Source organism: Acinetobacter sp. SA01, assembly GCF_011319235.1.
Lineage (GTDB): Bacteria > Pseudomonadota > Gammaproteobacteria > Pseudomonadales > Moraxellaceae > Acinetobacter.
In genome coordinates, this window is the sequence record NZ_WXXM01000008.1 from 57,672 (window position 1) to 115,342 (window position 57,671).

General features: G+C 42.0%; 49 protein-coding genes, 1 pseudogene and 1 riboswitch (2 of these 51 cut by a window edge). Of the genes and pseudogenes, 29 read left to right on the forward strand and 21 right to left on the reverse strand.

From position 1 onward, the window contains the following. The 5 genes from tssF to GTU69_RS09240 all read left to right on the forward strand — a co-directional run. Positions 1–61, forward strand: the end of a protein-coding gene (gene tssF, locus GTU69_RS09220; RefSeq protein WP_166169957.1) for a type VI secretion system baseplate subunit TssF. The gene continues 1,748 nt to the left of window position 1, outside the view; only the last 61 of its 1,809 coding nucleotides appear in the window; its start codon lies beyond the left edge, outside the window; its stop codon occupies positions 59–61. After that, complete coding sequence (gene tssG / locus GTU69_RS09225; protein WP_166169959.1) at positions 25–1,017, forward strand: type VI secretion system baseplate subunit TssG; 993 nt, start codon at positions 25–27, stop codon at positions 1,015–1,017. Before tssF ends, tssG begins: the two co-directional genes overlap by 37 nt. Then, a complete protein-coding gene (locus GTU69_RS09230) occupies positions 1,014–2,414 on the forward strand; it encodes a hypothetical protein (protein WP_166169961.1) in 1,401 nt (466 codons plus the stop codon). The genes tssG and GTU69_RS09230 overlap by 4 nt, the downstream gene beginning before the upstream one ends. 57 nt (positions 2,415–2,471) lie before the next feature. Then, on the forward strand, positions 2,472–6,296 hold the full coding sequence (tssM, locus tag GTU69_RS09235) for a type VI secretion system membrane subunit TssM (RefSeq protein ID WP_166169962.1): 3,825 nt from the start codon (positions 2,472–2,474) through the stop codon (positions 6,294–6,296). A gap of 112 nt (positions 6,297–6,408) precedes the next feature. Next, positions 6,409–7,170, forward strand: coding sequence for an OmpA family protein (locus GTU69_RS09240; RefSeq protein WP_166169964.1), 762 nt, complete (start codon positions 6,409–6,411; stop codon positions 7,168–7,170). 176 nt (positions 7,171–7,346) lie between these two features. Here the strand turns inward: GTU69_RS09240 and GTU69_RS09245 are convergent, their stop codons facing one another. After that, a complete protein-coding gene (locus GTU69_RS09245; protein ID WP_166169965.1) occupies positions 7,347–8,768 on the reverse strand; it encodes an amidase in 1,422 nt (473 codons plus the stop codon). 131 nt (positions 8,769–8,899) lie between these two features. Beyond that, positions 8,900–10,315, reverse strand: a complete 1,416-nt coding sequence (locus GTU69_RS09250; protein ID WP_166169967.1) for a PLP-dependent aminotransferase family protein — start codon at positions 10,313–10,315, stop codon at positions 8,900–8,902. Between the two features lie 216 nt (positions 10,316–10,531). Here GTU69_RS09250 and GTU69_RS09255 point away from each other — a divergent pair, with 216 nt between their 5' ends. Then, positions 10,532–11,326 carry a hypothetical protein gene (locus GTU69_RS09255; protein ID WP_166169969.1) on the forward strand — a complete coding sequence of 265 codons (795 nt, stop codon included), beginning with the start codon at positions 10,532–10,534 and terminating at the stop codon, positions 11,324–11,326. 72 nt (positions 11,327–11,398) lie between these two features. Here the strand turns inward: GTU69_RS09255 and GTU69_RS09260 are convergent, their stop codons facing one another. The 7 genes from GTU69_RS09260 to GTU69_RS09290 all read right to left on the reverse strand — a co-directional run bounded on the left by GTU69_RS09260 (position 11,399) and on the right by GTU69_RS09290 (position 19,796). Further along, positions 11,399–11,557 (reverse strand): hypothetical protein, encoded by a 159-nt coding sequence (locus tag GTU69_RS09260; RefSeq protein ID WP_165493301.1) that lies wholly within the window; start codon positions 11,555–11,557, stop codon positions 11,399–11,401. A 496-nt stretch (positions 11,558–12,053) separates the two neighbouring features. Then, complete coding sequence (locus tag GTU69_RS09265) at positions 12,054–12,761, reverse strand: ABC transporter ATP-binding protein (RefSeq protein ID WP_166169970.1); 708 nt, start codon at positions 12,759–12,761, stop codon at positions 12,054–12,056. After that, positions 12,754–13,977, reverse strand: a complete 1,224-nt coding sequence (locus GTU69_RS09270; protein WP_086196934.1) for an FtsX-like permease family protein — start codon at positions 13,975–13,977, stop codon at positions 12,754–12,756. Before GTU69_RS09270 ends, GTU69_RS09265 begins: the two co-directional genes overlap by 8 nt. Next, the gene (locus GTU69_RS09275) at positions 13,974–15,200 is read right to left on the reverse strand and encodes an efflux RND transporter periplasmic adaptor subunit (RefSeq protein WP_166169972.1); all 1,227 of its coding nucleotides are present in this window, start codon (positions 15,198–15,200) and stop codon (positions 13,974–13,976) included. The genes GTU69_RS09270 and GTU69_RS09275 overlap by 4 nt, the downstream gene beginning before the upstream one ends. A gap of 616 nt (positions 15,201–15,816) precedes the next feature. Beyond that, positions 15,817–17,085: a DcaP family trimeric outer membrane transporter gene (locus GTU69_RS09280; protein WP_166170092.1), complete on the reverse strand. Its 1,269-nt coding sequence runs from the start codon at positions 17,083–17,085 to the stop codon at positions 15,817–15,819. A gap of 168 nt (positions 17,086–17,253) precedes the next feature. Further along, positions 17,254–18,627, reverse strand: coding sequence for an aromatic acid/H+ symport family MFS transporter (locus tag GTU69_RS09285; RefSeq protein ID WP_166169974.1), 1,374 nt, complete (start codon positions 18,625–18,627; stop codon positions 17,254–17,256). Positions 18,628–18,884: 257 nt separating this feature from the next. After that, positions 18,885–19,796 (reverse strand): LysR family transcriptional regulator, encoded by a 912-nt coding sequence (locus GTU69_RS09290; RefSeq protein WP_166169976.1) that lies wholly within the window; start codon positions 19,794–19,796, stop codon positions 18,885–18,887. 115 nt (positions 19,797–19,911) lie between these two features. Here GTU69_RS09290 and GTU69_RS09295 point away from each other — a divergent pair, with 115 nt between their 5' ends. From GTU69_RS09295 to pcaD, 12 genes are all read left to right on the forward strand, one after another. Then, positions 19,912–21,021 (forward strand): muconate/chloromuconate family cycloisomerase, encoded by a 1,110-nt coding sequence (locus GTU69_RS09295; RefSeq protein WP_166169978.1) that lies wholly within the window; start codon positions 19,912–19,914, stop codon positions 21,019–21,021. Positions 21,022–21,034: 13 nt separating this feature from the next. Then, positions 21,035–21,325, forward strand: coding sequence for a muconolactone Delta-isomerase (catC, locus tag GTU69_RS09300; RefSeq protein ID WP_166169979.1), 291 nt, complete (start codon positions 21,035–21,037; stop codon positions 21,323–21,325). A 149-nt stretch (positions 21,326–21,474) separates the two neighbouring features. Continuing rightward, entirely contained in the window at positions 21,475–22,395 is a 921-nt protein-coding gene (catA, locus tag GTU69_RS09305; protein ID WP_166169981.1) for a catechol 1,2-dioxygenase, read from the forward strand. A 95-nt stretch (positions 22,396–22,490) separates the two neighbouring features. Next, complete coding sequence (benA, locus tag GTU69_RS09310; protein ID WP_166169983.1) at positions 22,491–23,873, forward strand: benzoate 1,2-dioxygenase large subunit; 1,383 nt, start codon at positions 22,491–22,493, stop codon at positions 23,871–23,873. Then, the gene (benB, locus tag GTU69_RS09315; protein WP_086196942.1) at positions 23,870–24,361 is read left to right on the forward strand and encodes a benzoate 1,2-dioxygenase small subunit; all 492 of its coding nucleotides are present in this window, start codon (positions 23,870–23,872) and stop codon (positions 24,359–24,361) included. Before benA ends, benB begins: the two co-directional genes overlap by 4 nt. Positions 24,362–24,448: 87 nt before the next feature. Beyond that, positions 24,449–25,465, forward strand: a complete 1,017-nt coding sequence (gene benC, locus GTU69_RS09320) for a benzoate 1,2-dioxygenase electron transfer component BenC (RefSeq protein ID WP_166169985.1) — start codon at positions 24,449–24,451, stop codon at positions 25,463–25,465. A gap of 13 nt (positions 25,466–25,478) precedes the next feature. Beyond that, positions 25,479–26,264, forward strand: a complete 786-nt coding sequence (benD, locus tag GTU69_RS09325; protein WP_166169987.1) for a benzoate diol dehydrogenase BenD — start codon at positions 25,479–25,481, stop codon at positions 26,262–26,264. A 56-nt stretch (positions 26,265–26,320) separates the two neighbouring features. Next, positions 26,321–27,550 (forward strand): benzoate/H(+) symporter BenE, encoded by a 1,230-nt coding sequence (gene benE, locus GTU69_RS09330; protein WP_166169989.1) that lies wholly within the window; start codon positions 26,321–26,323, stop codon positions 27,548–27,550. 20 nt (positions 27,551–27,570) lie between these two features. After that, positions 27,571–28,242, forward strand: a complete 672-nt coding sequence (locus GTU69_RS09335) for a 3-oxoacid CoA-transferase subunit A (RefSeq protein WP_166169991.1) — start codon at positions 27,571–27,573, stop codon at positions 28,240–28,242. Between the two features lie 19 nt (positions 28,243–28,261). Beyond that, positions 28,262–28,918 carry a 3-oxoacid CoA-transferase subunit B gene (locus GTU69_RS09340; protein ID WP_131273832.1) on the forward strand — a complete coding sequence of 219 codons (657 nt, stop codon included), beginning with the start codon at positions 28,262–28,264 and terminating at the stop codon, positions 28,916–28,918. Positions 28,919–29,101: 183 nt separating this feature from the next. After that, positions 29,102–30,304, forward strand: coding sequence for a 3-oxoadipyl-CoA thiolase (pcaF, locus tag GTU69_RS09345; protein ID WP_166169993.1), 1,203 nt, complete (start codon positions 29,102–29,104; stop codon positions 30,302–30,304). A gap of 68 nt (positions 30,305–30,372) precedes the next feature. Then, positions 30,373–31,152 (forward strand): 3-oxoadipate enol-lactonase, encoded by a 780-nt coding sequence (gene pcaD / locus GTU69_RS09350; protein WP_166169994.1) that lies wholly within the window; start codon positions 30,373–30,375, stop codon positions 31,150–31,152. A 72-nt stretch (positions 31,153–31,224) separates the two neighbouring features. On the opposite strand, the gene GTU69_RS09355 is transcribed toward pcaD, so the two are convergent. Both GTU69_RS09355 and GTU69_RS09360 read right to left on the reverse strand, forming a co-directional pair. Then, complete coding sequence (locus GTU69_RS09355) at positions 31,225–32,112, reverse strand: DMT family transporter (RefSeq protein ID WP_166169995.1); 888 nt, start codon at positions 32,110–32,112, stop codon at positions 31,225–31,227. A gap of 582 nt (positions 32,113–32,694) precedes the next feature. Then, positions 32,695–34,887: an OsmC domain/YcaO domain-containing protein gene (locus GTU69_RS09360; protein ID WP_166169997.1), complete on the reverse strand. Its 2,193-nt coding sequence runs from the start codon at positions 34,885–34,887 to the stop codon at positions 32,695–32,697. 582 nt (positions 34,888–35,469) lie between these two features. Between GTU69_RS09360 and GTU69_RS09365 the strand changes: the two genes are divergently transcribed. Beyond that, positions 35,470–35,910 carry a DUF2147 domain-containing protein gene (locus tag GTU69_RS09365; RefSeq protein ID WP_166170094.1) on the forward strand — a complete coding sequence of 147 codons (441 nt, stop codon included), beginning with the start codon at positions 35,470–35,472 and terminating at the stop codon, positions 35,908–35,910. A gap of 154 nt (positions 35,911–36,064) precedes the next feature. On the opposite strand, the gene GTU69_RS09370 is transcribed toward GTU69_RS09365, so the two are convergent. Both GTU69_RS09370 and GTU69_RS09375 read right to left on the reverse strand, forming a co-directional pair. Continuing rightward, positions 36,065–36,403 (reverse strand): hypothetical protein, encoded by a 339-nt coding sequence (locus GTU69_RS09370; RefSeq protein WP_166169999.1) that lies wholly within the window; start codon positions 36,401–36,403, stop codon positions 36,065–36,067. A gap of 62 nt (positions 36,404–36,465) precedes the next feature. After that, positions 36,466–36,735, reverse strand: coding sequence for a hypothetical protein (locus GTU69_RS09375; RefSeq protein ID WP_166170001.1), 270 nt, complete (start codon positions 36,733–36,735; stop codon positions 36,466–36,468). Between the two features lie 718 nt (positions 36,736–37,453). Here GTU69_RS09375 and otsB point away from each other — a divergent pair. Together otsB and GTU69_RS09385 are read left to right on the forward strand one after the other, a co-directional pair. Continuing rightward, positions 37,454–38,302 (forward strand): trehalose-phosphatase, encoded by an 849-nt coding sequence (otsB, locus tag GTU69_RS09380; RefSeq protein ID WP_166170003.1) that lies wholly within the window; start codon positions 37,454–37,456, stop codon positions 38,300–38,302. Continuing rightward, positions 38,290–39,723, forward strand: coding sequence for a trehalose-6-phosphate synthase (locus tag GTU69_RS09385; protein ID WP_166170005.1), 1,434 nt, complete (start codon positions 38,290–38,292; stop codon positions 39,721–39,723). The genes otsB and GTU69_RS09385 overlap by 13 nt, the downstream gene beginning before the upstream one ends. 97 nt (positions 39,724–39,820) lie before the next feature. On the opposite strand, the gene GTU69_RS09390 is transcribed toward GTU69_RS09385, so the two are convergent. The 4 genes from GTU69_RS09390 to GTU69_RS09405 form a co-directional block, all read right to left on the reverse strand. Further along, positions 39,821–41,011 carry an MFS transporter gene (locus GTU69_RS09390; protein ID WP_166170007.1) on the reverse strand — a complete coding sequence of 397 codons (1,191 nt, stop codon included), beginning with the start codon at positions 41,009–41,011 and terminating at the stop codon, positions 39,821–39,823. 719 nt (positions 41,012–41,730) lie between these two features. Then, complete coding sequence (locus GTU69_RS09395; protein WP_166170009.1) at positions 41,731–42,231, reverse strand: pyridoxamine 5'-phosphate oxidase family protein; 501 nt, start codon at positions 42,229–42,231, stop codon at positions 41,731–41,733. A 386-nt stretch (positions 42,232–42,617) separates the two neighbouring features. Continuing rightward, positions 42,618–44,306: an AMP-binding protein gene (locus GTU69_RS09400; protein ID WP_166170011.1), complete on the reverse strand. Its 1,689-nt coding sequence runs from the start codon at positions 44,304–44,306 to the stop codon at positions 42,618–42,620. Between the two features lie 97 nt (positions 44,307–44,403). Continuing rightward, a complete protein-coding gene (locus GTU69_RS09405) occupies positions 44,404–45,039 on the reverse strand; it encodes a TetR/AcrR family transcriptional regulator (protein ID WP_166170013.1) in 636 nt (211 codons plus the stop codon). A gap of 148 nt (positions 45,040–45,187) precedes the next feature. On the opposite strand from GTU69_RS09405, the gene GTU69_RS09410 reads away from it, so the two are divergent. The 7 genes from GTU69_RS09410 (at position 45,188) to GTU69_RS09440 (ending at position 53,157) form a co-directional block, all read left to right on the forward strand. Beyond that, positions 45,188–46,360 carry an isovaleryl-CoA dehydrogenase gene (locus tag GTU69_RS09410; protein WP_166170015.1) on the forward strand — a complete coding sequence of 391 codons (1,173 nt, stop codon included), beginning with the start codon at positions 45,188–45,190 and terminating at the stop codon, positions 46,358–46,360. Positions 46,361–46,396: 36 nt separating this feature from the next. After that, on the forward strand, positions 46,397–47,998 hold the full coding sequence (locus GTU69_RS09415; RefSeq protein WP_166170017.1) for a carboxyl transferase domain-containing protein: 1,602 nt from the start codon (positions 46,397–46,399) through the stop codon (positions 47,996–47,998). A gap of 12 nt (positions 47,999–48,010) precedes the next feature. Beyond that, positions 48,011–48,805, forward strand: a complete 795-nt coding sequence (locus GTU69_RS09420) for an enoyl-CoA hydratase/isomerase family protein (RefSeq protein WP_166170018.1) — start codon at positions 48,011–48,013, stop codon at positions 48,803–48,805. Between the two features lie 19 nt (positions 48,806–48,824). Further along, on the forward strand, positions 48,825–50,819 hold the full coding sequence (locus tag GTU69_RS09425; RefSeq protein WP_166170020.1) for an acetyl/propionyl/methylcrotonyl-CoA carboxylase subunit alpha: 1,995 nt from the start codon (positions 48,825–48,827) through the stop codon (positions 50,817–50,819). Then, on the forward strand, positions 50,816–51,718 hold the full coding sequence (locus GTU69_RS09430; protein WP_166170022.1) for a hydroxymethylglutaryl-CoA lyase: 903 nt from the start codon (positions 50,816–50,818) through the stop codon (positions 51,716–51,718). Before GTU69_RS09425 ends, GTU69_RS09430 begins: the two co-directional genes overlap by 4 nt. A gap of 91 nt (positions 51,719–51,809) precedes the next feature. Beyond that, a complete protein-coding gene (locus GTU69_RS09435) occupies positions 51,810–52,514 on the forward strand; it encodes a CoA transferase subunit A (RefSeq protein WP_166170024.1) in 705 nt (234 codons plus the stop codon). Positions 52,515–52,518: 4 nt separating this feature from the next. Further along, positions 52,519–53,157, forward strand: a complete 639-nt coding sequence (locus GTU69_RS09440; RefSeq protein WP_166170026.1) for a CoA transferase subunit B — start codon at positions 52,519–52,521, stop codon at positions 53,155–53,157. Positions 53,158–53,284: 127 nt separating this feature from the next. On the opposite strand, the pseudogene GTU69_RS09445 reads toward GTU69_RS09440, so the two are convergent. Further along, positions 53,285–53,511 (reverse strand): annotated as a pseudogene (locus GTU69_RS09445) (DUF1989 domain-containing protein); the annotation flags it as partial. Positions 53,512–53,525: 14 nt separating this feature from the next. Next, a riboswitch (guanidine-I (ykkC/yxkD leader) is annotated at positions 53,526–53,633 on the reverse strand. A gap of 190 nt (positions 53,634–53,823) precedes the next feature. On the opposite strand from GTU69_RS09445, the gene GTU69_RS09450 reads away from it, so the two are divergent. Next, positions 53,824–54,609: an HAD family phosphatase gene (locus tag GTU69_RS09450; RefSeq protein WP_166170028.1), complete on the forward strand. Its 786-nt coding sequence runs from the start codon at positions 53,824–53,826 to the stop codon at positions 54,607–54,609. On the opposite strand, the gene GTU69_RS09455 is transcribed toward GTU69_RS09450, so the two are convergent. The 3 genes from GTU69_RS09455 to GTU69_RS09465 all read right to left on the reverse strand — a co-directional run. Continuing rightward, positions 54,591–54,932, reverse strand: a complete 342-nt coding sequence (locus tag GTU69_RS09455; RefSeq protein ID WP_166170030.1) for a hypothetical protein — start codon at positions 54,930–54,932, stop codon at positions 54,591–54,593. The genes GTU69_RS09450 and GTU69_RS09455 overlap by 19 nt on opposite strands. Before the next feature lie 226 nt (positions 54,933–55,158). Further along, positions 55,159–56,658 (reverse strand): acetyl-CoA hydrolase/transferase family protein, encoded by a 1,500-nt coding sequence (locus GTU69_RS09460; protein ID WP_171522017.1) that lies wholly within the window; start codon positions 56,656–56,658, stop codon positions 55,159–55,161. 119 nt (positions 56,659–56,777) lie between these two features. Continuing rightward, positions 56,778–57,671 carry the 3' portion of a thiolase family protein gene (locus GTU69_RS09465; protein WP_166170031.1) on the reverse strand. Its footprint extends 276 nt past the window's final position, so 894 of the gene's 1,170 nt are visible here — the last part of the coding sequence; its start codon lies beyond the right edge, outside the window — the gene reads right to left on this strand; it ends in the stop codon at positions 56,778–56,780.

Here is a 57,671-nt window from a genome sequence, read left to right on the forward strand (position 1 = left end):
AAATACTCAACAGGAGTTATACCAATGCGTGCAGAACGTTGGTGGCAAGAAACTTCTGTAATAGATGATCTCTTTACCACCCCTACAGCTTATGAGTTTATTCAGGCGATACGTTTGCTGCGCCATAGGCCACATTCATCTACAACACAGTATTGGGCGAATGATTTTAAATTTCACAGTTCTTTAAATCTTAATTTTCCAGTGACTGAGATAGAATCCTTAACTTTTGAAAACAAGGATATACAGATCACTAATCTCATGATGGGAATCACCGGTATACAAGGTGCTTTGCCCTATAGTTATACCCATAAAGTTAAGCAAAGTCGTCATCAGCAACGACAAGAAATCCTTGGTTTTCTGAGTCTATTTAATCATAAATTAACAACACAATATGTCGATGCGAGTTTGGCTTATTATTTACCCATACGTTATGAAATTGAAAAGGAAAATGATTATCTGGATATCCTTCATGCCTTGAATGGGTATGTCAGACTACAACAGGATCAGACTGAGTTAGATGATTATTTTGCTGAATTTTCAGGTTTAATGCAGGGGCAAAATAATACTGCATATGCTTTAAAAACCATGCTGAACTGTATTTTCAAAACTGAATTTAAAATAAAACAGTGGGTAGAAGAAAAATTCAAATTAGAAGATGTACAACGAACAACTTTAGGGGGGAATGCCAATTTACTCGGTAGAAATACATTCTGTGGTGAGAGCATTCGACAAATTGATGGAAAAGTAGAGATTCAGATTGGCCCATTATCTAGAACGGATTATCTGAGTTTTTTACCCAAGCAACAAATGAGTGAAAAATTAAAGAAAATAATTTCAACTTGGTGTAGTCCCACAACACTGGTAGATGTGCGCTTAATATTAAAAAAAGAAGAAATACAGCCACTTTGCCTGAATACAAAATCCGAGCAGGGCTTGGCACAAAACGCTTTTTTAATGACTCAAAATAGAGAAGCTAATTTGGAGACATGTTATGCATTATTTGGGGAGCTTCTATGAATAAGCTGGTGCTGGGAACGTTCAGTAGTATTTTTCTATTGTTGGGTGTGATCATTATTTATTATTGGCGTGATATTCAATATGAACCTTCAAGTTTAGATTTAGTATCATATTTTCTTATATGGCCTGTAGTTTTATCTATCATTCTGCTTGCACCATATTTTATTTATCAGGCCTATCAATCATATATAAGATGTCGACAGCAGCATCACGCCTTATTAGAACAGCAATCAAATAAAGCACAGACTGAGCATGAGCTAAAAGTTGAAGAGATCCAATGCTTCAATTTAAATATTTTTTCATCTTCTGTGTGCCATGCATGGGGTGAAAATACAACAATAATTGATGGTCTAAAAAAGTTTAAATCGCCGGAATTAGATCCTCATTTGGAAAATAGTTATGGCTTAGCTGTTTTATCCTACAGGATTCAAATGCTCGATCATATTTTAGAGCTGGAAGAGAATGAGCAAAATGAAGAAGATAAAGTGGGGTGCTTGGCACGTATAAAAGCTTTAATTCAACAACAATTAGAACAACATACTGAAATCTTAATGCAAGTGGCTGAGCATTTAAAGCAGTCTGCATTATTTTATGATAGCGAATTGGCATATCAATACCGGATGCATCCTGGATGGAGAAAGACCGATACTTCAAGCCGTGATGCAGACGAACAGTGCATCTCAATAAAGCCGGTACCACGTCTAAATCGACTCAATATTCATATCTTATTATCAGACAACTTGTTACATGTCTGGGATGAATATTCAAGCCGGGAAATGCTGTCTAATTTTATGCAATCCTTGGGAACGATCTCACAGCAAATACATCTGAAACATCATTATATTGCCCAGCAAAGTGCTTATGCAGACTGGCTGAATTTATTGGATCAAATATCAAAACAAAGTCAGGAATTTTCATTAATAATGAATGTGGACTCTGAAATTGACCAGACATTTTTGGATGAAAAAATGTGGGGGATGGATGATTATTTGCCAGCAGAATTTGCATCCAGTTGGTGTGTGGCCGCTGAAGATGTGAAGATCAATAATCTAGATGCAATCAAGACGCTTAAGGTTGCCAATAATGTAGGTAATTTATTGACTTGCCTTAATCAGGTGATGCCTGATCACGCTGATCAGACCCAGCAAGAACAACCTTTTGTACTGATTTTAGATGATGCAACAGATATAAAAAAAATTAAGAAAAATAATCAGATATTTTTACCCACTTTAATTGAACCTTACCATTTTATATATACACACCCGATTTTTGGTCATACACAACAACTCGCAAAAATTTTTGGTTTTATGTTGGGTACGCATTTGTCAAAGGATATGACTAGCATGATATACAGCACTGACCAAGCCTTAACCCATGCTTTTTTTAAATCGATGTAGAATTAAATTAATTCAAATAACAAATCATTTAAAGATAAATAAAATAACGAGAATCACATGTTTTATACCGTTTTAGCTTATCTCTGGCAGTATGTGACCCATCCCAAAGCCATTATTGCACTATCTGTATTAGTGGCATTGTTGTCTTCTTATCATACTATTCCGCGAAATATTTTTTGGGCATTGTTTGCAGCTTATATTTTAATCATTATCGGCTATGGCATTTATAGACTGGTGCAAAAAAAACGCCATATTCAACAGGGTGCTGTGCTTGCAGAAGCAATTGAAAATAATACACAAGTAGAATATGACAAGCAGAAAAATATGCAAGACTTACAGTTGATTAGCCAGCAAATGAAAGAATCGATCCAGATGATTCGCAAATCAAAGTTGGGGAATCAAAAAGGCAACGCAGCTTTATATGGATTACCTTGGTATATGGTGATTGGGAATCCTGCTGCAGGTAAAAGTTCAGCTATTTTTCATTCGGGTCTCAAATTTCCGTTTGAAAATTCCCATCAAAAAAGTGTTTCTTCTGGCCTGAGCGGGACAAGAAACTGTGACTGGTTTTTCTCTACCAAAGGGGTATTGCTGGATACTGCCGGGCGTTATTCAGTTTATGCCGAAGATCAAGCTGAATGGTTAGGCTTTTTAAATTTATTAAAGAAAAGCCGTAGTCAGGCACCTGTTAATGGTTTAATTGTGGTAGTCAGCATTGCAGAACTGATCAGCCAAAGTCCTGAACAATCCATAAAACTGGCTAAAAATTTAAGAGCACGCGTTCAAGAGATTACGGAACGTTTAGAAATATTTGCCCCCATTTATGTTGTGTTTTCCAAAATGGATTTGATTGCAGGATTTAGCGAATTTTTTGAATGTTATGATGTTGATGAATTTGATCAGGTATGGGGTGCGACCTTAAAATATGAGCCAGATTCCATGCAGAATGTAATGGCACTTTTTGAACAGCATTATGCTGTTTTATATGAAGGTTTAAAAGGGTTAAGTACCACACATCTTAGCCGACGTCATAGCCAGAATATTTCTCCCAGTGTAATGACATTTCCTTTAGAGTTTAAAAGCTTAAAACCGGTACTTAAAACTTTTATAGGGACTTTGTTTGAAGATAATCCCTACCAGTTTAAACCTGTATTTCGTGGCTTTTATTTTACCAGTGCCTTACAACAGGGTGTTATTGAAAGTCCAATGACCCAGCAAATGGTCCAGAATTTTCAATTATCACCAAGCTTAAATAGTGAAAATCCTGTACCGGGTCATTCAGTTTCACAGCATCATGGTTACTTTTTGAAAGGTCTATTTTCAGATGTGATTCTGAAAGACCAGCATCTGGTTAAACAGCATATTAATCCTAAACGCAAGAAACAACGCTACTTTGCTTTTATTGCGGCCTTGCTGGGGATTTCTATAATATTAAGCTTGTGGATCTGGTCATATCGAAATAATCAACAGCTGATCGCCGATGTTCAGGCCGATTTAGACAAGGTCTTACAGTTGCAAAAGCAATCAGGCCAACAACTCTCTACACAGCTGAATGCTTTACTGATTTTACAGGAGCGTATGCAACAGCTTGATCAATTTGAAGAAAATCAACCTATTCAGTTTGGTTTTGGACTGTATCAAGGCAATACATTGCGAGAAAAATTACAAGGCGAATATTTAGCGGGAATTAAACAACTGCTTTTGCAGCCAACCCAGCAGAATATTGCGCAGTATTTACGGCGTATAAAAAGTAATGAAGCTACTTTAAAAGCCAATCATGTCAATGTAGAAATAAAACAAGGAGTGAAAACTCAGCAATATCTAGACCCTTCCGAAACCAATCCGCAAGATGCTTATAACGCTTTAAAGGCTTACTTGATGCTGAGTAATCCTCAATATATGGATTCAAGCCATTTAGGTGATCAGCTGACACGTTTCTGGCGTCCCTGGTTGGACTCAAACCAGGGGAAAATGCCACGCGGTGAAATGATCCAGAAAGCCGAGCAAATATTATCCTATAGCATTACACTGGCAAATGATCAGAAATTTCCTATGCTTGAAGCTGATTCTTTGCTGGTTGACCAGACCCGTCAGGTTTTGCTGGCTGTCATTCGCGGAATGCCTGCACGGGATCGCGTATATAACGAAATTAAAATGCGTGGTGCAGTGCGTTATCCTGCTGTAACGATAAAACAGCTCGTTGGGGAAAATAACCAAAATACCGTACTGGGAAGTTATGCCTTACCGGGCATGTTTACTTATAAAGCCTGGAATGAATATGTAGAAAAAGCCATCGATGATGCTGCGAACCGTCCAACCGATAGCAAGGATTGGGTGTTAAATAGTACTCAATCGGATGATCTCACCTTTAGCGGTAGCCCAGACCAGATTCGTAAGCAGTTAACTACATTATATAAACAGCAATATATCGCTGAATGGCGCAAATTTTTAAATGGCATTTACTATGCAAAAGCCCATAATTTTAACCAGCAAACAAAAAATATGGAAATCTTGGGTGAGCCAGAAAATTCACCTATACGTACCATTATTGAGCGAGTAACTAAAGAAACTAGCTGGGATAATCCAATGGTTCAGGCAGAGCTGGCTACACCGAAAACCGGTTTCATGGCTTGGTTTAAATCGAAAATTTTAACCCGGGATGAACCTAAAGTTGCACAACAGGCATCAAACCAAGTCCAGGGCGTCATTGCAAAAGAATTCCGAATGTTCTATCAACTGGTTCGTAAACGTGATGATCAACAAAATAAATCTTTATTAGATGAATACATGCAATCATTGGCGCAGGTGAGGAGCAAGTTCAATGATCTTAAAAGTGCAGGGGAGATTGGTCCCGCAGCCATCATTTTAGTCAAGCAAACAATTAATAATCAGAACTCTGTTTTTAATCAGAGTCAAAAAATGATTGATGAAAAAATGACTGTTGGCTTGAATGAGCCGGATCAGCAGGTTTTACAAAAATTATTGATGAGCCCATTAACTCAATCTTTTGATTGTTTATTGATTCCTGCTCAACATGAAATGAATAAATTATGGATGATACAAGCCAATCAACCGTTTACCGCTAACTTAAGTCAAAAATATCCATTTAATCCTTCTGCGAGCTTACAAGCAACTCGTCAGGAAATCAGTCAGATTTTAGGTGAAAACGGCAGTATTGCACGTTTTGTCAAAGAGAATCTCGATCCACTGATCATTCGTCGTGGTTATCTATTAACGTCTAAAACCTGGAAAGATTTGGGGATTAGTCTAAATCCACAATTTGTGATGAATTTCCAAAGTTATGTTGCTCCTAATAATGGCATGGCCACGGGTGAATTGAATCAAACAACGGTAACAGCTGCAGTCAATCAATCAAATTTCCAGTTTTATCCATTAGAAAATCCACAACTGCTTTCTTATACCATTGATATTGATGGTCAAAGAATGGTTTACGAAAATGGCATTCAACAATGGGTGAATTTTGTCTGGCCAAATCAAGGATCTATGCCTGGCGCACGTATTACAGTGGTGGATTTACAAGGACAAACTTATACCATTTTTGATGAACCTGGTGAGTATGGTATTAATCGCCTCATTGATCATGCACAGCGGACTCAACGTGGCAATAGTTTTGAGATGATCTGGAAAGACCAGCAAAACCCTAGTTTAGCTGTGAAAGTAAATTTCCGTTTGATTAGTGGTAATTCAGGACAGATTGGCTCAAGTCGAGGTTATGCCGGCATGCAACTGGTTGATCAGATCGTAAATGATAAATCGGTTCGTGTTGTTTCAGCACAGACAGCTCCAGTACCTGTAACTGTGGTTAAAACAAATACAACTGCTACCTTGGCAAGTATGAAGAGTGCTGGAGCTACACCATAATGAACAAAATGCAGGATTGCTGCTCTAGAACAGGCTTTATAAGCCCATTTATTTAAGTCTTAGCCAAGGCATGGACCTGTTTAGACAAACCTTTTTTAGTGAATAGAATATTATGAAAAAAAAATATATTAAAAATATTTCTCAGCGCTTTTTTTTAATTTTAAGTTTATCTGTAGTGGCGCATGCGGAAACGGTTGTCATTGAGGGAGCTGTACCCAATGAAGCAAGTAAACAGGTAATTTTAACTAAAATGTACCTTACGTATGGGCAAGAAAATATTGTAGATAAGATTCAAGTTCGTGCTGTTACTGCGCCTAATGGCTGGAGTAATACGATTGCTCATGTCATTACAGATGATTTAAAGAAAGTTAAACAGGGCAAACTGAGTGTACGCGGTACGCAAATGGATTTATCCGGGAAAATGAGTAATCCTAATGACATTCAGCTGACGACTACAAAATTTCAAAGTCTTGTATCTGCTCCTTATCACTTAACTACACGATTATCAGTCAACCAAGCTGAACAGCAAATGATTGATGCTGCATTAAAACACCGTATTATTGAATTTGAATCTGGAAGTGCCGTGCTAACTGCATCAGGTACAAAAATTTTAGATGAAATGTCATTAGCATTAAAGAAAGTGGATGGCAAGAAAGTAAAGGTGATTGGTCATACGGATAGCTCTGGTGATACAAATAAAAACCTGATTCTAAGCCAACGGCGTGCAGCAGCAGTTAAAAACTATTTAATTGGGAAAAATATTGCAGCTGAAAATTTAACCACAGAAGGTTTTGGTTCAAATCAACCTGTTGCTGACAATATCACTGCAGAGGGACGTCGGAAAAACCGTCGTATTGAGTTTGAGGTTCAATAGCTGTTTCCCATAAGTCCTTTGTATTTATCTCTAAGCTTGGTTTTAAGCAGTGTTTTAAAATCAAGCACATGAGAAAAATAAAGAGAGTTTCAACAATTATGGAAGACTTTAATAAATATTTATATTTAATATTCTATGAAATAAGGAAGCTGTTCACTTCCTTATTCCTTTTATGATCAAGCATCCTGAATTCTATGCCAGGGTTTTGCCTGTTCAATTTCATAGGCCAATTCAATTAAAGTTTTTTCATCCCCAATATTGGCAGAAAGTTGCATGCTAATCGGTAAGCCATCCACTTGCGTTTGTCCCATTGGGATCGACATGCCAGGAGCACCCACCACATTTTGAATTGGAGTAAAAGTAACGTAATTTTGAATCCGATCAAATAATTGATCAAAGGGAAGCCGAGGCGATAGGTAACCAATTTGTGGCGTCGTATGCGCTAATACGGGAGAAAGCAGAACGTCATACTGGCTAAAAATGTCTTGATACTGTTGTTGCATTCTTTTTAAACGATACAAAAATAGCGGCGTTTTGTAAAAATTCTTCTTATAGAGTCCGGCAAGTCCTACCGTTAAATTATCCAGCTGTTTGACATTAAACCCAGCCCCAAACGCCTTTTTGCCAAAAGTTTGCAGCATAAAGGATAAAAAGCCCCAATATTCACTAAAATCGTCAACAAAGCTAATCGAGATAGGCAACTTAAACTCTTCAACATGATGACCCAAATCTGCAAGTAATTTCGCAGTCTGGTTTAGGGTGGATGATGTTTCCTGATCAATTTGGCCTGTGATGGATTGAGTAACCAGACCAATGCGTAAACGGCGCTGGATCGGCTGTTCGATTAGACCAATTTTAGGCAGTTTTTTATTATAAAATCTTTGCTCCATACCGGCATAAAAATAAGCCGTATCACGGACACTACGGGTAACTACACCTTCACTAATGATATTGATGGGTAAAGAACGTGCTGCATCACTATCAAAAGTACGACCGCGACTGGGTTTAAGACCAATCAAACCACAACAGGCAGCGGGGATGCGAATTGAACCGCCACCATCATTAGCATGCGCAATAGGCACTACACCTGAGGCCACCATTGCAGCAGAACCACCGGAAGATGCACCGCAAGAATAGTCCGTATGCCATGGATTGAAAGTCGCACTGCCATCTTTAAACTCTGTGGTGGCATTTAAACCAAATTCTGGCATGGTCGTTTTGCCTAAAACGACAAATCCCTGGTCTAAAAATTGTTGACTGATCTTGGGGTTAATTAATACAGTATTGCCATTTACTGCTTTAGAACCATGACTGGTTGTAAGGCCCTGATAATCGGTATTGTCTTTAAAAAAGAAGGGGACACCTGCAAAAATTCCTGTCTGTCTGAAACGTGGCTTTGCTAAAGCACGCTCAAAACATTCAAGCTGAATCGCATTGAGATGCGGATTAACACGTTGTGCACGTGCAATTGCCGCTGCGGTGACTTCCTGTACAGAAGCCTGTTTATCACGAATTAATTGTGCGATACCCACGGCATCTAGATCGCTCATTACATCATTATCAAATGCATGAATACGTTTAGAATTTTGTGATTCCATATCATTATTATAGCCCCATATTTCCCAATATTTTTGTTTTTCATTTGGTCTAATTTTAATCAGCATAAGCGCAGACTACTGATCAATGAATCATTTTACAGCATAATGACAATATTCGCTGTCAATTTAAACTAATCATCCACGATAACGCTTTGCAGCGTAGAAATAACCTTGTCCAATGAATGTTGAATTGAATCAGACCATGAAAATGAACAATTAATTCTTAAATAATGCTGTTTTTGTGCGGTGATGTTAAAAAGTTGACCAGGTGCAATGCCAATTTGCTGCTGGATGAGGGTTTCATAAATGCACATGCTATCTACATTTTTAGGCAGTTTAAGCCATAAAAAATAACCACTTGGATGATATTCAACTTTACATCTGGCTGGTAAATTCAACTCTAAATATCTATAAAATAACAATTTATTATGCTGTAAATTTTTACGTAAATTGCGCAGATGTTTTTCATAATGAAAATTGGATAAAAATTCTACTAAAGCGCTTTGCAGTAAGGAATTGACTGAAATCGTGCTCATTAATTGCAGATGCTGAATATGCTGTGAGTATTTCCCGGCATGTACCCAACCCACCCGAAACGTCGCCCCCAGGGTTTTCGAAAAAGAAGAGCAGTGCAGAACTAAATTATTTTGATCATAATAAGTCATGGGTAACGGCTTTTTATGGCCAAAATACATTTCCTCATACACATCATCTTCAATCATATGAACTTGATATTGATGTAATAATTTTGAAATTTGAAACTTTATATCCTCTGAAACGGTAAAACCTACCGGATTATGGCTATTTAGCATGAACCAGCAGAGTTTGATCGGATAGGTTTTTAAGATATGTTCAAAAGCTTCCAGGTCAAATCCATGTTTTGGATGTTCAGGAATAGTGACCACTTTTAGGCCTAATCGTTCAGCCGCTTGCCAGGCACCATAAAAAATATTTTGCTGCAGGATAATATAGTCACCAGGTTTGGCAATCGCTTGTAAGGCCAGGTTTAGTGCATCCAAAGCACCAGATGTAATGACAATGTCATCTGGATCAGTGGGTATGCCTTGCATACAATAGCGTTGGGCAATCAGTTTGCGTAATGAAAAATTTCCTGGGGGCAAACTATCAATGGCATCATAACTTTTTTTATTACGTGCGATTTGCCCCATAATTTGCGTTAGTTTTTTGGAATAGACCAAATCACTGTCTGGAAATGCCGAACCAAATGGAACGATGTGTTCGCCTTGAATGGATTTGAGATATTTAAAAATTAATGAATTGATCTCAATATTTGAATTGAGAGAAACAATTAAAGGTGCATTGTGTTCATGGTCTGCATATGTATTTGCAATGTAGTAGCCAGATTTTTCTTTCGCGTAAATTAAACCTCTAGATTCAAGCTCTTGATAAGCATTCATCACGGTAATCAGGCTAAAACCGGAAAGCTGCACTTGTTCACGTAAAGAAGGGAGTTTTTCATGGGCTTTCAGTGAGCCACTTTCTATCAATTGTCTTAATTGATGAGCAAGCTGTTCTGACTTATACATATTAAAAGATAACTGATGAAAAGTGACTGTATATAAATATAGCAATATTTAATTAATATTAAAGTATTTTTATAACAGATTTTTAAAAAATACTGATCTGTTATAAATTTTATAATTGATGTTGTATCTATTAAGTTTAAAAGAATTTGCGATACTGGCGAATACTTCATGCAAACGTGTGATGAAGGTAGATAAAATGTTGAAATGGAGTGACAAATGTTTGAAATATCGCAACTTAATTTGATCCATCAGTTGCTGTCAGGATACGAAATTTCTCCGCAGGTTAAAAGATTACTTAAGCAAAAATATTTGAATGTTGAAGCCACAGTATTGAGAGCAAAAAAGCTCAGAGAGATAGAGAAAGCAGGGCAGATTGTGATCCTGCAAGATCCTATTACAGAGCATATTGAAGATTTAGCCTATTTATTCTCACCATTTATATTGTCGAATCTGAATCAGAAGGTGATTTATCATACAGTTAAAAATGAACAAAGTTTGAGCATTTTATCGCGCTATTATCAGGCAAACCAGAGCAACCTTAGTTTTAATTTTGATGAATTATTGGATAGTCTGGGACTATCTATACAATTAAATGATGATGAAATGAGCCAGAAAGATTCATTTTATTTAAATTTAATCAATAGTTTATGTAACTCAAAAGTATCTAGAATAATTTGTATTACACGTTTAGATATTAATCTGGAACTAATTGATCTTATTGCTCATTCTTTGCATGTGAAAATTCAGGTTATCTCGCTGGAACAACAATCTGAATACTTAGACATAAATAAAATCAATATGTTACAGTTATTATTTAAGAATAAAAATGATGACTATATTCATCTTTGTACAAAGCTTTCTAAAATTAATGCCAAATTACTGAAAATATTAGATTTATATAGCTTTGATCAAGCACAATTACTGGTAGATGATATGTTTTATTCAGAACATATTTTTGAAAAACTTTCAGTTTATGGTGAATATATGCAAACTAAAATTCAATATCATTGAACTAAAAAGCAGCATACTTAATAAAACATGCTGCTTGACCATAGCTTTACTTATGTATTAGTTATGTAGAAATTAGGGAAGATATGAGTTATCTGCGCCAACCACAAATGCGACCCCAATACAGAACAATAAAGCGTAAATTCCAAACCAAATAATGGCTCGCTTGAAAGCCTTATCTGAAATTTCACTGTCAGCGTATTTTTGCTGCTTTTTTGGTTCTTGATTGTTCATCAGGCTATCTCAATTTATCTATCTGTTAGATTGATTATTGACGATGTAACAGCGTATCTATAGATACAAAAAAGTGAAATATTTATATAACAGTTATAGATACCGGAATATCAAACAGTCTGCTTCGATAATCGTAAAGGTGCGTATTCTAAAAGCGGACATTTTTACTTTGGAGAAACCGGACATTTCTATTTTAGCTTACAACATTATTTCGTATAATGTATATTATGTTAAATAAGATATCTAAGATTGCGCCCTACATAACTTAGCCGTTGGCGCAACTTCACTACTGAAATCCGATTCCTGATTAGATATATTCTAAATGACCAGTATCAATACTTTAATCTAGATATAGACTAATCCTCCGCACTAAAATAAAAAACCTGCTTTATCGATTTTCAGCACCTAGCCAATAGCGATATAGGAATAAGTCCCTTATCGCTGTTCACTGGATGGCTAAGATCAAGAGTAAAATTTTAAGGCAGATAATCTGATTTTAATGATTTGCTGAATCACTTTGAATACGGCCATCGACCAGATTAATGGTGCGATCACAGGTTGCTGACAGACGTGGATCATGCGTTACCAGCAATACCGCACAATCGCGTTCGCGATGCACTTTACGGAACAGTTCGAACATTTCTGCAGCCGTATGGGTATCCAGATTCCCTGTCGGTTCATCGGCCAACAATAATGCTGGTTCCGTAATCAGTGCCCGAGCAATCGCCACCCGCTGTTGCTGTCCTCCCGAAAGTTCATTCGGTTTACGATCCGCAAACTGTTCCAGACCGACTGCAGCAAGCAGTTCACGCGCTCGCTCCAGTGCCTGTTTGTCCGGCTTGCCATGTGTCAGCATTAACGGCATAAGTACATTGTTTAAGGCAGTAAAAGCCTGAATAAGATGATGAAACTGAAACACGAAACCGATACTGTTGCCGCGTAGCGCAGTACGTCCGGCATCATCCATGCGACTGGTTGGCTGACCCAGCAAATACAGCTCACCACTGCTGGGTTTATCCAGCAAACCTAAAATATTCAATAAGGTACTTTTACCGGAACCGGATGGACCAATCAGAGCAGCAAAATCATTGCGTGCGATACGCAAATCGATTCCATGCAATACTTCAACTTCATTGGGCTGCCCGATATTATAAGATTTATGCAGCGCTTCTAGACGCAGTACTTCCTGAGACTGATCAGACATGACGAATCGCCTCCACAGGGTCCAATGCTGCTGCCCGGCGCGATGGTATCGCAGCAGCCAGTACGCCAGTCAGCGTAGCCAGTAACAAGGCCAGTATTACCAGATTGATCGAAAGAGGAATGTAAAACAGACCCGGGCCAAAGGTGTTGAATATCCACACCAGACCATAACTGACCGCACTGCCTAAAACTGAACCCAGCAGGCCAAATATTGCGCCCTGAAACAGGAAAATTCGTAAAATTTGCAATTGGGTCGCGCCAGTCGCGCGTAAAATACCGATTTCCCGGGTACGCTGCACCACGCTGACCGACATGACGCTGGCTATTCCAAATGCCACGGAAATTGCCACAAAGATAATAATCATATTGGTTGACAGGCTCTGAGCTGTAATCGCATTCATGAGCTGAGCATTGGTTTTAATCCAGCTCTCGGCTTTTAATGAGGTCAAGCGTCCTATCTGTGCAGCAATATTGTCTGCCTCAAAAATATCTGAAATGGTCAGGTCAATCACTGTAACTCCACCAGGTAAACTGAGTAAAGACTGTGCCTGTTTCAAGTCCAGATACACATATCGCGCATCCAGTTCGCGTACCCCAAGTTCAAAGATCCCTGCCACATTGACCAATGCACTGTTCTCCCGCCCCGTATCCAGCCGTAACTTGCTTCCCACCTGTACACCCAGATCTTTGGCGAGCTGACTGCCAATCATTACATCGTCTGCACCGATGCGCAACTGACCACTCAGCAGATATTCTTTCAGTGGGATAATCTGTTGATAACGTTCAAGATTAATACCCACCAAGGCAACTGATTGAATGGCATCCCCACGTTGCACAAAGGCCGGCCCGGATACCACTGGAGATACGGCGGTCAGTACCGGTAACTGATCTAAAGTCTCAGTAATCTGCTGCCAGTTGTTAATTGAGCGCAGGCGCTGTGCACGCTTGTCTTCCTGCAATAATTGCACCGTCCCTGCAGCAGGCGGCACAATTTGGTTCACCTCATCCGGTGAAAGCAAACGGATATGCGCCTGAGTACCCAAAGTACGTTCGACAATATTCGACTGCAATCCTTGAATTAAAGCACTGATAAAAATGATGACAGCCACACCCACTGCAACACCCACAGTAATCATGATGGATTGTGCACGGCCTTCACGCAAAAAACTGATTGCGATTGTCCATTCTGTCCAAAGCCGCCCGAAAAAGTTTTTCAATCGAATTTCACCGGTAATTCATTTTTACTATCTGTATCATCAGCCTGATGATTCCAGGGTGTTTTTTGCTGTTTTAAGCGTACCCTCGCACCCTCTGTTAAGGGTGCTTCGGCATTGGCCAGCACCTGATCACCATCACTTAAACCTGAAACCACTTCTGACATGGCTAGGCCACGTAAACCTAAGCTGACTTGCTGATGTTTTATTTTTCCATCACGTACCAATAGCACACTGGCCTTATCGCCTTTGATACTGCTTAAAGCATCATTCGGAATAGCCAATGCCCGTTCTCGTCTGTTGGTCTCGATATTCACCGACACCGTCATATCCTGACGCAGAAAATCAGGCACCGGATCGACGGCTAAGCGAACCTCTACCGTACCACGCTGCGGGTCAATGCTTGGCGCTATAAAATTGATCCGGGCCGGAAAAGCTTGATCCGGATAGGCATCGGAAATGACCGTTGCCTTTTGCTGTAAAGCAAGTTGCGGTAAATTTCGCTCATCTAAAGGCACCCGAATTTCTGTATTGCCCTTCAATGCGATGCTAAATAAAGTCTGACCCGGTTGGATCAGATCACCCGGTTCCACATCCAGAGTGAGTACCGTACCGGTGACTGTAGAGCGAATTTTAGTTTTGGCCAGTTGAGCCTGGGCTGCAGCAAGTTGTTCACGAAGCTTGGCTTCCTCGACTTGACCCGGTGCCAATGCTACTGTTTTTAGACGTACTGTTTCAAAATTATTGCGGGCGACTCTTTCCGCTTCCACGGCCTGTTCTATTTCTTCTGCTGAGAGTATGCCAGCTTCTAGATTACGTCTGCGTGCTGCTTCCCGACTGGCCTGTTCGAGCTGGGCTTTGGCGGTGGCCAGTTCTGCTACTGCCTGTGGACGCCGGCTGGTTGCGAGTTCGGTCAGAGCCACTTCGGCTTGTCGTACCTGTGCAAGCAGTTCATCCGATTTTAGGACAAGCAGTAAATCACCCGGCACCACCTGATCACCTTCCTGTACAAACCGATCAAGAACGACACCGGTAATTTCGCTGCCCACCTGAGCACGTGATACGGTCGCTACACGGCCAGTAGCTACCACATTTTGCACCAGAGGCCTGTATGTCAGGGTATATCCTGGTAACACAGGTCCCTGCCACCATCGAAATAGAGCATAGCTTGCTGCAAGTATGAGCAGCAGGATGATAATCACAAATTTATAGCGAACAACGCGCAATGAATCTCTCCAGTTCAGCTTAAGAGCTTGGTACATCTAACAGCAAGTACTGTTGCTCTGTAGAATTGTATGCTTCAACTTGTTATTGACAATAAGATTTTTTGAAAAGCCTCATGAAATTAAACCATTACACTCTGGTGGTGATCGGCCGGTTGTGAATTGGCTAGGATTCAAATAAGTCATATAAAGATAAACGAAAAATAACCCCGCTTACACCTATTTCCGTATTTTTACTACTTTAAAATTCATAAACCAGTTTAACTTAAACGGAAGGGTCGCCCAAATTCCAGATATCTCTATTAATCTTTTGATAGACCTTATCGTGACTATGCACTAATTTTCACTGTGCGAAATTCAGTAATAGAAAATGAGGATCTGTTGATAATTCGTCTATATTTGCGAGTGCAAGTATTTTTTAGAGGATGTGAGGCAAGAAATACTAAATTTAGTCATTCTAAACGAGTGGTTCACAATGAGGTAATAGCAAAAAAGATCTGGTCCTCTGGCTGTGCTTTGTTCTGGCTCAGGTTTCGGCTCTCAAATGATCACAATATACATATAAAAATAGACCCCTTACTATGTAGTACATAATAAGAGGTCTTTATTTAGGGGACTATTAGAAGTTATAGATTGCAACTGCATTTAAGCGGTTGTCTTCACCTGTCTTGCTAGCAAAAGTTTCGCGTTCACCATAGACATATTCAAGACCAAAACTCAAAGGCTTGGTTGGGCTATAAAAAACATTTGCCCAGGCTTGCCAGAGGTCTTTATTGGCTGTAACTGCACTTCCAGGAGCATCCAGATAATTTTGATCTTTATCAAAAGTCATATAGCCGTAGCCCAAAGTGCCATGTAATTTGTCACTAAATTTTTGGGTAACACCTAGCATAATAGAATCAAATTCATTTTGTACAAGACTACCATCTGCTTCTACAACAACACCTTTATTGGCAAATGATACGAAGCTGCTATCGCCTTTAACATGGTAATAATCTGCTTTTAAGGTGGTACCAGGTACAACATCATACTTTGCACCTACACCTACCCCCCATGCCATTTCTTCTTCAGAATTGATACGCTTTTCATGGCCCATGGCACGTACGCTGACATTCAAGTTATCTGCAAATTGATGATTTAAACGTGCGGTTAACGCCGGTAAACGCTGAGTGATCACCTTATCAGTAACCAATTTATCTTTAGGATCTTCAGCAGCTAATACCAAATTGGTTTGTGGATTAAATTTGGCGGTATAACGCACTTGTGGTGTACGTTTCACAGCACCACCAACGTATGCATTTGCATCAATGGTTTCTGGCATATAATCCGGTACTGCAAAGTTTGACCAGGTTTGCCCCAACAGCCAGTTACCATAATTTACATAGGCATGACGGATACGCAGATTATCGAAGTTGGCTCCACCCAAAAAGTCGACTTCAATTTTACCCTTGACCTCTTGCTCAGCAGCCTGAGTTTTAAAATCAAGACCTAAACGCGTTGCAGATAAAGTCGAGCTTAAACGATCGCTATTTCCGGCAGTACCTTCCAGTGCCACGTTATTGATCTGGTTATATGGCCAATCGATAGGACCGCCGTCAACCTTATAAGAGGCATCTAAACGCACGTTACCATATAAATTAAACTCGGCACCTTTGGCAGTTTTTAATACAGGGTTCGCTGGCACAGTTGCTGCAGTACGTTGTACGTTAGCAATTGCTGTTGCAGTTTGTGCATTCTGTACTTTTTGCTGCTCCACCAAACTACGTAAAGCCTGAACTTCCTGTCTAAGCTGTTCAATTTCATTTTGCTGCTGGGTTTGTGCTTGCGCTGCAACACTCATCCCTCCCATGCTTAATGCAATCATGCTCATCATGAGCGTACGCTGCATATTTGGTCGAACCGTTGTTGCTTGTAAATCAGTTGTTTGGGTTAATATTTCCGCGTTCATCCTAAACTCGCTTGTTATTGTGCCGTCAAATTCTAGCAACAGATCACCATCGCTTACGATGGCGATCTATATCATTGATGACAGTAGATTAATGGAAAGGTAAAGAAATTATTGGGTTGATTCTTGTGCAACTAGATTGCTGTTTGCACTAGACTCTGTAAGGGCTTTTGCATCCACAGAAGCTTTTAAATTCACCATTAAGATTGCTAACGCCGCAATTACACCTGGAATCGCAATAGCAAAGAAGTTCATTTGGTGGGGTAAGTTCATGGTTAATAATGCACCTGTTAATACTGGCCCAACAATTGCGCCAATACGACCAATGCCTGATGCCCAGCCCATTCCGGTAGAACGTACAGTTGATGGGTAGTACTGTGCTACGAAGGTGTATAACAAGATTTGTGAACCAATGGTTGCTGCACCTGCTACTGAAATTAAGGTATACAACACGATTTGTGGGCTGTTAAAACCAAGTAAAATTAACGCTGCTGCACCGCATATAAACATAATCACGAGTACTTTTTTGATATGGAAGCGGTCAGCCAATGCACCACCACCAATCGCGCCAATCATGCCGCCAATATTCAAGGCAAACAGGAAGATCATACTTGCGCCCAGTGAGTAACCTGCTTGGATCATCAATTTTGGCAACCAGCTGCCTAATGCATACACCATCAATAAGCACATGAAGAATGCAATCCAGAACATGAAAGTACTGAAACTACGGCCTTGCTGGAATAATGCTTTGAGTGGAGCTTCATCGCCTTTTAACACGTCATTCAGGACAAATTGCGTATCTTTTTGAATACTGAGTTGAGGCGCAATTTTCTGGATAATGCCATGCGATTTTACGGTCTGATTTTTCACAGTTAAATACATCAACGATTCAGGTAGGAACATCCAGATAACCGGCAAAAGTAATAATGGAGTACCGGCAAGAAGGAACATGATTTTCCAGCCAAACTGCGGTACCAACCATGCGCCCAATAATGCAGACGACATTCCACCAATCGCATAACCACTAAACATCAGGGCAACAAGCGTGCTGCGGATACGTTTTGGTGCATATTCGGTCATGAGGGCAACCACGTTTGGCATTACGCCACCAATTCCCAAACCGGCTAAGAAGCGAAGAATACCGAACTCAGTAGGGTTACTGGCAAAAGAACCTAAAAAGGTAAAACCACTGAAAAGTGCAACACAGATCATAATGGTTTTTTTACGGCCAATCTTGTCAGAGAGAGTACCAAAGCTCATGGCACCGAACATCATGCCGAATAATGCGGTACTGGCAAGTAAACCCGCCTGTACGGTACTGAGTGCCCATTCCTGCATTAACAATGGTAGAGCCACTCCGTAAATCACCAGGTCATAACCATCAAAAATGATGATCATCAGGCACCAGAATAAGACTCCCCAATGAAATTTCGTAAATTTAGCCTCATCGATCAGCGTATTAATATTCACTTTATTTGTAGACATCTCCACCTCCTAATTGTGAAGTTCAGTTTCTGGTGCTCACAATGCAGAAGATGCGAAAAAATGTCCAAAACTGAATAGGCATGTTTCTATACCTATAAAGTCTGGTTTAGGTCAAAATCCTGTATTTACTATGCTTTAGATATATTAAAGGCCATGAGACCCATCACCTTTTTATATGAAAATATTTTATTGAGTCTCATTATTTGGAGAAATTTTCTATATTTAAGGTTTTTAGGGTTGTTTTTTACTGTGCCTGATCAGAACACGGCACGATCATATTGCACCGCTTCCAGGTCATAAACCTGATATACCGCATCAAACAGGAACTGGATGTATTCACTTTCATCCATATTACGAATGGCCATAAAGACTGGACTCACCGCAAAACTGTCTAATATCGGTATAAAGTTTAAATGCGCCAATTTAATGTTTTTGGCACTTTCCGGCACCAGGCAAATTCCCTCTCCAGCGGCAACAAAACCGAGTGCAAGCTGCAGTTCACGTACTTCACGAACATTTTTGGGTTCCAGGCCATACTCGGAAAATATACCACGGACCTGACTGGCAAAATTGGCCTTGCCAGTATTGGGATACAAGAATAACTGGTGATCTACCAGTTCCGACAGGTTCACACCAGAACGCTGTCCTAAAGGATGGCTGGCATGCACTGCCGCTACAAGAGGCTCTTCACGAAGTAGTACACGTTTAATCGCAGGGTCAGAAATTCTTAAACGGCCAAAGCCGACATCAATCTTTCCTTCTTTAAGCGCCTGAATCTGCTCATAGGTATTCATTTCCATCATTTCAATCTTGAGATAAGGATGCTGCTGTTTAAAAAGAAACATGATGCGCGATAGCAAACCGAACAATAAAGAACCAACAAAACCAATGGTAATGGTCCGATCGGCAATCCCGATACGTTTCGTCATCGATTTTATTTCTTCAGCATTAGACAAAAGTTTAACCGCATGCTGATAAAAAAATTGTCCTGCTTCTGTAGTCTTAAGTGGGCGACTACCCCGCTCAAACAGCTGAATATCTAGCTCTTGCTCTAAATTTTGGATCTGTCGGCTTAAAGGAGGTTGAGCAATAAAGAGTTTTTCAGCCGCTTTGGTAAAACTTTGCTCTTCAACCACTGCAACGAAGTAACGTAGATGTCTAAGTTCCATAGTCAAAAATATCTTTAAAGTATAAAAAAATGCAAAATTGATCTTCGACCAATTAAAACTATTCCTTTAAGGTATATCACAAGACAGGCATAAAGCAAGATCGAGAATTTTAAAGATGTATAAGTCTATAGAAACGTTGCTGGTGGAAATTCCAACCATCCGTCCCCACAAGATGGCTGTCGCAACCATGCAAACCCAGACACTGGTGTTGGTTAAAATTACCACAGAAGATGGTTATGTAGGCTGGGGCGAAGCAACCACTATTGGTGGATTAGGCTATGGTGAAGAAAGCCCGGAAAGTGTCAAAGTTAATATTGATACTTATTTCGCACCGCTTTTAAAAACATTATCCGGTTTAAATGTTGCACAAACATTACAGGTAATCAAAAAAAATATTAATGGCAACCGTTTTGCCAAATGTGCCATTCAGACTGCCCTGCTGGATATTAAGGCGCAACGTCTCAACCTGCCACTCAGTGAAGTATTAGGTGGACGTTTACGTAACAGTATTCCGGTACTTTGGGTATTGGCCTCAGGTAATACCGAGAAAGATATTGCTGAAGCGCAGAAAATGATTGAGGCAAAACGCCACAATGTGTTCAAACTGAAAATTGGTTCACGCCCGGTTGAAGAAGATGTTGAACATGTACTGGCTATCAAGAAAGCCTTGGGCAAAGACATCTCGATTCGTGTCGATGTAAACCGTGCCTGGTCTGAGCTTGAAGCGATCAAAGGTATTCAGTTGTTACAAGATGGTGGTGTGGATCTGATCGAACAGCCATGTGCAATTGACAATCTGGATGCAATGCGACATCTGACTCGCCGTTTTGATGTGGCCATCATGGCAGACGAATCCTTGATGGGTCCGCACTCGGCTTATCAAATTGCACGTAACAATGGTGCATCAGTTTTTGCAGTAAAAGTGGCCCAATCGGGCGGTTTAGTTGAAGGTTGTGAGGTTGGAAAAGTCGCTAAACTGGCAGGTATCGACCTGTACGGCGGCACCATGCTGGAAGGCCCGGTGGGTACGATTGCCTCTGCTCATGTCTTCTCTACCTTTGAAAATCTGGCGTATGGCACCGAACTGTTTGGTCCATTGCTGCTTACCGAAAATATTTTGAAAACCCCGCTCAATTATCAGAACTTTGAACTTGAGATTCCGAACGGTCCAGGTCTGGGTATTGAGCTGGATGAAAACAAGATTGACAACTTACGTCGTCAGTAATCAGGAGAAACCCATGCTTTTCCAAGTACGAATGGATGTAAATATTCCACGTGATATGCCCGTTGAACAGGCAAATGAAATTAAAGCCGTTGAAAAGGCTTATTCACAGGAATTGCAGCGTCAAGGCAAATGGCGTCATATCTGGCGCATTACTGGCCAATACTCAAACATCAGTATTTTTGATGTTGAGAGCAACGAAGAACTGCATAACATTTTACAGGGTCTTCCGCTCTACCCTTACATGAACATTGAAGTGATGGCATTAAACCGTCACCCCTCATCTGTTCGTGACGATGACACCTGATTTAACCCTGAAAACTGGAATAAACCTGTGTTCCAGTTTCACAAAAAAACATATTTAACATACCAAGTAGCAAACAAGGAAAGTGGCAGCCATCGATCTCTTTAAGCAGAGATATTTGCCACCAAAGTACCCATCCAAGGAGTAATAAAATGGATCGTCAAACCATTGAAAATGTAGTTAAAGCTTGTAACGTAGACACTTCTGAAGGTCCAGTAGATGCCCGTTTACAACAAGTTGTTGTGCGTCTGGTTACAGACTTTTACCAAGCCATTGAAGATCTTGATCTAAGCCAGTCTGAAGTTTGGAAAGGTGTAGAAGCGCTGATCGACATGGCAAAAGCTGATGAATTTGCACTGTTAGGTTCAGCAATCGGCCTGGAACACTTCCTGGACTTGCGTGCTGATGAAGCTGATGCAAAAGCAGGTTTAACGGGTGGTACACCACGTACAATCGAAGGCCCTCTATATGTTGCTGGTGCACCTGAATCAACAGGTTTCGCTCGCATGGACGATGGTACTGAAGAAGGTAAAATCCCGACACTTATCATCGAAGGTAAAGTAACTGACACTGATGGTGAAATTCTTTCTGGTGCTAAAGTAGAAATGTGGCATGCCAACAGCAATGGTAACTACTCTTACTTCGACAAATCTCAGTCACACTTCAACCTTCGTCGCACCATCCTGAGTGATGAAAACGGTAACTACACTGCGCAAACCACTATGCCTGTAGGTTACGGTTTGAACCCTGAAGGTCCGTTACAACACATGTTGAACAAGCTTTCTCGTCACGGTCAGCGTCCTGCGCACGTGCACTACTTTATCTCTGCGCCAGGTCACCGCAAGTTGACAACTCAGTTCAACATCGAAGGCGACAAATACCTTTGGGATGACTTCGCATTCGGTACTCGCGAAGGTCTGGTAGCAACTGCGGTTGACGTTACTGACGAAGCTGAAATTGCGCGTCGCGGCTTGAAAGGTCCTTTCAAACACATCCAGTTCGACGTTGTACTTCAAAAAGACAAAGAAGGTGCGCCTTCTACTGAAGTTGAACGTCGTCGCGCAAGCGCTTAATTAGCAAACAAGGAACTGCAGCGCTTCATTCCCCAAAGAAGGGCAATGAAGCGATGTGGTGACTTCCCTAAAATTTGGAAAGTCGGAGAACGGACATGCCACGTATTCCTGTAATCAATACCAGCCATCTAGATCGTATCGATGAATTACTTGTTGAAAATTATGAAACAGGTGAATTCAAACTCCATCGTTCAGTATTTACTGATGAAGCCTTATTTGACTTAGAGATGAAATATATCTTTGAAGGCAATTGGGTTTACTTGGCACATGAAAGCCAAATTCCGAATATCAACGATTACTACACCACGAACATTGGCCGTCAGCCAATCATCATTGCGCGTAACCGTAATGGCGAACTGAATGCCATGATCAATGCCTGTTCACACCGTGGTGCAGAGCTTTGCCGTTACAAACGCGGTAACAAAGCAACTTATACCTGCCCTTTCCACGGCTGGACATTCAACAACTCTGGTAAGTTGTTAAAAGTTAAAGATCCTTCTGATGCCGGTTATTCTGACTGCTTCAACAAAGAAGGTTCACACGACCTGAAAAAAGTTGCACGTTTTGAAAACTACAAAGGCTTCCTGTTCGGTAGCTTGAACCCGGACGTTCCTTCTCTTGAAGAATACCTTGGTGAAGCAACCAAAATCATCGACATGATCGTAGGTCAGTCTGAAGAAGGTCTGGAAGTTCTACGTGGTGCATCTACCTATACCTACGAAGGTAACTGGAAACTGACTGCTGAAAACGGTGCTGATGGTTACCACGTGTCTGCAGTTCACTGGAACTACGCTGCGACAACTCAGCAACGCAAAGAAAAACAAGGCGGCGATAACATCCGTGCGATGAGCGCTGGTTCTTGGGGTAAACAAGGCGGTGGTTCTTACGGTTTTGAAAACGGCCACATGCTGCTTTGGACACAATGGGCAAACCCGGAAGACCGTCCAAACTTCCCGAAAAAAGATGAATACACCGAGAAATACGGTGCAGCCATGGCGAAATGGATGATCGAGCGTTCGCGTAACCTGTGTATCTATCCAAACGTTTACTTCATGGATCAGTTCGGTTCACAAATCCGTGTACTGCGCCCGATCTCTGTCGATAAGACGGAAGTAACCATCTACTGTATCGCGCCTAAAGGTGAAGCACCTGAAGCACGTGCACGTCGTATCCGTCAATACGAAGACTTCTTCAACGCGTCTGGTATGGCAACTCCGGATGACCTGGAAGAATTCCGCGCATGTCAAGCAGGCTACCAAGGTATCGCGCTTGAATGGAATGATATGAGCCGCGGTTCTAAACACTGGATCCAAGGTCCGGATGAGGCTGCCAATGAAATCGGTTTAAAACCAAAACTTTCTGGCGTTAAAACTGAAGACGAAGGTCTATATCTGGCTCAACACGAGTTCTGGTTGAAACTGATGAAAAAAGCAATTGCTGCTGAAAAAGAGATTGCTGCTGCAGGAGAACAAGCATGAGCGCGATTACTTTAGAAAATATTGCTCAATTCCTTTACCGCGAAGCGCGCTTCCTGGACGACGAGCAATGGGATAACTGGTTAGAGTGCTACGCTCCGAATGCACAGTTCTGGATGCCAGCCTGGGACGACAATGACACCTTGACCGAAGATCCTCAGTCTGAAATCTCCCTGATTTTCTATCCGGACCGTCAAGGTTTGGAAGACCGTGTATTCCGTATCAAGACTGAACGTTCTTCAGCAACCATGCCGGATACCCGTACCAGCCACAACATCAGCAACATTGAAATTGTGGAACAAAACGGTGACCAGGTGACTGTACGTTTTAACTGGAATACTTTGAGTTTCCGTTACAAAAAAAACTACAGCTACTTCGGTATGTCGCGTTATGTGATCGATTTCTCTGGCGAACAGCCAAAAATCCTGAACAAGTACGTGGTACTGAAAAACGACTATATCAACCAAGTTATTGATGTTTACCACATCTAAGCTGATTAGATTAGAAAACCGGTCCTGGCCCAATGGAATGTTGGCCCGGGCCACCTGATGTTTTAACTCATTTGTAGGATACTTGCCATGTCAAACCATAATGTTGCACTTCAATTTGAAGATGGCGTAACGCGTTTTATTACTGTTGTTGACGGTGAAACTCTTTCTGACGCAGCATATCGCCAAAAGATCAATATTCCGCTAGATTGCCGTGATGGTGCATGTGGTACGTGTCGTGCATTTTGTGAATCAGGCACTTATGATATGCCGGAAGAAACTTATATCGAAGATGCTTTAACACCTGAAGAAGCGGCTGAAGGCTATGTACTGGCTTGCCAGTGCCACCCGACTTCTGATGCTGTATTCCAGATTCAAGCAACTTCTGATGTTTGTAAAACTCAAATTCATACTTATCAAGGTACTCTAACTTCTGTTGAGAACCTGTCTGAATCAACGATTACTTTTGAAATCGAACTTGACGCTGCTGAGCCAGAAATTAATTTCCTAGCAGGCCAATATGTCAATGTCGGTATCCCTGGTACATCTGAAACCCGCTCTTACTCTTTCAGCTCTAAACCGGGTGACCGTAAAACCGGTTTCGTTGTTCGTAACGTCCCGAATGGCAAAATGAGCAGCTTCCTGAGCCAAACGGCTAAAGTGGGCGACAAAATGACTTTTACTGGTCCTTTCGGTAGCTTCTATTTACGTAATGTTGCACGCCCTGTCGTGATGCTGGCAGGTGGTACAGGTATTGCGCCATTTTTATCCATGTTATCCGTTCTGGAAGAAAAAGGTTCGGAACAGCCTGTACGTCTGGTATTTGGTGTAACCAACGACTTTGACCTGGTTGCATTAGAGCGCCTTAACGAACTTCAAGCAAAATTACCATGGTTTGAATACCGTACCGTTGTGGCAAATCCGGAATCTGCACATGAGCGTAAAGGTTATGTCACAGGCCATATTAATAATGAATGGTTAAATGGTGGTGACGTGGACATCTACTTATGTGGTCCAGTCCTTATGGTCGAAGCGGTTCGTGGCTGGTTAGAGGCTGAAGGTGTTAAACCAGCAAACTTCCTGTTCGAAAAATTCTCTGCAAACTAAGTTGGAGAATCAAATGAATCGCGCAAAAAGATTTGAAAACAAAGTTGTGATCGTAACCGGTGCCGCTCAAGGCATCGGTCGCGGTGTAGCGCTACAAGTGGCCAGCGAAGGTGCTCAAGTTGTTCTAGCAGATATATCTAATTATGTCGACGAGACATTAGCGGAAATTGAAGCACAAGAAGGTGATGCAATTATCGTCAAGGCTAACCTGGAAACCTTTGCAGGTGCAGAATCTGTGGTTGCCCAAGCAATTGAGACCTATGGCCGTGTTGATGTGCTCATCAACAATGTCGGTGGGGCGATCTGGATGAAACCCTTTGAAGAATTTTCTGAAGAAGAAATTATCAAGGAAGTGAATCGTTCACTGTTCCCAACCATGTGGTGCTGCCGTGCGGTATTGCCTGAAATGATCAAGAATCAGCAAGGTACTATTGTCAACGTATCTTCAATTGCAACACGTGGTATTAACCGTGTGCCTTATTCAGCTTCAAAAGGTGGCGTAAATGGTTTAACCGCTTCCCTCGCCTTTGAACATGCCAAAGATGGTATTCGTGTCAATGCAGTTGCGACAGGTGGAACAGAAGCCCCTCCACGTAAAGTACCGCGCAATGCCAACCCACTGACTGAATCTGAAAAAGAATGGATGCAGCAAGTGGTTGATCAAACCATTGACCGTACCTTTCTGGGACGCTACGGCACAATTCAGGAACAAGTCAATGCCATCACTTTCCTGGCATCTGACGAATCTTCTTATATGACAGGAACAGTGGTTCCCGTTGGTGGTGGTGATCAGGGCTAACCCTGATCATAGGCGTGGTACAGGATCATTGATTTATCAGCATGGAGGCAGTAGCAATGACGACCCTGTTTAAAAGCTTAAAAGATGACTGGTCTGTGTCAGCAACGGTTGCAGGATTTCTAGCCGTACTGATTTCCTATTCCGGGCCATTAATCATCTTTTTCCAGGCAGCACAAAAAGCCAATGTTGACCCCAGCATAATGATTTCATGGATCTGGGGCATCTCCATTGGTGCAGCAGTTGCAGGGATTTTTTTATCAATCAAGTACAAAGTCCCGGTTATCACCGCCTGGTCAGCGCCCGGCACGGCACTGCTGGTCACACTATTTCCCAATATTTCATTAAATGAAGCGGTCGCTGCCTATATCACGGCCGCTTTGGTGATTCTTTTTATTGGTTTGACAGGCTATTTCGACAAGTTATTGAAGTGGATTCCCCAATCCATTGCAGCGGGCATGATGGCCGGGATTTTATTTCAATTTGGCTTGGGACTGTTCACTGCTACAAACAGCATGCCCCTGATCGTGTTTGGCATGCTACTGGTTTTTTTAGTATCCAAGCGCGTAAGTCCACGCTACAGCATGGTTTGGGTACTGCTTGCAGGAGTTTTACTCAGTTTAATCCTCGGCAAAATGAATCCAGTCACTGTCGATTTCAGTCTTGCCATTCCGCAGTGGATTAGCCCTGAATGGTCAATCAATGGCATGCTGAATCTGGCGATTCCACTAATCTTGGTCAGCCTTAGCGGGCAGTTTTTGCCTGGCATGGCAATTATGAAACTCAGTGGTTATGACACACCTGCAAAACCGATTATCACTACCACCAGTATTGCATCGCTTGCTGTGGCTTGCGTGGGTGGCATCACCATTGTTTTGGCATCCATTACCGCTGCCTTGTGTATGGGTAAGGATGCACATGAACTTAAAGATAAGCGCTATATCGCAGGAATCGCCAATGGTGTGTTTTACATTTTAGGCGGTTTATTTGCCGGCAGTATTGTCATGCTGTTCAGCCTGCTGCCGAAAGAACTGGTTGCAGCACTTGCAGGCCTTGCCCTATTGGGTGCCATTGCCACCAATATTTCAGTGGCCATGAAAGATGAAAGCGAACGTGATGCAGCCTTAATCACTTTTTTAGCTACGGCATCCGGTATGCATTTCCTCGGATTGAGTTCGGTGTTTTGGGGCATTTGTATCGGTCTCGTCGCCCATCTTTTATTAAGCAAACCCAAAACAGGTCCCGCAGTGTCCAACACTGTTTCCTTCTCCCAAACTGAAACTAAATAATTTTAGCGTTAGGAACGATTATGATCGATAAAAGCGTGGCTTCATTAACGGAAGTCCTCTCTCAAATTAAAGATGGTTCGACCATCATGATTGGCGGTTTTGGTACAGCGGGTCAGCCGGCAGAGCTGATTGATGGCCTGATTGAGCTTGGCATCAAGGATCTGGTTATTGTAAATAATAACGCTGGTAATGGCGATTACGGCCTGGCCAAACTTTTAAAGACCGGTGCTGTGCGCAAGATCATCTGTTCTTTCCCGCGTCAGTCTGACTCCTACATCTTTGACGAACTTTACCGTGCCGGAAAAATCGAACTGGAACTGGTGCCTCAAGGTAACCTGGCTTGCCGTATTCAGGCTGCTGGTATGGGCTTGGGTCCAATCTACACGCCTACAGGTTTCGGAACATTGCTGGCTGAAGGTAAACCGACCCTGAACTATGAAGGCAAAGACTTCGTTTTAGAAAACCCGATCAAGGCGGATTTTGCCTTAATCAAGGCGCATAAAGGCGACCGTTGGGGCAACCTGGTGTACCGTAAATCTGCGCGTAACTTTGGCCCAATCATGGCGATGGCAGCAGACGTGACCATTGCCCAGGTGTCTGAAGTGGTTGAACTGGGTGCACTGGATCCTGAACACATCATTACCCCGGGAATTTTTGTTCAACACGTTGTTCAAGTTAAACCTGCACAATAATTGGTATCGGAGAGAAACGATGAGCTATAGCAAACTGACCCGTGACCAGATCGCTGAACGTGTGGCACAAGACATTCCTGATGGCGCCTATGTCAACCTCGGCATTGGCTTACCAACCAAGATTTCCAGCTACCTGCCTTCAGACAAAGACGTGTTTTTACATTCTGAAAATGGCCTGTTGGCTTTCGGCCCTCCTCCTGCTGAAGAAGACCGTGATCCTGAGCTGATTAATGCCGGTAAAGAATTCGTGACCTTACTTGAAGGTGGTGCCTTCTTCCACCACGGTGATTCCTTCGCCATGATGCGTGGTGGTCACCTTGACATCGCTGTACTCGGTGCTTTCCAGGTCGCTGAAAATGGTGACCTGGCCAACTGGCATACCGGTGCACCGGATGCGATTCCTGCAGTGGGCGGTGCAATGGACTTGGCCGTTGGTGCGAAAAAAGTCTTTATTACCACCGATCACGTGACTAAAAAAGGCGAGCCAAAAATCGTCGCTGAGTTGGCTTATCCAGCAACGGGCCTGAAATGTGTCGATCGTATCTATACTGATCTCTGCGTGATTGATGTCACCCCTGAAGGCATGAAAGTGATTGAGAAAGTTGAAGGTCTGTCATTTGAAGAATTGCAGTCAATGACCGGTGCCAAACTGATTGATGCGACTCAATCAAATTAAGGGGAAGTCCCTCCTTTCTTGCACTTAGTTTTAAAAGCAGTGCTTTAAAACATGTTCAGGAGGGATTTAGGGAGGATTTGAGGAATAAAACTACTTCATTCAATCCCTCCCTTGCGAAGCAATGCTTCTCACCCTTTAAAAAAGGGAGGAGTTTTCTTCTTTTAAATATGTGAGAAATACACAATGAAAAATGCCTATATCGTAGATGCCATCCGTACCCCATTCGGCCGTTATGCCGGTGGACTGGCTCCTGTCCGTACCGATGACTTGGGTGCACTTCCAATCAAAGCCTTGATGGAACGCAATCCATCGGTTAACTGGGAACAAGTTGATGACGTGATTTATGGCTGTGCCAACCAGGCCGGTGAAGATAACCGTAACGTCGGTCGTATGTCATCCCTGCTTGCAGGCCTGCCTTATCAGGTGCCAGCAACGACCGTGAACCGTCTGTGTGGTTCATCTCTGGATGCAGTAGCGATTGCTGCGCGTGCGATTAAAGCCGGTGAAGCGAACCTGATTATTGCTGGTGGTGTGGAATCCATGTCTCGTGCCCCATTTGTGATGGGTAAATCTGAATCTGCCTATGGCCGTAGCCAGAAAATCGAAGACACCACCATGGGCTGGCGTTTCATTAACCCGAAACTGAAAGAAATGTATGGCGTGGAAACCATGCCGCAAACCGCTGAAAACCTGGCGGAACAGTTCAACATCAACCGTGCAGATCAGGACCAGTTTGCTTTAACCAGCCAGCAACGTACTGCTGCTGCACAAGCCAAAGGTTTCTTTGATAAAGAAATTATTCCTGTGGTGATTCCGCAGCGTAAAGGCGATGCTGTTGTAGTTGATAAAGACGAACATCCACGTGCGACCACTACAGAAGCTTTGGCAAAACTGAAGCCAGTCGTGAAAGCCGATGGTACCGTAACTGCAGGTAATGCTTCCGGGATCAATGATGGTGCGGCTGCCCTATTAATTGCATCTGACGAGGCAGTTACTCAACACGGCTTAAAACCACGTGCCAAAATTATTGGCTCAACCGTCGTGGGTGTTGAACCACGCATTATGGGCTTTGGTCCTGCACCTGCCATCAAAAAATTATTGGCACAAACAGGTTTGACCATTGAACAGATGGACGTGATTGAACTGAATGAAGCCTTTGCAGCACAAGCTTTGGCTTGTACTCGTGACTTGGGCATTGAAGATGGTTCAGAGAAAGTCAATCCAAATGGTGGTGCAATTGCTTTAGGTCATCCACTTGGTGCATCTGGCGCGCGTCTTGTGATGACTGCACTGAACCAGCTTGAACAGACTGGCGGTAAATACGGTCTGTGTTCAATGTGTATTGGTGTCGGTCAAGGCATCGCTTTGATTATTGAACGCGTTTAATCCTCATTCAAAGTCCCCCTTTCATAAAGGGGGATTTAGGGGGATTTATAAGATTAAGGATTTAAAAAATGCCAACTTTTACATCGAATAATGCACAGATTAATTATCAAACCTTTGGTGATGCATCTAAGCCAGCCTTGATTTTTTCTAATTCACTCGGCACCAACTATGGGATGTGGCAAAAACAATTTAATCACTTCAAACAGGATTATTTTGTGATTTGCTATGACACCCGTGGTCATGGGGCTTCATCTACGCCACAAGGTCCGTATAGTCTTGATCAACTGGGTCAAGATGTGGTGAATCTGCTTGATCATTTAAAAATTGAAAAAGCTGCGTTCTGTGGTATTTCAATGGGTGGTTTAACCGGTCAATGGTTAGCGATTAATAAACCCGAACGTTTTAGCCACGTGATTGTCTGCAATACGGCAGCCAAAATTGGTCAGGAACAGGCCTGGAATGAGCGTGCCGCGCTGGTGCGTGAACAAAGCCTACAACCAATCGCTTCTACCGCAGCATCACGCTGGTTTACTGAACCCTTTATCCAAAGCAACCCAACAGTAGTTGAAAATCTTCAAAACGACTTGGAAGCTGGCAGCAGCGAAGGTTATGCAAGCTGTTGTGAAGCTTTGGCTAAAGCGGATTTACGCGAACAGCTGAAAGATATTACTGTGCCGGTACTGGTGATAGCAGGTCAGCAAGATCCGGTAACTACAGTGGCTGATGGTCAGTTCATGCAAGAGCGTATTGCCCATAGTCAGCTGTTTGAAATCAATGCCTCGCATATTTCCAATGTAGAGCAACCTGAAGCCTTTAATCAGGCGGTGCAAAAATTTATTGCAGCTTAAAAAAGCACAGAGCAAAAGATAAAAAGCCACTTTTCGAAGTGGCTTTTTATCTTTTGCATCTTTTTTCTCGCATCAGGCCCGGATCACTAAGATTGCCGCAATCACCACTAAGACCAATCCCCAATGCTCCGCACGGGCCAGTTTTTCTTTAAAGAAATAAGCGGAAATCAGCATACTAAACAGAATCTCGATTTGGCCTAAGGTTTTGACCACCGGTACACTCATCATGCTCATGGCAGTAAACCAGCCGAGCGATGCCATAAAACTGCACACACTCACCTTAAAAGTGAGGCCCAAACGTTGCCACATGGCAATTAAAGTACGGCGGCTAAATAGCCCCAGATAAAGCAGCATACTGATACACTGGAAACTGATCACCAGCAGTAATACCCATGCTGCACGGTGTAAATTTGGTAAATTTGTGAGTTCCAGACTAGCTTCTCGTACCAGTAGTGAAGTAATGGCAAAACTTAAACCACTTCCGATACCAATTGCCAGTGTTTTGGCTGAGAACCCGGCCATCTGCTGGCCTTTACTCAGCAAAAATACCGCATAACCACCCAGTGCCACCCCGATCCAGGCCAGAAAGGACAAATGGTCAGCCAGAAAAGTTACGCCAATAATCGCGGCCAGTATCGCTTCACTTTTAGCCAGCCCTACCCCAATCGCGTAATTTTTTTGCTTAAACAGCTGTACCATCAATGCAGTGGCTAAAATCTGGCTGGAAGCTGCAATCACAATGTAGACCCAGAACTTTGGCGTGAAGTGGACGATACTTTCAACCGGCTTGAAATAATACAGACTACTGAGGTAAAGAGCAGCAAATGGCAATCCAAAAATAAACCGAGCCAGCGTGACTCCCCAGACATCAACCGTAGTGCTCAGCTGTTTTTGGAAGGCATTACGCCAGGCCTGCATAAATGCTGCCATTAAAGTGAAGAAAATCCAGCTCACTGCCATATGCCTAACGCCATTACAACAAAAGTGAACTCATTCTATGCTCTAGTCGGAGGCATGACTAATTAAAAATGGGATGGGCTTTGATAGCGCAAAGTTTGGCTTGATACCCTGAACCATAAAAAATATTAAGCACTGGCTATTTTCAGTTTCGAAAATTTAATCTTAAACAGCTTATCAGGCTTATAGTTAATACTAATAATTTCATATTCTTACTTACTTCTTACAGCCTTTATAGGCTGCTAAAACTTTATTTGCAGCAAGTTTTACACTTTCAATTCGAGGGCTTCATTTAGACTTGAAACATGAGCTGAAACCATAAGGATGCATCTGTATTTAATGGATAAAAGTTGCTTATGATGACCTGAAATCAACCCAAAGGATAAATATTTTGTTAGAGACCTAGAATACTACCAATGATCATCTACACCTCTCTACCTCATAAAAGTTAATTTAAAAAAAACATCAGGAAATAATTGAAGCGGGTTTCAAAATAAAAAACGGCTTATTCATTATGAACAAGCCGTTTTTTGCTTATATTCGCATCAGAGGAAAACCTGAGTCCTCCTCAATAAGAGTTTACTTTTACAAAGTTTTGCCCCGTGCTGCATGCAGTTTTTTGTAGCTATCGATCAGACGTAAATGACGGTCCAAACCTTCAAGCTTCATGCTGGTTTCAGTTAAACCATAGAAACGGATACTGCCGTCCATCGAACCGATCACCGCATCCATACGCTCATCACCAAACATACGGCGGAAATTGGTTTCGTAATCATTCAGGTCCATGTCATCGTCAAGTTCGACTTCTAGAACCACATTCATGCACTGATAGAATAAGCCACGCTCGACTGTGTTGGTATTGTATTGCAGGAAAGTTTCCACCAATTCTTTGGCTTCTTCAAACTCTTGCAATGCAATATAAATCAATAGTTTTAATTCCAGAATGGTGAGCTGTCCCCAAACCGTATTGTCGTCAAACTCGATCCCAATCAAGGTACTAATTTCAGTGTAATCATCTACTTCAACTTCTTCCAGACGTTCAACCAAAGCAACCAGCTGGTCTTCATCCAGACGATGCAAGTTCAGGATATCTTCACGGAACAATAAGGCTTTGTTGGTGTTATCCCAGATTAAATCTTCAACCAGATAAATTTCCGAATAACCCGGTACTAAAATACGGCAAGCGGTTGCACCTAAATGCTCGTACACAGCCATGTATACTTCCTTGCCCATATCTTCCAGAATGCCGAACAACATTGCCGCTTCTTCAGCATTGGAGTTTTGACCTTGGTTAGTAAAGTCCCACTCTACAAACGCGTAGTCAGACTGGGCACTAAAGAAACGCCATGACACTACACCGCTGGAATCAATAAAGTGCTCGACAAAGTTATTCGGCTCGGTTACCGCGTTACTGCTGAAGGTTGGTTTAGGCAGATCATTCAAGCCTTCAAAACTACGACCTTGTAGCAGTTCAGTCAAACTCCGCTCCAAAGCGACTTCAAAGTTCGGATGTGCACCAAAAGAGGCAAATACACCACCCGTACGCGGGTTCATCAAGGTCACACACATCACCGGATACTGGCCGCCTAAAGATGCATCTTTAACCAGTACCGGGAAGCCTTGCTCTTCCAGACCTTTGATCCCTTCAACAATTTTTGGATATTTTGCCAGTACATGTTCAGGCACATCCGGAAGTGCAAGCTCACCTTCTAAAATTTCGCGTTTAACGGCACGTTCAAAAATTTCAGATAAACACTGGACCTGGGCTTCGTCCAAGGTATTCCCCGCACTCATACCATTGGAAAGATACAGGTTTTCAATCAGGTTGGATGGGAAATAAACTGTTTCACCATCAGAATGACGCACAAATGGCAATGAACAGATTCCGCGCGCAGTATTGCCCGAGTTGGTATCATACAAATGTGTGCCCAGCAGTTCATCTTCAGGGTTATAAATTTCTAAAGTATATTCATCCAGAATTTCTTTTGGCAATTCCCCATTTGGACCTGGCTGGAACCATTTTTCATCCGGGTAATGCACAAATTCAGCATTGGCAATTTCTTGCCCCCAGAACTGGTCGTTATAGAAGAAATTACAGTTCAAACGTTCAATAAATTCACCTAAAGCTGAAGCCAAAGCACTTTCTTTGGTCGAACCTTTACCGTTGGTAAAGCACATCGGCGATTGGGCATCACGAATATGTAAAGACCAGACATTCGGTACAATGTTGCGCCATGATGCGATTTCAATCTTCATGCCCAGGTTCGCCATAATGCCGGACATATTGGCGATGGTTTCTTCTAATGGCAGGTCTTTACCCGGAATATAAGTACTGCTTTCCGAAGTCAAGCTCGGCATCAGCAAAGCTTGAGCATCGGCATCAATACTTTCCACTTCTTCGATCACGAATTCCGGACCAGTTTGAATCACTTTCTTTACCGTACAGCGATCAATGGAGCGCAAAATACCCTGGCGGTCTTTTTCGGAAATATCAGCCGGTAATTCAACCTGAATTTTAAAAATCTGCTTGTAACGGTTTTCCGGGTCGACAATATTGTTTTGCGACAAACGGATATTATCGGTTGGAATGTCACGCGCTGCACAGTACACCTTTACAAAGTAAGCGGCACATAATGCAGATGATGCGAGAAAATAGTCGAAGGGACCCGGCGCTGAACCGTCACCTTTATAGCGGATGGGTTGATCGGCGATTACCGTGAAATCATCGAACTTGGCTTCTTGTCGAAGGTTGTCAAGATAATTGACCTTAATTTCCATGCGGGCACCTAAATATTCTTATGTGTCAGTGCAACACATAAAAATCAGAAAATAAAATATAAGCCGAATTACAGATAAGAAACTGACTTAAAAAATAGTGTGACTAGCGTCATTCGTATAACAAAGCAAACGACTGACCCTAGAAATGATGGACGGTATTATAGAGGGATTTTGCCTGATTGATAACTTTTGTCTGCTGTTCTCGCCTATTGATGAGAAATGCTTAAAATAGGACAACTTAGATCTGGCACTATCAAGACAATATTTCCAGACACTTTACTAAATATGTAGCTCTTACTCAGGTATAAGTCACGACTAGACATCATGTGGAGCTTCATCATGAATTGTGAAATAAAGTAAATTTCAATCAAATTATGTAGAAAAATAAAATAAAAATTACATCCAATTAAAGGGTTCCACACATAAGCTCATAAAAATTTCCACAATAGATACTAAATCTTTCAATAAGATTTTAGCTACAAACTGCAAACCTGCATTTTGTGCCTGTTGAAGTCTGAATTCGAACTACGACTTCAAGCATTTCTACAAAAAAGGTTTACTCAAATCAGTTGAGGTCAAATGATGATAAAAACAACGCTAAGCATAATCGGACTGTCTTTGGTTTCCACACTGGCTCTGGCTGCCGACCCCTTACATGGGAGCAAATGGAAAACGATTGATGATGTGACCAAGAAACCCTTATCTGTGGTTCAATTTACTGAAACATCCAAGGGTGTGCTTTCAGCAAAGATTGTAGATGTATTGGAAGGCACTGAAGGAGAAAAATGTACCAAGTGTAAGGGTAAATTTTATAATAAACAGCTTCAAGGCATACAGATCGTATCTGGCCTGAAAAAGGCCGGGAACAATAGCTATGATGGCGGAAAAATTACCGATCCTAAAAATGGTAAAACTTATAGCTTTAATGCCAAACTCTCTGAAGATGGCAAAACTTTAAATGGTCGAGGCTACATTGGTATATCCGCCCTTGGTCGAAGCCAGACTTGGGTACGTATCCATTAACATCATCAGATTGAATCAATTAAAAGTGACTTTAATCAGTCACTTTTAATTGCAAATCACACATTCCTTCTGAAATAGCTCTACTAGGAGCTGTACTCTGATCTTTCCCCCAGATTGTTGACTTGTAATTTCAATAAAATTAAACCGGTAATCATTATTCATCCGTTATTTTTAGTTTATAACCCATGTTCTCAGCACTAATGACTGACTCTTGTCTGATTTTGAAAATCGCGATTTTACCGTCGTCTGCCCCACATAAAGCAATATGTGACATTTGATCTGTACCTATTTCAGCAGCAAAAACTTTAATATTTGCCTGTTCTAATTCATGTTTAAGTTGATGAAGCTGATCATCGGCATTGACTCCCGAACACTGTTTGGTTCCTAATGATTTTGTTATCGCAATCAAAGGCATTTTATCCATACTATAAGTTTGACATCCCCCTAACCCCAATAGTGCCATTACTACAAAGCATATATGTTTCTTGATCATGTTGATTCCATCCATCATATTTCTAAAAGGTACAGAGCATAAAATATGCTTTTATCTCATCGTTAATTTATCTGTCTGATTACCCATTCCAAGAATACTTTTTTATCAAGAAAATTAGGAGAATGGGTAGAATCTATGACCTTTTGCTTACCGTTAAATGTCCCCAAAAAGCTATAAGAATTTTTAACTTCAAAAAAACCGCCATTCATTTCATGGATTTCATAAAAAAATTCTTTTAACTTCTCGAACTGGGTGTTCTTATGAAAATAAGGACGCATAAGTAAAAAATTATAAATTTGTTCCAGACTACATAATTCATTTTGCATATTCATGCTTATCCGCCTATATAAATATGTTTAGATTGATTTAACCAAATTACAAATTAAATTCTATAAATCCTATCACAATATTTTTTATAAAGTAATCATGGTTAAAATTTCTATAAATTTAAAAAATTAATAAATCATTTTTTGCTCACAAGGATAATCGATAACAATAATGATTATACTTCCTCCTTAAAAAGGATAATAATTTTTAATTCAAAAATATAATCAATAATATAAGATTGTTAATATTTTTAAATATTATTTCAAGATCATGCCGACTAAATACTCCAAGTGAATATCCACTTGAATTGTGACAAATATACGTCAACGTACATTCGTGTGATCAAAGTTATATAAAATGTAACCATGTTATGCAACAATATTTAATTATAAATTCTAATACCTTATTTTTTAACTATATATTCATTAAATATCAATAATTAAAATTTATTTTTTGGCTAATTTTTCAAGGATTTTTATCGGATTTTTATCGGATTTTAAATGTAAGAAAATACTTGGAATAAGACTTGATCTACATTTTAACACCTTAAAATCTATATTTTTTTAATCTCACTCAGGCACATATTTCAAATTAGATAAAAATAAAATAAGCATAAATTATGTAAAATTTATTTATTTTATGTAGCTTTAATAATATTTTTATCCCTTAATTATTTTTTTAATGATATTTATGAGTTAATCAAATAATTAATAGACAGTAAATATGTGTGGCTCAATTTCTTATTCTCACCCCTCTCAACATTACGCTCATAACTTGTTACAGTTTATAATTCCTTATTTATCCCGGGATAAAAAGTATTGTTTATTTCTGGATATTGATGGAACAATCTCAGAATTTCATCCTGATCCCTCTCAAAGTTTTATTTCATTCACCACCTTAAATACTTTACAGCAATTAAGTCATTTGAATGTTTCGATCATCTTTCTCACGGGTCGTTCAGTCAAGGTTGCCTCAAAACTCCTGTTTCCTTTAAAAATGCCCATAGCGGGTACGCATGGCCTGGAAATAAAAATCGATGACGACACTCAATTCAGTATTGCTACAAATGCAATTCATTTTTCTTCATTACAAGACGATATTCTAAAACGCTGTCAGCCCTATCCTCAATTGTTGATTGAAAACAAAACCTATTCTGTTGCTATACATTATCGTCAACATCCTGAACTTGCTGATATTGCAAAACAAATTGCTAAAGAAGTTCTAGAAACCTACCCAGAACTGAAAATAAATGAAGGGAAATATGTATTTGAATTGCTCCCTCAACAGGCAGATAAGGGACAAGCGATTCAAACGATGTTGGAGTATTTAAATCTTAATGATGTATTCGCTATTTTCATTGGGGATGACAAAACCGACGAGTCTGGCTTCAAAGTTATCAATCAGTTAGAAGGTATCAGTATAAAAGTTGGACCAGAACCTACTCAGGCGCATTACCGACTAAAAAATGTTGAAGATGTTACTGATTTTCTTGATTTATTTTCACAATTCTTAGAAGCCCATTGTTTGAGACTGTCTCAAGTATCAGAGGGAGAAAAAGCATGTCTAGATTAATCGTATTATCGAACCGTGTCAGTTTACCCAATCCCGATAAATCTACTGCTGGGGGATTAGCTGTGGCATTGCAAGATGTACTTGCTGATATTGGTGGAATCTGGCTGGGTTGGAATGGTGAAAAAATCGCCAATCATCAAGAGCCGCACTTCAATCAAACCGAATATAAAGGTGTGGAATACGTTACATGTCCTTTAACCGAAGAACAGTACCAAAATTATTACTGTGGTTTTGCCAATAATACTTTATGGCCGGCAATGCATGATCGCGCCGATTTAATTGAATACCAGGCTCAACAATACACCACCTATCAACAGGTTAATCAGCTATTTGCCAGACAGCTCAAACAAATGGCCGAGCCAGACGATTTGATCTGGGTACATGATTACCACTTTTTAAGTGTGGCGCGTTATTGTCGGGAAATGGGCATGAAAAATAGAATTGGATTTTTCCTGCATATTCCCTTTGCTGGCCTAAAGATCTGGAATTTAATTCCTACTGCACTTTCATTGATTCAAGACCTTTGCCAGTATGATGTTGTGGGTTTACAAACTGAACATGACCAGCAGCAATGTATGCAAGTGTGCAGTCATTACCTGGCTACTCAGCCTATCAATACTCACATGTTGAGCTTTAATCATCATCAGGTCACTGTGCAATGTTATCCGATTGGGGTTAACCCCGAACTGATACAAAAAGTCGCCGAGCAAAAAGATGAAAATACTTCCACTATATTTGAATTTGAGAGTCTTAGTGATCAGCAAACCATTATTAGCGTTGATCGCATTGATTATTCCAAAGGGTTAATCGAACGGTTTAATGCCCTGGAAACATTTTTACAGAGCAATCCTGAATATCATAAGCATCTTACCGACATACAGATTGCCTGTCCCTGCCGTATGGAAATTGCCGCGTATAAAGATTTATTCGAACATTTACAGTCCAAGGTGGATTTGATTAATCAGGAGTTTTCCCAAGATGACTGGTTACCGATCAACTGTACCCATGCCACCATTTCACATGATGTATTAATGAAAATTTATCGGCAGGCCAATATTTGCTGGGTAAATTCTTTGCGTGACGGGATGAATCTGGTGGCCAAAGAGTTTATCGCGGCCCAGGACCCGGAAAATCCGGGAGTACTGATTCTTTCAAAATATACCGGTGCAGCAGCACAGATGTCTGAAGCATTAATGGTCGATCCTGAAAATTGCAGCAGCATGATTCATGCATTAAAAAAAGCCTTAACCATGGCAAAATCGGAACGTTTGGAACGTTATCAGCAATTAATGAATGGCTTAAAAAGTTTTGATATCAATGACTGGCGTAATGCATTTTTAGCCGATCTGAAAGGCGTTGAAAAAGTGAATATCCTTCCCTCATTCACTAAAAAAGCCTGTCAGAAAATTGTGAATTATTAAGTATTTAAAACAAAAATTTTATATTTTCTAGTCATAAAAAACGAGCATATCAACTTTTGGATATGCTCATTCTATTTTAATAAATTAAATCAAGATATTAAGAAGTTTTGACTTGAGTAAAACGGTTTAAAAAAGCAATGGTTAAAAGCAAAGTCGCAATAAACCCAAAGACGACAGACAAGCCCATCATTTCACTGCTAATCCCAACCAAAGCAGGTCCCAATAAAGAGCCCGTATATGCCATGGTAGAGACACATGACAATGCGGCTGCTTTAGACATGACACTTTGACGGCCCACACGTGAAAACATCACCGGAACAATATTCGAACAACCCAAGCCCAGTAAAGCATAGCCTAATAAAACCACAATCCAGTGTGGAGCAACCACCACCGTAAACAGTCCAAGCGCTGCACAAACTGCACTGTAGATGATGATATTTTTTTCACCCAGAGCCTTAATTAAATAATGACCTGCAAAACGCCCCGAAGTCATGGCAATTGCAAAGCAGGTATACGCCAGACCAGCTAAAGCAGGTTTTACGCCGTATTCATTGATCAGATAAATTCCGCTCCAATCCATTGCCGAACCTTCTGAAAGAAAAGCAATAAAACACACCAGACCCATTAAAATGATTAACGGACTGGGGAATTTTTTGGTCTTGCTTTCAACTTCAGTAGTATCAGTTTTTGCTTCCTTTTCAATGACCGCTAAACTGTTAGTCACAGCAATTAGGCTCAAAACCACCAATAAAAGACAAATTGCCAAAGCACTCATCAATGGGCTCACACCCGCTGCAAGTAAGGCAGTAACAGTCATGACTCCGGCCAGACCACCTAAACTGCACATGCCATGAAACTGCGACATCATACTTTTGGCACTGTTTTTTTCCACAATCACAGCTTGTAAATTAATTGCCACACCCAGGCTACCCGCAGCTGTACCAAACAGGAACAAAGCAACGGCCATGATCAAAATACTACTGGTTAAGGCAAAAGTGGGTAAAACCATGAGCAACAATAAAACGGCTACGGAAATAATGGCACGACACCCCACTTTCTGGATCAGTAAACCTGTTGCAGGCATTGCCAGCATGGAACCCGCACCGATACACAGCAATAAAGTACCAAAATCGGCATGATTCAGATGAAGTCGCTGCTGTGCGTAGGGAATCAGCGGAGCCCATGCTGCAGTACTGAGACCTAAACTAAAGAAGCTCAGTAATGTAGATAAACGCTGTGCAGAGTGCTGAGTTGCATGACCCAGATGTGCTGTTTTAGTTAAAAACATATGTGTGCCACCACAAGAAATAGGTTTTTGGCCGTCCCTTTCAGGATAATTTCCAGAGAAAAACCCCGGCAATTATAGATATTTTCTATAACTAAACCAGGGTTTTAATTTGGCGAAATTATACACAAAAAAAGAGTAAATCAAGCCGATTTTTTAGGAATTTTAAAGAATATTTTGTAACTGCTGTAAATATCTAATCTCTTTAGGTAAAAGAACAAAAAATAATATAAAACTTCAATTATTTTAAAATAAATCAATAAAAAACAATATTTTATGTTCTTAAAATTTCTACTAAATAATCATATCATTGAAATAATTATAAAAATTTTCTCAAGCTTATCTGATCTTTTTTATCGGAGATTTTTATGGCAATTATTTAGAGAAAAAGCCAAATTTAAAGTGGTTATTCATTGATATTTTTATAAGATATACAACTTACTAAAGAAATCTGCCAAAGATTCAATGTTTTAATTTCATAGCAAACCTCTACCTCAATGCATGAGGCTACCTTTAGCTTGTTTTTTCAGCAATCCTGTCAAGTCATTTTCATGAGGAAGTGGCCCTCTTTCAACTTTCCTTTGAAAAGTAAAATGATCATTCAACTATCTCGATGACCCGATAAAAAAGCCCTATAGTTTTAAGCTACAGAGCCAGTTTCTAAACTTCAAGATTTTATTTATTTTTAGAATAGTGATCTTCAATTAGACAATCTTAACCTTCTACAGATTCATTTTTTTATGCTCTGCATGGGGCTCATCCGTTTTACCGGTAAGACTTCCTTTCATCACCTTAAACAGTTGGGTCATTTTATTGTCGGTGACATTCCAATACTCGGCACTGACGGCCTCAGCAACCAGAACCCGTACACTCGGATCATCTCTTCCTTCGAACCAGTTTTCAGCCGATGAATTCCACAGTTCATCAATCAGGGCAGAATTTGTACTGATATGTGCATGTGCACTAATTGACACATAAATGCTATCTGAAGGTTTAGCGAAGGACAGTCCAATCTGATTACGTCCAGATTCAATCGCATTCACCAGATCATTGGTATTTTTCAAAATAAAGTAAAGGTTCTGGCTTTCATTCATACGTTCAGAATTAAGCATAGTCATGGGTTGTGCATGGATTTCCTGGGATTCAGTACTATGACTGATCATTGAAAATCGTATCTCTTTAATCAGTTCCCATAATTTTTCACGATCTTGATTATCTGTCATCATTATTCTCCTGCAATAGACCTAATAAATAAACTCTCTAATTTTGTGCTTAACTTCTGTTCAAGATTAATTATATTTTCCAGTTTTAATATCCTATCTCACTGATTTTATACATTTGCATAATAAAAGCTGTTAGCAATGATCATAAGAATTAACGAAGACCAATTCTGTTACATTTCAGTTTAGAAAGAACGTAATACTATGATTTTTTTGATTGTTAAAATATGCATTCACCATGCTGTCCTGTATAAGGCAGGTTAGGTATATATTAAATTCGAAGAGATAAATGTTGGATATGCAGTCAAATGACTTAAAAGCTATACCCCTCTTTATTTCTACTGAGGAAATAAAGAGGGAGACATCAATATCAAAATATTCAGTTCATATCATGCAATTTCTTTCAAGTTCAGTTCTTCCTGCATAAATTCACGTAACTTGAACTTCTGCGCCTTACCTGAAGCCGTCATCGGAAATTCATGGAAGAAACGCACATAGCGCGGCACCTTGTTATGCGAAATATGCTCCTGACAATACTGACGGATTGTTTCTTCAGTACATGGATCATTTTCATGCAGAATGATGCAGGCACACAGTTCTTCACCATATCGAGGATCTGGCACACCAATCACCTGTACATCCGAAACAGCCGGGTGAGTATAAAGGAAGTCTTCAATTTCTTTCGGGAACAGGTTCTCACCACCACGAATCACCACATCCTTGATTCGGCCCTTGATTTTGACAAAACCTTCATCATCCATTTCGGCAATATCACCGGTATGCATCCAGCGTGCACAATCAATGACTTCCTGGGTTTTGTCCTGATCTTCCCAATAACCCAGCATCACGGAATAACCACGTACACACAGTTCACCCAATTGACCACGCGGAACTACCTTGCCCTCTTCATCGACAATTTTCACTTCCAGATGCGGATGAACCCGGCCAACTGTGGTAACACGCCGTTCAATTGAGTCCGAAGTAGAGCTTTGCGCACTGACGGGTGCGGTTTCAGTCATGCCATAGCAGATGGTAATGTCAGACATATGCATCCGGTCAATTACACGCTGCATGATTTCCTGTGGACATGGGCTACCCGCCATAATCCCGGTACGCAAGCTGGACAGGTCAAACTCATCAAACTGTTCATGCTCAAGAATGGCGATAAACATGGTTGGCACACCATAAGCCGCCGTACATTTTTCCTGCTGGATGGCTTTCAAACTTTCTAGTGGATTAAATACCGCAGATGGATAAATCATGGCTGCCCCATGGGTAATACAGGCCAGATTGCCCATGACCATACCGAAACAATGGAACAATGGCACCGAAATACAGACTCGGTCTTCCGAACCCAGATGAATCGCTTCGCCGACAAAGTAACCGTTATTTAAAATATTGTTATGGGTCAGCATGGTGCCTTTCGGGTTACCAGTCGTACCCGAAGTGAACTGGATATTAATGGTTTCATCAAACTGCAATTCACTCGCAACTTGCTGTAATTTTTCTAAGGCTTTTTCGCTCGGTTCAACCAGTAGGTCCTGGAAACAATGTAGACCACTATATTCTTGATCATCAATTTTAATGACATGCTTTAAATGCGGCAGTCGTTCTGCCCGGAGTAGTTTAGTATCTGCATTCTTCAGCTCAGGTGCAATTTTACTCAAAATTTCCTGATAATCGGTGGTTTTAAACTGCGATGCAATCACCAATCCCTTACAGGAAACCTTGTTCAGCACATATTCCAGCTCATTGCTTTTATAGGCCGGATTCAGGTTGACTAGAATAATGCCCGCCTTAAAGGCTGCAAACTGGGTAATAGTCCATTCCACACAGTTAGGCGACCAGATGGCCAGACGGTCACCTTTTTCCAGACCCAATTTCTGCAAACTGCAAGCAAAAGCATTCACTTGCTGTTGCAACTGCTGGTAAGTCAGACGCACATTCTGATGCAAACTGACTATTGCATCAGAATGTGCATATTGTTCGCATGCCTGATCAAACTTTTCACCAATGGTCATGCCCAATAAGGGTTGACTGCTGGTTCCATAGGCATAACTTAACCGTACTTGTGTCATTGAATCGATCTCCTTGATTCTTTGTAATTCTGATTTTCAACTTTACTAATTGTTTTATGACCACGACGACCTTGTCTGTGTGCCTATTTTTGTGTGCTTATGCTGCTGGATTTTCCTCCTGTCGACGTACTGCGTTAACACAAAAATCGGCAATCTGTTTGACAAAGTGATCCTTATACTTCTGATCAAACATTACATTACGGGACGGATTCAAAGGTTCGATTACGACAAAGGTCATAGCGCCAACTACACCCAACGCTGCCGTATTCAAATCTTCAAATTCAAATTCTCCATTGACCTTTCCTTCGGCCAAAATCTCCTTAATGCTCTGCTTGAGCAGCTGCTTACTGCGAAAACGCTCATGTTCCATTTCCGGATCAACCGGTTCAAACATCAGCGAATAAGCCAGTTGGGGGCTGTTCATGGCTCGCTTCACAAAAGTTGTAACAGATTTTTGCAGTTTCTGTTTTGGCAATAAATCTGAAGCAGCAATGTGATTTAAAATTTCAACTTCAAGCCGAATGGCTTCTGATAAAACCTCAATCAAAATCTGGCTTTTGCTTTCGAAATATCGATATACCAAGCCTGTAGAAACGCCTGCGCGCTCTGCAATCGCCTGAATCGATGCCTCTTTCAAGCCCCCCTGAGTAATCAGTTCACGAGCAGATTTTAAAATCGACAAGCGATTTTGTTCCATTCGTTCCTGCATCAGTGATGATCTTTTATAACTCATAATATTATTCTCAACAAGATAAAATGAATTCTAAATCATTTTGTGAATATTGGTTCACTTTTTTATTTTTTCGTTGTATGTTAGAAAAACAAGCACAACAAAAATGCTTTTTTGGACACAACAAATATAACCTCAGGATGGATGAAGAATGAATTTACAAAGCTTGGATTTCGGTTTGGATGAAACTCTGATAGCGCTTCGTGATTCAGTGGCCGCTTTTTGCGCCAAGGAAATTGCCCCAATTGCCCAACAGGTCGACCGTGACAATGAATTCCCGGCTCACCTTTGGAAAAAATTTGGCGAGATGGGCCTGCTTGGTCTAACTGTCAGTGAAGAATATGGCGGTTCAAATTTCGGTTATCTGGCGCACATCATTGCCATGCAGGAAATTTCCCGCGCTTCTGCATCCATTGGCTTGTCCTATGGCGCACATTCTAACCTATGTGTGAACCAAATTAATCGAAATGGCACTGAAGAACAGAAACAGCGTTATTTACCTAAACTGATTTCAGGTGAATATGTCGGCGCCTTGGCAATGTCAGAACCGAATGCCGGCTCGGATGTCGTTAGCATGAAACTCAAAGCTGAAGATAAAGGCGATCATTACCTGCTGAATGGTTCAAAAATGTGGATCACCAATGGTGGCGATGCCGATGTATTGGTGGTCTATGCAAAAACCGATTTGCAAGCCGGCGCCAAAGGCATGACTGCATTTCTGGTTGAGAAAAATATGCCAGGTTTCAGTCATGGCACGCATTTGGACAAACTAGGTATGCGTGGTTCCAATACTTATCCGCTGTTTTTTGACAATGTTAAAGTCCCGAAAGAAAACGTCATGGGCGGCGTTGGCAATGGCACCAAAGTGCTGATGAGTGGTCTGGACTATGAGCGTGCCGTGTTGAGTGCCGGCCCACTGGGCATTATGGATGCCTGTATGGATACCGTGATCCCGTATATCCACGACCGTAAACAGTTTGGTCAGGCCATTGGTGAATTTCAGTTGATGCAGGGCAAAATTGCCGACATGTATTCCACCTGGTTGGCTTGTAAAGCACTGGTTTATGCGGTAGGCGCAGAGTGTGACAAAGCGGATCATACCCGTAGCTTACGTAAAGATGCTGCAAGTGCCATTTTATATGCCGCTGAAAAAGCCACCTGGATGGCAGGTGAAACCATTCAGACCTTGGGTGGAAGCGGTTATATCAACGAATTTGCTGCTGGTCGTTTATGGCGCGATGCCAAATTGTATGAAATTGGCGCGGGTACTTCAGAAATTCGCCGTATGTTGATTGGTCGTGAACTGTTTAATGAAACAGCCTAAAGATAAATCATAAGCACATAAACAAGGATGTTCGGCATGAATCAATTACAGAGCAAAATTAATATCCGTAGTGAAGAATTTAAGAACAACCAGGCGGCTATGCAAACGCTGGTAGAAGATCTTAAACAAAAAGTCGAAAAAATTGCCCTCGGTGGCGGTGAAGCTGCCCGCCAAAAACATTTAGCTCGCGGTAAATTATTACCAAGAGACCGTATTGATCACCTAATCGATCCAGGTACAGCTTTTATTGAAATTGGTCAGCTAGCTGCCTATCAGGTATATCAGGATGATGTTCCTGCAGCGGGTGTCGTGGCTGGTGTGGGTCAAGTGAATGGTGTGACCTGCATGATCGTGGCGAATGATGCTACGGTCAAAGGCGGGACTTATTATCCATTGACCGTGAAAAAGCATTTACGCGCTCAGGAAATTGCTGAACAGAACCATTTGCCATGTATCTATCTGGTCGATTCTGGCGGTGCTTATCTGCCTTTACAGGATGAAGTGTTCCCGGATCGTGATCACTTCGGCCGTATCTTCTACAATCAGGCACGTATGTCCAGTCAGGGTATTGCCCAGATTGCTGTGGTGATGGGGAGCTGTACCGCAGGTGGTGCTTATGTGCCTGCCATGTCAGATGAAACCATCATTGTGCGTAATCAGGGCACCATTTTCCTCGGTGGCCCTCCTCTGGTCAAAGCGGCCACTGGCGAAGTCGTTTCCAGTGAGGACTTGGGTGGCGGTGATGTACACACCCGTTTGTCTGGCGTGGCCGATCATCTGGCGGAGAATGATGAACATGCGATTGCGATTGCCCGCAATATCGTGGCGAACCTGAACAAAAAGCCAAACAAGACCGCAGATGAAATTGAAGCGCCACTGTTTGACAGTTCAGAACTATACGGCATTGTGCCAAGTGATGCGCGCAAGCCGTTTGATATCCGCGAAGTGATTGCCCGCATTGTCGACGGCTCACGTTTTGACGAGTTCAAGGCACGTTTCGGCACCACCCTGGTGACCGGTTTTGCCAAGCTCTACGGGATGCCGGTCGGGATTATCGCCAATAACGGTATTCTGTTTTCCGAATCGGCTCAAAAAGGTGCACATTTTATTGAATTGTGTACCCAGCGCAATATTCCTTTGATTTTCCTGCAAAATATTACCGGCTTTATGGTTGGCCGCCAGTATGAAAATGAAGGCATCGCCAAAAATGGTGCCAAGCTGGTGATGGCGGTGGCCAATGCCAATGTGCCGAAACTGACCCTGGTGATTGGCGGTTCTTTTGGCGCAGGTAACTACGGTATGTGTGGACGCGCCTACTCGCCACGCTTTATGTGGACCTGGCCAAACTCGCGTATTTCAGTAATGGGCGGCGAACAGGCATCGAGCGTACTGTCAACCTTAAAACGTGATCAAATTGAACAAAAAGGTGGCAGCTGGTCAGCTGAAGAAGAAGACCAGTTTAAACAGCCAATCCGTGATCAATACGAACGCCAGGGCCATCCTTATTATGCGTCTGCACGTTTATGGGATGACGGTGTGATTGATCCGGCGCAATCGCGTGAAGTATTGGCCCTCAGTCTGGCTGCAGCCTTGAATGCGCCAATCCAGCCAACCAAATTCGGCGTGTTCCGCATGTAAGAGGTGACAAAAATGACCTATCAATTTTTACAGCTCGAACATCAGGATCAAGTCGCTACGGTCTGGATTAACCGTGCCGAACTGCACAATGCTTTTAATACCCAGGTGATTGAAGAACTACATGCCTGCTTTCAAGCGCTCAATACCCGCGATGATATTAGGGTGGTGATTTTGGCAGGACGCGGCAAAAGCTTCTCTGCCGGTGCTGATCTGAACTGGATGAAACAGGCCGGTCAGGCTTCACAGGCAGACAATGAAGCCGATGCCCTCAAACTGGCAAAAATGCTGCAAAGCCTAGCAACCTTGAAACAGCCAACCATTGCCCGTGTACATGGCATTGCTTTCGGCGGTGGCATGGGACTGGCTTCTGCCTGTGATATCTGCATCGCAAGCACCGATGCCAAATTTGCCACTTCAGAAGTACGTTTAGGACTAGCCCCTTCCACCATTAGCCCTTATGTGATTCGTGCGATTGGTGCGCGTCAGGCTTCACGTTATTTCCTGACCGCAGAGCGGATTTCTGCTGAACAGGCCAAAACCATTGGACTAGCGCATGAAGTTACTACTCCAGAACAGCTCGACAGCAAAATTGATGAAATTGTTGAAGCACTTTTACTCGGTGGTCCTGCTGCGCAAACCGCCTCCAAGCAATTGATTCAACTGGTTGACCAACAGGTTTTGACCGAAGATTTACTGCTTAAAACAGCACAGCATATTGCCCATGTTCGCCAGGGAGATGAGGCGAAAAATGGCTTAAATGCATTTTTAAATAAACAAAGCCCGGCCTGGATCAAGACCACGGCATAACAACAAGAAGGATCCTACAATGTTTGAAAAGATTTTAATTGCCAACCGTGGTGAAATTGCCTGCCGTGTGATTCGTACAGCGAAGAAATTAGGAATTGCTACCGTTGCAGCCTATTCCGATGCCGATGCGCAGGCACAGCATGTCAAACTGGCCGATGAAGCGATCTATATTGGTGAATCACCAGCCGCACAAAGCTATTTGCAAATTGACCGTATTATTCAGGCAGCAAAAGCGACTGGTGCTCAGGCGATTCACCCTGGTTATGGCTTCCTGTCTGAAAATGACCAGTTTGCCGAAGCATGCCAAGCCAATAACATCACTTTTATTGGTCCACCAGTAGCCGCCATTCTGGCGATGGGCCTGAAAGCCACCTCTAAAGCCTTGATGGAAAAAGCAGGTGTGCCTTTAACACCCGGCTATCACGGTACCAATCAGGATGCTGATTTCCTGAAACAGCAGGCAGATAATATTGGCTATCCGGTGCTGATTAAAGCCAGTGCTGGTGGTGGCGGTAAAGGCATGCGTCTGGTGGAACGCAGCGAAGACTTTCTCAGCTCATTGGCTTCTTGCAAAAGTGAAGCCCGTTCCAGCTTTGGTAATGAAGATGTACTGATTGAACGTTATGTGATTCAACCACGTCATATTGAAGTGCAAGTCTTTGGTGATACGCATGGCAACTATGTACATTTGTTTGAGCGTGATTGTTCGGTACAACGTCGCCACCAGAAAGTACTGGAAGAAGCCCCAGCACCAAAAATGCCAGAAGATAAACTGGAAGCGATGCGTCAGGCTGCGATTGACGCTGCTCGTGCAGTGAATTACGTTGGCGCTGGCACAGTAGAGTTTATTGTCGAGCAAGACGGTACGGCTTATTTCATGGAAATGAACACCCGCTTGCAGGTTGAACATCCGGTGACTGAAATGATTACCGGACAGGATCTGGTGGAATGGCAACTGCGCGTAGCTTTTGGTGAACCGTTACCGAAACAGCAGCATGAATTGCAGATTCACGGTCATGCACTTGAAGCACGTGTCTATGCCGAAGAACCAGAAAAAGGTTTTATTCCGGCGATTGGCCAGATCAGCTATTTGCACTATCCAGAACAAAATGACTGTGTACGTGTGGATAGCGGTATTGTCGAAGGTGATGAAATCAGCACCTATTATGATCCGATGATTGCCAAACTGATTGTCTGGGGCAAAAACCGTGAAGCGGCCTTGACCCAAATGCATCATGCACTTTGCCAGTTCCATGTCGACGGTTTAGGCAACAACATTGCCTTTCTGGATCGACTGGTTCTCTGTGACTCATTTAAAAATGCAAACCTAGACACTGGACTGATCCAGCGTGAAGAAGAGTTTTTGCTCAAGCCTTCTGCTGATATCAGTACCGAACTGGTGGTTAGTGCTGCACTGATTGAACTACTTTCACGTCAGGCACAGAATCCCGTTCCAAGTAATCCAGTGTGGCAGCAAAAAGCATTCTGGCGCCTGAACCAGAAAAATAGCCATATAGTGCAATTACAACGTAATGGTTTTACCCTAAAAGTTCAGTTCAATACTCAAGATCAAGGCTTTGTCGCCAGCTATAACGGTCAGCAGATTCAAATACAGGGTCAGTTTATTGATGCACATACTTTAGCGTTGCAACTGGCAGGAAAACAGCAAAAACTGTCCTTTAGTCAGACTGCACAAGGCATTACCCTGTTCCATCAAGGCCAAAGCTACAAGTTTACTTATCTGAAAAATGACTTTAACAGTCAGGATGAACAAGGTGCTGAAAATAACCTGACTGCACCGATGCCAGGTGTAATCACCCAGGTACTGGTCGCAGCCAATGATAAGGTGAAAAAAGACGATGTGCTGATGACGCTGGAAGCAATGAAGATCGAATATTCGATTCGTGCACCGCATGACGGTATCATCGCAAGCTCATATTTCCAGAAAGGTGATCAGGTCAAAGCCGGTGATGAACTGGTCGAGTTCCAGCCATTGGCGGAGGAAGTCGCATGACGGATTTTGTCAAAATCGTAGAAGTCGGGCCACGCGATGGCCTGCAAAATGAAAAAACGCCCCTCACCCTGGATGACCGGAAAAACCTGATTCTGGATTTGATGAAAACCGGTTTGCAGGCTATTGAAGTCGGCTCTTGCGTTTCAGCCAAATGGGTGCCGCAAATGGCGGACAGTGATGTACTGTTTGCCAGCTTACCCAAAGATCCAAATATTCAATTCAGTTTGTTAACCCCGAACATGAAAGGATTTGAGTCTGCACTGGCTGTCGGTTGTAAGGAAGTTGCTGTGTTTACCGCAGCTTCGGAAAGCTTTACCCGCAAAAACATCAACTGTTCGATTGATGAAAGTTTGGAGAAGTTTGCCGATGTCATGGCAGCAGCCAAAGCCAATGACATCAAGGTGCGTGGTTATGTCTCCTGTATGGTCGACTGCCCTTATGAAGGCGCGATTGATCCCAAACAAGTAGTGAAAGTTACTCAGCGCTTACTGGAGATGGGCTGTTATGAAGTGTCTCTGGGTGAAACTATTGGTACAGCGACACCAGATCGGGTGAAAAATGTCTGGGAGGCCTGCCTGGCTGAACTTGATGCCAAAGTGTTAGCAGGACATTTTCATAATACCTATGGCATGGCGATTGCCAATATTTATCAGTCGCTTCTGCAAGGCATTCGGGTCTTTGATTCCTCCATTGCTGGCCTAGGTGGTTGCCCTTATGCCAAAGGGGCTTCAGGCAATGTCTCAACCGAAGACCTGTATTATCTGCTTTCCAAGATGGGCTATGAAACCGGTATTCAGCTGGATGCCCTGATGCAGGCCAGTCGTAATATCAGTGAAGTCTTGCAGCGCAATAATCCATCCAATTATGCCAATGCCTATTGGCAAAAAGCCTGTGCTTAAAAACAATCATGCTTGAGCAAAATGACCTCAAGCAATCATAAGGATATAAGCAGCAGCCCAAATCTGCTGCAACAACAATAGAGGTGACAAGATGTCAAACAAGGTCTATGACAGCGCTCAAGCCGCCTTAAAAGGTGTTGTTCAAGATGGTCATACCCTGGCGGTCGGCGGTTTTGGTTTATGTGGTATTCCGGAAGCCTTGATTGCGGCTTTAAAAGAAACGGGCGCGAAAAACCTGACCTGTATTTCCAATAATGCCGGTGTGGACGGTTTTGGCCTGGGGCTATTGCTGGAAACCAAACAGATAAAAAAAATGATCTCCTCTTATGTCGGTGAAAATAAAGAGTTTGAACGTCAATATTTAAACGGTGAACTAGAAGTTGAACTGACTCCGCAAGGGACTTTGGCAGAGAAATTACGTGCTGGTGGTGCCGGTATCCCCGCTTTTTATACGGCGACGGGTGTCGGGACCGTCATTGCTGAAGGTAAAGATGTTGGCGAATTTAACGGTAAATCCTACATTCTGGAAGAGTCTTTGACTGCCGATGTGGCTTTGGTCAAAGCCTATAAGGCGGATAAAGCGGGCAACCTGATTTTCCGTAAAACAGCGCAAAACTTTAATCCGGTCTGTGCCATGGCCGGTAAAATCACCATTGCTGAAGTGGAAGAAATTGTCGAGATTGGTGCACTTGATCCAGACGAAATTCATCTACCTGGTATTTATGTAAACCGAATTGTCTTAAATACCCAACCAGAAAAACGCATTGAACAGATGACTTTAAAGGCGGAGGCTTGATCTCATGGCTTGGACACGTAATGAAATGGCGCAGCGCGCTGCACAAGAGCTTGAAGATGGTTTCTATGTCAATCTGGGGATTGGCCTGCCAACATTGGTAGCGAACTATATTCCGGAAAATATCAATGTCTGGCTACAGTCAGAAAATGGTTTATTGGGGATTGGTGAATTTCCAACCGAGGAGACTGTCGATGCCGATTTGATCAATGCCGGCAAACAGACCGTCACTGCGAGGAAAGGTGCTTCATTTTTCTCAAGCGCTGATTCTTTCGCCATGATCCGTGGCGGTCATGTCAATATTGCCATTCTGGGTGCCATGGAAGTCTCGGAAACTGGCGATTTGGCCAACTGGATGATTCCGGGTAAAAAAGTCAAAGGTATGGGCGGTGCGATGGACCTGGTCGCAGGTGTACAAAAAGTTGTGGTGCTCATGGAACACTGCGCCAAAGATGGCACGCCTAAAATTGTTCCACAATGCAGCTTACCGCTGACTGGTCAGGCTGTCGTCAACCGTATTATTACTGACCTTGGAGTACTTGATGTCACTCCTGATGGGATTCGACTAGTTGAACTGGCGCCAGATGTGAGTCTTGAGGAAATTCAGAAAGTCACTGGCGTATCTTTACTTCGCAACGCTGCCTGATCCACCTGCTCCACCCAGCCCTTAAAAATGAAACGTTTTAAGGGCAAGCTCTTTTCGGCATGGAGTCCAAGTGGCTAAATAAAACAGCCTTTAAAATGCGACCCGTGTAAATTGTATTTATTAAGGCATCGTTCCAACCGTGGTCATCTTTGACAATTGAGATTATGGCGCGACCTAAATCCGACGCCAAAATATGCCCTGTGCTTAAAAAAATGCCGTATGCTGACCTTTCAGGCTATCGGGCATGTTGTAGGCTTCAAGCTTGTCTGCTGCATTGACACAAAAAAGTGAAACATTGGCATTTTCACCTAAGGATTTAAGTTGTAATACTGCGCCACGTTGGATTCGTGCAGACCGTTTGAATTACAACCTCCCGGGCTTTTATCCCTCCGTGTAGCTTTGGTTTTATTTAACCTAGCCGTGAACTCTCGGTCTCAGTCACATTGAAAAATGCCGGAACCCTAGATCACTTTATGATGCTTAAAGAAATGCAAAGGACATGCCAATTTAGTATTACGCTTTTTATTGTTCGTAATACTTAAAATGAGCAAAAAGAGGTCATCTTCGTTGTGAAATCGAAATCCGATGCCGTATTTGCACCTAAACTAGACTTTTTATCTGCCAGATAAAGTCTGATAATACGGTCAGCAATAAAATGGATTCGGCATGTTTAAAGATAAAAAGCTGGTGTGTTTCGATCTGGATGGTACCTTGATTGATTCCGTAGGCATCTGGAATCAAGTGGACGCAGCCCTGATTCAACAGTTAGCAAAGATAGATGTTGATCATCATAGCATTCAGCAGCAGCGCGATACACAGCTGAATAAATTTCGACAGTCTGCTGATCCCTATCTGGAATATTGTACTTATCTGAATGAATTGTATGGTTTTAATTTAACAAAAGAACAAGTAAAGTTACGCCGTTATGCCATTTCACGGCATTTTCTCGATTATGTCGTGGAGCTAAAACCGCAAGCAGAAAATTTGATTCAGGCGTTGAAACAACATGGTATTCAACTGGCGTTAACCACCACGACGAGTTTATATAATATCCAGCGTTATCAAGAGAATAATAAACTCATCAATAGCAAAATTGATTTCACAAACGATTTTTCATTGCTGTTAACCCGCGAACATGTCGACAACATCAAGCCGCATCCAGAGGTGTATTTAAAGGCACTGCAACACTTTGATGTACCGCCTGAACAATGTCTGATTATTGAAGATTCCCTGATTGGCGTGGAAGCGGCAAATCATGCCGGCATCGATGTCGTTGCACTCTATGATCAATATTCAGCGCATGAAATAGATGAAATTCGAGCGAACGTAGAATATTTCATTAAAGATTTTGAAGCCTTATTAATTTTTTCAGCTAAAAAATGCCATAAATCATTCATATTCATGACATCTTCTGTAGACGTATGTGTTTATGATTATTTTGCTTTCTTATAGACCGAACCTGAACCCACCAGATTGCCGGTTTTCTCGTCAATCGCAAAATCAACCATACCCGCACCAGCATTCACCTCAAGAAAACCATTCTTGCCCACTGAGGCAGGAACTGGATTTTTCTTTTCAGTTTTACCCGTCGCTTTATCTTTTATCGTATTGGTAATGAAATAATTGTCACCATTCTTGGAAATGACCAGAATATTTTCAAGTTTTGGATTTTCCAGGGTGTTTTTCCAATTCCCCTGATAATCCGGTGCTTCAGTGGTACACGCAGTTAACAACAGTGCTAATGAGATTCCTGAAAAATATTGAAGATATTTCAAAACTTAAGACCTTGAATGTTACGACGCGGTCATTATAGAAAGAACCCTCTGCGCGTTAAGCGAGATCTTGTAGGTAAAGCGTTTCAGCAGTAATGAATCTGTCTTGCCTTCGTCATTTTTTTGAAAACTCTCTCCACATTTCATCCATAAAAACTTAATTTAGAATTAGATTAGAAATTAAAAAACCCATCATAAGATGGGTTTTGTTTTATACATTTAGCTATCTTTATGCAGTTTTATGCATGTTTCCAGTCTCTTCAAATGTTGCATGCCAGGACAAGGCTTCCTCAAGAAGATGCGGGGTTTGTCCACCACGCTGGCAAGCACGTTCAAAATAATCATTCAGTTCATCGCGATAATCAGGATGCGCACATAAATCGATAATCTTGCGGGCACGCTCACGCGGAGCCAGACCGCGTAAATCTGCCAGACCGTTTTCTGTCACCAAAATATCAACGTCATGATCGGTATGGTCAGTATGGCTGACCATTGGAACTACAGATGAAATAGCCCCACCTTTGGCGACCGATTTGGTCACAAAAATTGCTATATGGGCATGCCGGGTAAAATCACCTGAACCGCCAATACCGTTCATCATTTTGGTGCCGGTGACATGAGTAGAATTGACGTTGCCGTAAATATCAAACTCCAGTGCGGTATTGATGGCAATAATCCCCAAACGGCGGATGATTTCAGGATTATTGGAAATTTCCTGCGGACGCAGCACAATTTTGTCTTTGTATTGTTCAAAATTCTGCATCACATGTTGTGCACAAGAATCTGACAAGGTCATTGAACAGCCTGAAGCAAAGGTCATTTTACCTGAATCAATCAACTCAAAAGTACAGTCCTGTAACACTTCCGAATACATTTCCAAGTCATGAAAATTGGAATGTTCAAAACCTGAAAAAACCGCATTGGCAATCGAACCGACTCCAGACTGTAATGGGCCTAAATTTTCCGGTAAACGTCCAGCTGCCACTTCGCCTTCAAAGAACTGAATCAGATGTTTGGCAATGGCCAAAGTATCCTCATCCGGTTCATCCATGTTAAAAGAGGTATCAGGAATGTCATTCAGCACAATCGCTGAAATTTTTTCCGGACTAACCTGAATCCCAACCGTTCCAATCCGGTCACCCGCATGAATCAACGGAATCGGTGCGCGGTTCGGACGGGCTTTCGGTACATAAATGTCATGTACGCCTTCCAGCACCGGATTAATGGTATTGTCAATTTCGACAATCACATGATCCGCCATTTCTACAAAGTTGGCCGAGTTACCACATGAACCAGTTGGAATAATCTGCCCATCTTCAGTAATTGCTGTTGCTGCAATCACCGCGACATTAATCGATGGCAAGTTGTGATGACGGATGTTATCTGCCATTTCAGACAAATGCTGATCGATATACATCACCTCACCAGCATTGATGGATTTACGCAGACCGGGATCAGCCTGATAAGGATAACGGCGCTCAATTGCATGAGCTTCATTTAAACGGCCATCAATTTTATTGCCTAGGCTTGCACCTGTCGCCAGGGTAATTTTCAAGGGATGCTCTTTGGCATGTTCAGCCAGAGCCAACGGTACTGCTTTTGCCTCACCTGCACCACCAAAACCACTTAAACCGACTACAGCACCGTCTTGAATCAATTTAATCGCTTGTTCAGCAGACATAATTTTGTCGCGAAGGGAGACTAAGCGAATGCGATCTAAACCATTCATAATAAAAATCTCAAAAATAAACATATTGTTTTTCACCATCCCGGCGTGCTGGAATGGTGGTTGTTATTGCTTATTAAATTCTAATTCGTTACTTATCGCTCTACGCTGATAGAGACTTTTTAGATCAGCTCGACTGCAACAGCAGTTGCTTCACCACCACCAATACATAAACTGGCAATGCCTTTTTTACCACCGGTACGTTTTAGGGCATGTACTAAAGTCACGATAATACGTGAACCTGATGAACCGAGTGGATGACCCAATGCGCAAGCACCCCCATTGATGTTCACTTTTGCTTCATCCAGATTGAACGCATCTATCGCAGCCATCGCCACCATGGCAAATGCTTCATTGATTTCCCAAAGATCAACCTCCTGAGCATCCCAGCCGGCTTTTTTCAATACTTTTTCAATCGCACCAACTGGTGCAATACTGAATTCTGTAGGATGTTGTGAGTTGGAGCCATAAGCGACAATTTTTGCCAGTGGTTTTAAGCCCCGTTGTGCCGCAATTTCCTCTGAAGTCAGCACTAAAGCCGAAGCACCATCTGAAATCGAACTGGAATTAGCGGCAGTAATGGTGCCATCTTTTTTAAATGCAGGGCGTAAAGTTGGAATTTTATCGGCCTTGGCATTCAGCGGTTGTTCGTCTTGCTCAACAACTACATCGCCTTTACGTGAATACACGGTTACAGGCACGATTTCTTCTTTTAAATAACCATTGTTGATGGCAGTGACCGCTTTATTTAATGAGCTGATCGCAAAGGCATCTTGCTGTTCGCGGGTATAACCTTTTTTATCTGCCATTTCTTGTGCAAGAATACCCATCGACAAACCGGTTTCAGCATCTTCCAGACCTTCCTGGAACATGTGATCGGTGATTTTGCCATGTCCCATGCGATAACCAGCACGCGCCTTGTCCAGTAGATATGGCGCATTACTCATCGATTCCATACCGCCTGCAACTACAATTTCAGCAGAACCGGCTTTAATGGCATCAGCAGCCTGCATCAC

Bases quoted from the DNA above. Each gene is read 5' to 3' on its own strand.
- GTU69_RS09370 (WP_166169999.1), bottom strand. From the start codon at position 36,403: ATGATCAAGAAACATATATGCTTTGTAGTAATGGCACTATTGGGGTTA.
- GTU69_RS09410 (WP_166170015.1), top strand. From the start codon at position 45,188: ATGAATTTACAAAGCTTGGATTTCGGTTTGGATGAAACTCTGATAGCG.
- GTU69_RS09290 (WP_166169976.1), bottom strand. From the start codon at position 19,796: ATGGAACTTAGACATCTACGTTACTTCGTTGCAGTGGTTGAAGAGCAA.
- GTU69_RS09245 (WP_166169965.1), bottom strand. From the start codon at position 8,768: ATGGAATCACAAAATTCTAAACGTATTCATGCATTTGATAATGATGTA.
- pcaD (WP_166169994.1), top strand. From the start codon at position 30,373: ATGCCAACTTTTACATCGAATAATGCACAGATTAATTATCAAACCTTT.
- GTU69_RS09340 (WP_131273832.1), top strand. From the start codon at position 28,262: ATGAGCTATAGCAAACTGACCCGTGACCAGATCGCTGAACGTGTGGCA.
- GTU69_RS09385 (WP_166170005.1), top strand. From the start codon at position 38,290: ATGTCTAGATTAATCGTATTATCGAACCGTGTCAGTTTACCCAATCCC.
- GTU69_RS09390 (WP_166170007.1), bottom strand. From the start codon at position 41,011: ATGTTTTTAACTAAAACAGCACATCTGGGTCATGCAACTCAGCACTCT.
- GTU69_RS09395 (WP_166170009.1), bottom strand. From the start codon at position 42,231: ATGACAGATAATCAAGATCGTGAAAAATTATGGGAACTGATTAAAGAG.
- GTU69_RS09230 (WP_166169961.1), top strand. From the start codon at position 1,014: ATGAATAAGCTGGTGCTGGGAACGTTCAGTAGTATTTTTCTATTGTTG.
- GTU69_RS09405 (WP_166170013.1), bottom strand. From the start codon at position 45,039: ATGAGTTATAAAAGATCATCACTGATGCAGGAACGAATGGAACAAAAT.
- benD (WP_166169987.1), top strand. From the start codon at position 25,479: ATGAATCGCGCAAAAAGATTTGAAAACAAAGTTGTGATCGTAACCGGT.
- GTU69_RS09375 (WP_166170001.1), bottom strand. From the start codon at position 36,735: ATGAATATGCAAAATGAATTATGTAGTCTGGAACAAATTTATAATTTT.
- GTU69_RS09435 (WP_166170024.1), top strand. From the start codon at position 51,810: ATGTCAAACAAGGTCTATGACAGCGCTCAAGCCGCCTTAAAAGGTGTT.
- benC (WP_166169985.1), top strand. From the start codon at position 24,449: ATGTCAAACCATAATGTTGCACTTCAATTTGAAGATGGCGTAACGCGT.
- GTU69_RS09425 (WP_166170020.1), top strand. From the start codon at position 48,825: ATGTTTGAAAAGATTTTAATTGCCAACCGTGGTGAAATTGCCTGCCGT.
- GTU69_RS09250 (WP_166169967.1), bottom strand. From the start codon at position 10,315: ATGTATAAGTCAGAACAGCTTGCTCATCAATTAAGACAATTGATAGAA.
- GTU69_RS09355 (WP_166169995.1), bottom strand. From the start codon at position 32,112: ATGGCAGTGAGCTGGATTTTCTTCACTTTAATGGCAGCATTTATGCAG.
- GTU69_RS09460 (WP_171522017.1), bottom strand. From the start codon at position 56,658: ATGAATGGTTTAGATCGCATTCGCTTAGTCTCCCTTCGCGACAAAATT.
- GTU69_RS09420 (WP_166170018.1), top strand. From the start codon at position 48,011: ATGACCTATCAATTTTTACAGCTCGAACATCAGGATCAAGTCGCTACG.
- tssM (WP_166169962.1), top strand. From the start codon at position 2,472: ATGTTTTATACCGTTTTAGCTTATCTCTGGCAGTATGTGACCCATCCC.
- GTU69_RS09360 (WP_166169997.1), bottom strand. From the start codon at position 34,887: ATGGAAATTAAGGTCAATTATCTTGACAACCTTCGACAAGAAGCCAAG.
- catC (WP_166169979.1), top strand. From the start codon at position 21,035: ATGCTTTTCCAAGTACGAATGGATGTAAATATTCCACGTGATATGCCC.
- pcaF (WP_166169993.1), top strand. From the start codon at position 29,102: ATGAAAAATGCCTATATCGTAGATGCCATCCGTACCCCATTCGGCCGT.
- benB (WP_086196942.1), top strand. From the start codon at position 23,870: ATGAGCGCGATTACTTTAGAAAATATTGCTCAATTCCTTTACCGCGAA.
- GTU69_RS09285 (WP_166169974.1), bottom strand. From the start codon at position 18,627: ATGTCTACAAATAAAGTGAATATTAATACGCTGATCGATGAGGCTAAA.
- GTU69_RS09335 (WP_166169991.1), top strand. From the start codon at position 27,571: ATGATCGATAAAAGCGTGGCTTCATTAACGGAAGTCCTCTCTCAAATT.
- GTU69_RS09365 (WP_166170094.1), top strand. From the start codon at position 35,470: ATGATAAAAACAACGCTAAGCATAATCGGACTGTCTTTGGTTTCCACA.
- GTU69_RS09260 (WP_165493301.1), bottom strand. From the start codon at position 11,557: ATGAACAATCAAGAACCAAAAAAGCAGCAAAAATACGCTGACAGTGAA.
- GTU69_RS09255 (WP_166169969.1), top strand. From the start codon at position 10,532: ATGTTTGAAATATCGCAACTTAATTTGATCCATCAGTTGCTGTCAGGA.
- otsB (WP_166170003.1), top strand. From the start codon at position 37,454: ATGTGTGGCTCAATTTCTTATTCTCACCCCTCTCAACATTACGCTCAT.
- GTU69_RS09430 (WP_166170022.1), top strand. From the start codon at position 50,816: ATGACGGATTTTGTCAAAATCGTAGAAGTCGGGCCACGCGATGGCCTG.
- GTU69_RS09240 (WP_166169964.1), top strand. From the start codon at position 6,409: ATGAAAAAAAAATATATTAAAAATATTTCTCAGCGCTTTTTTTTAATT.
- GTU69_RS09295 (WP_166169978.1), top strand. From the start codon at position 19,912: ATGTATAAGTCTATAGAAACGTTGCTGGTGGAAATTCCAACCATCCGT.
- benE (WP_166169989.1), top strand. From the start codon at position 26,321: ATGACGACCCTGTTTAAAAGCTTAAAAGATGACTGGTCTGTGTCAGCA.
- tssG (WP_166169959.1), top strand. From the start codon at position 25: ATGCGTGCAGAACGTTGGTGGCAAGAAACTTCTGTAATAGATGATCTC.
- GTU69_RS09440 (WP_166170026.1), top strand. From the start codon at position 52,519: ATGGCTTGGACACGTAATGAAATGGCGCAGCGCGCTGCACAAGAGCTT.
- benA (WP_166169983.1), top strand. From the start codon at position 22,491: ATGCCACGTATTCCTGTAATCAATACCAGCCATCTAGATCGTATCGAT.
- GTU69_RS09280 (WP_166170092.1), bottom strand. From the start codon at position 17,085: ATGCAGCGTACGCTCATGATGAGCATGATTGCATTAAGCATGGGAGGG.
- GTU69_RS09265 (WP_166169970.1), bottom strand. From the start codon at position 12,761: ATGTCTGATCAGTCTCAGGAAGTACTGCGTCTAGAAGCGCTGCATAAA.
- GTU69_RS09415 (WP_166170017.1), top strand. From the start codon at position 46,397: ATGAATCAATTACAGAGCAAAATTAATATCCGTAGTGAAGAATTTAAG.
- GTU69_RS09400 (WP_166170011.1), bottom strand. From the start codon at position 44,306: ATGACACAAGTACGGTTAAGTTATGCCTATGGAACCAGCAGTCAACCC.
- catA (WP_166169981.1), top strand. From the start codon at position 21,475: ATGGATCGTCAAACCATTGAAAATGTAGTTAAAGCTTGTAACGTAGAC.
- GTU69_RS09450 (WP_166170028.1), top strand. From the start codon at position 53,824: ATGTTTAAAGATAAAAAGCTGGTGTGTTTCGATCTGGATGGTACCTTG.